Source organism: Gilliamella bombi (assembly GCF_900103255.1).
Lineage (GTDB): Bacteria > Pseudomonadota > Gammaproteobacteria > Enterobacterales > Orbaceae > Gilliamella > Gilliamella bombi.
This window is the reverse complement of the sequence record NZ_FMWS01000025.1, coordinates 1-50,926: the sequence shown is the minus strand read 5'-3', so window position 1 is coordinate 50,926 and position 50,926 is coordinate 1. Positions and strand designations below refer to the sequence as shown.

Genomic DNA, 50,926 nt, shown 5'->3' with positions numbered 1-50,926 from the left:
AGCCAAATTCAACGTAATAAAAAACTAGCTTATAAGTGTTTGATTTTATTTAAAAATGCAAATAAAAACTTCAATAAAATCAATAGTCTACCTGAACGATTTTAAAGTAAAAAACACACTTATAGCACCACAATGCTAATATGCTTGCCTTATCAGAGCGTCAAAGCCGAATGCAGATAATTATATGGATGTCAAAAAGATGATTAAAATCGATGCTATTGCTAAAGCCGAAGCTTTGCTTGTTGCTATTGCCTTTATTGATTAAGATTGCTGCTGAACAAACACGGCTATTTTTAAGTAACGTATTATAAATATTTAATTTTCATTATCAACTTTACAAAAAACCGTTCAATCTAGAACGGTTTTTTTGATTGATATTAATTAAATTTACTTATCAAGCTTTATATTTTTTCATTACAATTGAGGCATTAGTACCACCAAAACCAAAGCTATTTGACATGACTGTTGTTAGTTCACGCTCGGTTGGTTCAGTAATAATGTTCATGCCGATTGCTGCTTCATCAAGTTCATCAATATTGATACTTGGTGTAATAAAGCCATGTTCTAACATTAATAATGAATAGATAAGCTCTTGCGCACCTGTTGCACTTAATGAATGACCAGTCATTGATTTGGTTGATGAAATAGCAGGGATGTTATCGCCAAATACTTGTTTGATTGCCCATAATTCTTTGACATCACCAACTGGGGTTGATGTGCCGTGGGTGTTGATGTAATCAACTGGTACATCTAAATCTTGAATGGCAAGTTGCATACAGCGCATTGCGCCTTCACCTGATGGGGCAACCATGTCATGACCGTCCGACGTTGCGCCATATCCAACCAGTTCGCCATAAATATGAGCACCACGAGCAAGCGCATGTTCTAATTCTTCAACTACAACCATACCTGCACCGCCAGCAATAACAAAACCATCACGGTTTTTATCATAAGCACGTGATGCTTTTTCTGGGTTGTCGTTATATTTGGTTGATAAAGCGCCCATGGCATCAAATTCGCAAGACATTTCCCAGCAAAGTTCTTCACCACCACCCGCAAAGACGATGTCTTGTTTGCCAAGTTGAATAAGTTCAGCAGCATGACCAATACAGTGAACTGATGTCGCACAAGCAGATGTCATTGAGTAGCTAATTCCTTTAATTTTAAATGGAGTTGCTAAGCAAGCCGAAATCGCCGATGACATTGATTTGGTTACAGCATAAGGACCTACACCTCGTAATCCCTTTTCTTTCATTCCGGCTACTACATTGTATTGTGTTTTAGTTGAGCCACCATAACCAGCAATTAAGCCAGTACGAGGGTTAGAGACTTGTTCAGGGGTTAATTTTGCGTCTTCAATAGCCTGTTGTAAAGCAAGATAACCGTAAATAGAAGCATCATTCATAAAACGAACAACTTTGCGATCAATGAGTCCAGTAGTGTCAAGTTTTACATTTCCGCATACATGGCTACGCATTCCGCTATCTTTCATTTCTTGAGAAAAGGTAATACCACTACGACCTACTTTTAGTGATTCTAAGACTTCTTTAGTATTATTCCCAATACTTGAAAGAATTCCTAACCCTGTAATTACAACTCGTTTCATTTACTATTTAGCTCCTAAGTTATCTGGCTTCATATAAAAAAGTTTGTTGATTATAGCGTACAGTTGTAAGCTGAACAATACCTTGCCATGTTTTTATTTATATCTTTTGATATTGTCTTAACTATTTATATAAAAGTAATCAAATCAATAGAATTGCCTAAGTAGCGTAGGTAACAGTGATTTTGTCGACAATATTTACTTGCTAAGCTTAATATAATTACTGTATACTGTATAAATAAACAGTTATTTTAATGGCACAATATGAACGAAAAAATGATAACTAAACTTGAGATATTAGCTGAATCGGCAAAGTATGATATTTCTTGCTCATCAAGTGGCACTTCAAGAGGTAATAAAGGTAAAGGCATTGGTAGTGCACATAAGTCTGGTATTTGTCATACATTTACTGCCGATGGGCGATGCGTTTCGTTACTTAAAATTATGCTCACTAATTATTGTATGTTTGATTGTGCTTATTGTATTAATCGTCAAAGTAATGATATTCCAAGAGCGGGTTTTACACCACGTGAGTTGGCTGATGTGACCGTTGAATTTTATCGCCGTAATTATATTGAAGGTTTATTTATTAGTTCAGGCATTGTAAGAAGCCCAGATCATACTATGGAAAGAATGATTAAAGTGGTAAAGATTTTGCGAAATGAATATGGTTTTAATGGCTATATTCATATGAAAGCGATTCCTGGTGCTAGTAATGAGTTAATTAATCAAGCAGGTTTATTGGTTGATAGAATGAGTGTTAATTTAGAAATTCCAACTGAAGAAAATCTTAAATTATTAGCACCTGATAAAGATCATCAAAGTATCTATCAGCCTATGCGTCAAATACATCAAAATGTGTTAGAAAATATCGAAGATCGTAAAAAATTTCGCACTACACCCAAATTTGTACCTGCTGGGCAAAGTACTCAAGTTATTATTGGCGCAACCGATGAATCAGATAAACTGATTTTGCAATTAACCGCCAAGCTTTACAAACGCCCAAGTATGAAACGAGTTTATTACTCGGGATTTATTCCTGTTAATGGTTACGATAAGCGGTTGCCTGTTGTACAAGACGTACCAAGAGTACGAGAAAATCGTTTATATCAAGCCGATTGGTTATTGCGTTTTTATGATTTTAATGTTGATGAAATTGTTAACGATCAATATCCTGATCTTGATTTAAGCGTTGATCCTAAACTGGCTTGGGCTATCCGTAATCCGCAGTTTTTTCCCGTTGATGTTAACCGTGATAGCTATCAAAAAATTTTGCGAGTACCAGGCATTGGTGTTAAATCGGCCAAGTTAATTGTGATGGCAAGACGTCATCGTAAGCTTACTTTTGATGCGCTTAAACGTATTGGTGTTGTTTTAAAGCGAGCAAAATTTTTTGTTGTTTGTCATGAAATGAGAAAATTTAAATTGCTTGATTCTTCGGCCGAATATATCCGACTATCGTTGCAAGATCCGCCTTTGTTAGAAGATAAACAAGATAATATTTCACAGCAATTAGCCATGGAGTGGTAGACATGTTGGCGTTTTATTATGATAAAAGCTTTGAAGGATTGCTATGTGCGGTATTTGATGCTTTTAAACTCAAAAAGATGCCCGAATGCCTGTTGGCTATTGGGCAGGTTGAACCGCTATTAGTGTCTAATAGGCATAATGTTGAATTTTGTGATCTTAAATATGAGCGTGTACGTTTGGCGTTAATTAATAAGATTAGTAAAGCGGCGCTTCGTCATTTAATGTATGTTTGGTTATCAGAATTGCCTGAAAGTGATTTAATTGTTTTTCGTTATATTTGCAAGGTATTTAAATCATCTAAATCAATCGAAACGGATTTTGCCGATAAAGATGTGTTATTTGTACATGATATTGCCAAAAAAGTTAGTCGGGAGCGACATCGTATAATGCAATTTGTACGTTTTAGTGCAGTTGACAATCCTCTTAAAGATACGACGGTGCCTAATGAAAGGGAAGATAAGATCTATTTTTCGAATATTGCTCCTATTTATAACGTATTGCCTTTGGTTCTTAAATTTTTTAAAGATCGTTTTGCCGATCAAAAGTGGGTTATATATGATGAAAAGCGCAAATATGGTTATATCTATAATTTACACAGTATTGAACCGATCTCGCTCGTTGATAAAGATGATCTGATTATTAATAGTCAGGTGAATCAACATTACCTATCTAAGGACGAAGTACTATTTCAGAATATGTGGTTACGTTATTGTAATGCATTAACTATAAAAGAACGAATCAATCCTAAATTACAACGTCAGCAAATGCCAAGCCGATTTTGGCAATATTTACCAGAAATGAAATCAATATCAAAATAAATATGTAAATAAAAAATGACTAAATTAGTATCATCATAAATAAAAGAACATAAAAAAACCGCCAAATAACGGCGGTTTTTAACATGATTTAATAAAAGTACATAATTTAACAAAAGTTATTGCGAATCGATATCATTAATAACATCATTAATCGATTCTTCACGTTGTTTTTGTTTATTTTCATCTACTTTACCACCCGATGCGATAAAGTCATTACGCTGGAAGTAAGCATTACGCATAAAGTTATAAGGATCATCGCTACTTTTAATCAGATCTTCATACTCGATTGCCATTGCACGTGCTTCAACGCCATCAATTACACCACGTGCCAACATCCATTGCCAATCTATCCAAACAAGTGGAGGATAAAGGGTGTCAACAATACCACCACCTTCTTCTCTCAATGTTGCTGAACCATAAAATGGCAGTACAACATAAGGACCATAAGGTACATCGTAATGACCAAGAACATCACCAAAAGTTCGTTTGCCGCCTTTTTGTAATTGTGGATCAGACATGCTAGCAACATCCATCAAACCAGCAAAACCGAAAACGGTATTTAAAAAGAATCGTGCTAAATGTGTTCCAGCTTTATGAACGTCACCTTGTAATAAGTTGTTCACCATTGAAGCGGGTTCAGAAAGGTTAGATGAAAAGTTAACTACACCTGTACGAACAGGAGACGGAACATAATCTTTCCAAGCTACTGCGGCAGGACGCAAAACATAGGGATCAAGCGCATAGTAGTTAACATCAAACATGGTTTTGTTAAAACCTGATAACGGATCACTATAGGAATTAGTTTCGGCTTGATAAGTAGCACAACTTGTGAGTGCCATTACAGAAAACATCATACCAACAATTCGTTTTTTCATAGTATCTTCGATTAAAAGTAATGAGGTTAATTATGATGCGATTGTATCATGATTACTTAAAATAGAAAATTTTTCGTTATTTAAATGGCATTATCTAATAAAATTTATTAAAATGTACAACCCTATGACCTCATAGTTAAATGGATATAACAAGCCCCTCCTAAGGGCTAGTTGCAGGTTCGATTCCTGCTGGGGTCGAAATTATACAGTTCAATAAAATTCAAAACCTATTTAACTTCTTGCAATTCACTAGTACTACACTTAAGCGTGATGTGTAATCGATCGAATTGATCCATCGAATCAATTTCCCAGCAACTTTTCATGGTTTTAGCGATTTTTTTTATTAGATTTACTTCACCATAATTGTAATCACAACTGACCCAACTACCTCCTTGGTCGTAAGTGGTGTTTACGCTCCAGGTTGTTTGATGTTCTTTGCCATCAATGATACCAGCTTCTGGTTTTTGCTGGATTTTTTTAGCGGGGTTGTCAGAATAGACGCCAAAGCCATCAAGCAATAATAACGCATCTTTCTTTTCAGAAATCATCCAATCGTCAGGTAGATTATCAATATCTAAATGAGCAGATTTAATTGTTATTGAGCTTGGGCAAATTATTTCGTTGGCTTGAGCAGAGGGTAAAGCACTAATCGAAGCTAAAAAGAAAATACTAAGGTTGATTATTTTATATTTCATGGATAGATCCAGATAAAGTGTTGATTGTGCAATTATGCCAATGTTATCAATTACGTCAAGTGTAAAAAAGAAGATATTACTCAGTTTTTTAAAGATATTTAGTATGTTATGGTAGATTTATAGGTGGCTCGTTTTTTAAACTAATAGTGATAAAAATCAGACAGAAAACTTATTGATTTTGTTGATTTCTTTGTTTGGCTATTTTTAGTAAATTAAGGGTTTATATAGCGAATATACCATCAATCCCTTAAGCTTAAGTGATTATTGGCATGATAGTGGTTTACACTTGTTAACAATTAAACTTAGCTTGCCTAGCAATCACTTTTCGTCCATATAAATCGATAATCACCGACAAATATAACCAACCTTCACCCGTTTTAATATAAGTAATATCGGTTATTTATATTGCATTAGGCTTATAAGGTTAAATTGTCAATCTAACGTATTGGGAACGATATTATTATGGATGCTGGTATTTATGTCATGGTTGACTTCGTAATCTAAATTGTTGCAAAACATTGCTAATATGAAACTTGATAGTCTATATCTCTGGCATCATGAGGCGACTCTGCTTACTCAAACTTGCCTTATGGTGCCAATACTGCTTTTTGATATACTCGAATTTTACTGATTTAATACGGCATTTTAGCCAGACATAATAACCTGATGTACTGACGCCAAGTAATTGACACACCTTGGTTATGAAATAGGTTATTAAATGATTTTTTATTTAGGTGAGCTTCAGCGACTTGGATTTTGGTTTTAGGGTGTTTCCAAAAAACAGGAAACTTATGTTGTTGTGATATATTTGTGCCGTAAATAATGTAAAGTAAACTAAAAAATAGTGAATAAGTATACAGTAATCGAATTAGCTAACATCTTCTTTTATTAATTTATAATAAATTAAAATAATACGTGTCACTCTTAATCAATTGGTCGTTGGTCTAAGTTCAGCAAGGACCACAATTCTGAATCAATATATCAATTAACATCTAAAATTTGTTTCCAAATTAGTAAATTTGTCAAAATAACAATAAAAAATTTATATTAAATAATAATTGAAATTAAACAGATCATAATGCATTATTCTTCAGCTTATTAAATTTAAGATAAAATTATTATTAGCATTAGTTCTGCTTAGGTTGATATAGGTTTATTTAATTAGAAGATGGTGTAGGGAATGATTGAAACAATTAAAGATTATGTAAAAGATAGGAAATTGATTAAAGAGTTATTAATTAGTTATGGGGTATTTTTGTTATTTTACATATTTTGTATGCGAGCTGATAATTGTGAACAAGCTGGTAGTGCTGGTATGGTGATGATATTGGCATCAATTTGCTATTTATTTTTTTTTATTACCATGTTTATTAAATCAGCGAAAATGATCCTATTTGGTCCTAAAGATAATAAATCAACTTCATTTAAATCGTTAATTATTAAATTTTTATTATTTGTATTTGCCATTATATCGATTCTAGGACTGGGTACATTTTTATTCCGTATCAATTATTTAACTATGGAAGATTTTGATAATGCTGTCTATTTATTTATTGATACAGATTATTTTCTAACTGATTTCTTTGTTTTTGTTATTATGTGGAGTTATATATTTGTATTCCCTTTCGTCATTTATTTTTTTATTCTTCTTATTTTAAAAGTGATGAAATTTTTTACTACATTCATAACACAAAAAATTAATAATAAGTCCATAAATCACTAGTGATAATTGATTGCGGTTATTCACTTTATTTAGCTAATTGTAGGAATAATCGCATTATTACATTAAGTTAAAGAAAATAAAGTAGGTGCTTCTTTCAATTGAAAGGCATAAAATTTTGTATAATATAATTTTGCTAAAAACATAACATATGTGATAACTAGTTTGACTAGTCATTACTGTTTGTCTATATAAATCGATAATTATGGGCAAATATAACCATCTTTATCTGTTTTAATATAAGTTGTATCAGTTACCCATGTACTATTGAGTATTATTATGTCCTTTGCATTATGATGCAGACTCAATGTCTCTAAGTCTTTTGTTAATTTACCTTGCCTAGGTGTTAGTAAGTTTGCTGATAGAAAGATGAGCATCAGATAACGAATAATTTGCTGTTTGTTGTTTGAATTTGACACTCAAATTTCTGACTTTAGTATTTTCTCTTATGATTTTTATTTATATTTTTGAGGCAACTTCTGTCCAATTTGGGACGAGGAGAATATTATGGATAAAATGATTAAAGTGGAAGAAAGCATAAAAATTTACTAACTCAAACGTTATTACCAATATTAATAATCCCACAAAATCTAAATTATCATAAATATAACTTTATATTTTTATTGAAAATTTATTCCTATCTAAAGCTGAATTGTTTTCATCTTTACATTTCTTTACAAAAAATTCGCTAAAAAACTAGCCAACTATTTTTTAAATGGTTATACTTTTATCACTATAGGAAAACATGCTTATTAAATAAGCTAATAATTATAAAAATCTAAATAAAACAAATAATTACTTGACAGGCGAAATAAAATGCATTATTATTTTAGGCANNACAAGCACTGGCAAACCTATGCCTTAAATTTATCAAATAATTTTATCCGACGAGTTTTTGCACGAAACTCATTTATATTTTCCAAATTATCTCTCAACTCATCATCGAAGTTGTTCCGAAAAATTTTGTTGGTGTTGGGGCTGTTATTATTGCCCTATTTATGGAGTTTAGAGGCATTGGCTAGCACAAGTGGTCGAGCGAATAATTATCGTAGTGATGCCATAATATTACCATCAGAACCATTACCAGATGAACCTTTTATACCAGCTATTAGTTATGTAAGGCCAAATAAGGATTGGGGTACAGATCAATATGCAGGCCCTATTGACGCATGGAATGTAAAAGAGGGATTTCCCATTCAATCAGATCCAAAATCTAATTTTCCAACCACAGGGGCTGATGGATTATTTTTTGATTTAGCGATAAAGGGCGTTGATCCAGATCAATTGACATGGACACCAGTCACGCATGATGGAATAACCGTCACCGTAAAAAGGACAATGACAAACGATAGATGGACTAAAGAAATGGTAACACGTGTTACTCTAAAGGGGCCAGAGGCTAGATTTCAATGGTATAATCCTTATCCAAGTCGAATTACTGTACCAAGGTTACCGTGGGAATTCGTATTAGTGGGGAGAGATAGAAGCGGTAATGAGATAGTAAGATATGCATTTGTATTACAAAAGTGGTTTGTTCACAGAGGAGATCAAGGAGCGTATTCTTTTCAGCAAGCTGATTGGTGTAGGGGGTTAGGATATCGTATACCACAGGTAAAGGATCTGACTAATGCTGTGTGTTTTGGTTTGAATACAGATAGGCGATGTAATGGAGCTGTCGGTGCTACGCCATCATCAACAGGTAATCATTATCAGCGCCGAATAGGGGCAGGATTTCTTACGGAATGGGGGCTGTTGGCCGGTTACTCTGGTACAAACTTCAACCGCTTCGGAGAGTACTGGACAGGTGATGATTCATTCGTTGTAAATGGAAATGGTAGCGTGATGGGTCTTTTTCCAAGTTTCTCCTCGTATGTGATTTGTACAACTCCTTAGCATTTAATTCTTAATCCTTGAGTGATAGGCTAATTAAAGAAAGCGCCTTCTGCTTAAGCAGAAGGCCACGAGTCGACAAAGAGGCTCCTTGTGCAAAGGTAAATCCAGTAAAACCCACTTATCCCAGCAAAAAAACGTCAGGGATTAGGTTGGTTTTATTATTTTCTATTTTAATTGTTTTAAAAAATAACGCCTCCATAATTTGCTCTAAAAATCCCCATTAAGTAGCTTGGTTATAAGATACCAGTAGGAACAAGCAAAATTGTACGTTAAAATAGCTCGCATTATTACAATAAATTACCAAGGAAATCGCATGACGACTGAAATGACAACACTCGACAAAATCAAAAAACAAATTGCCGATAACCCGATTATTTTATATATGAAAGGTTCGCCAAAATTGCCAAGCTGTGGCTTTTCGGCTCAGGCGGTGCAGGTTTTGTCGCAATGTGGTGAAGCGTTTGCTTACGTTGATATTTTACAAAACCCTGATATTCGTGCCGAATTACCTAAATTCGCTAATTGGCCAACGTTTCCACAATTATGGGTTGAAGGCGAATTAGTAGGTGGTTGTGATATTATGCTAGAGATGTTTCAAACAGGCGAACTGCAAACGCTTATTAAGCAAACTGCGGAAAAGTATAAATCCTAATTTGATGCAGTATGGTAAATTAAGCGCGCAAAATAGGCGCGCTTTTTTATTTTTGTAAATTAATACTGTTTACTCTTGAAATTGTTACTGTTCATATTGTTGTTTATTATCTAAATCTTTTTCGATTTTTGTATCTACATCGGAATCTGTAACAGCCAAAGGCCATCCTCCAAGTGATTTAAGTCGATTAACAATTTTACAAAAAAGTATTGCCGTTTTTTGTGTATCATATAGCGCACTGTGAGCTTGCTTATGATCGAATGTGATTTGCGCTGCTTGACAGGCTTTGGCGAGCACTGTTTGGCCAAAAACCAAACCACTGAGTGACGCAGTGTCAAAGGTAGCAAATGGGTGGAATGGGTTGCGTTTTATGCCTGTGCGTTCAGCAGCCGCCATTAAAAAACTATGATCAAAGTGTGCGTTATGAGCAACAATCACTGCTCGAGTACATTCACTAGCTTTTATGCCAGATCTAACCATTTTAAAAATTTCGTCTAAGGCGAGCTTTTCGTCAACACCGCCACGAAGTGGATTATCAGGATCGATGCCATTAAAAGCAAGGGCTGCTGGTTCTAAAATTGCACCACTAAATGGATTGACATTAAATTGTAAGGATTGATCTGGCTCTAGCCAACCATCTGGGGTCATTTTTAAGGTGATAGCGGCGATTTCTAAAATAGCGTTGAGTTTTGGATCGAATCCAGACGTTTCAATATCAATTACAACAGGATAAAACCCACGAAAGCGTTCACATAATTTGGCGTTTGGCACGTTAATTTTTCTTATCTATCAAAAAAGGTGTTATTATGCCATCTTTTAACCAGTTCGCCTAGCATTGGCTACAAGAGTTTGTATTCAATTTGTTAATCTTTGTAAAAAGCCAATACAGTAGTTTTATTCAAATTACATTAAACCAATGAGTAGGTGCGATTATTGGTTAAAGTGATTATAATCATCAATTATTATTAAATAATATTAAAATTGAGCGAATAATGCACAACTTTGAATTAGAACAGATTATTAATAACGAACTACAAATTAGTCGTTATCGTGACTATGCACCAAATGGATTGCAAGTGCAGGGGCGCAAGCAAGTGAATAAAATTGTCACAGGCGTGACCGCTTGCCAGTTATTGTTAGATAAGGCGGTTGAATTAAAAGCTGACGCAGTTCTGGTTCATCATGGTTATTTTTGGAAGAGTGAACCACAAACCATTACAGGTATTAAATATCAAAGGATTAAAACACTGTTAACTAACGATATTAATTTATATGGTTATCACTTGCCATTAGATGGTCATGCTGTTTTGGGCAACAATATTGAACTAGCTAATTTATTGGGTATTTCAGTCGATAAACGCAATGACATTACCGATCTGCTTTTTACTGGTACATTAAACAAGCCACTTACTGCTTTACAATTTAAACAAAAACTTGAGCAAGTATTACACAATAACCAACAATGTGTACTATTTTGTGGAGATAATGCTCCACAAGTTATTAATCGTATTGCATGGTGTAGTGGTGGAGGGCAAGATTATATTGAACAAGCAGCATTAATGGGAGTGGATGCTTTTTTTACTGGCGAAGTGTCTGAACGCACTATCCATATTGCACGTGAATATGGTATTAATTTTTATGCCGCTGGACACCATGCTACCGAACGTTACGGTATTAAAAAATTGGGTGAATGGTTAGCGAGCTGTTACGGTGTTGAGGTTATTTTTGTCGATATTGATAATCCTGTATAACAAAAGTTGAATTTAGTCTAGAAATATCGCATACTTATCCGCAGATTTTTATTCTTTACGTTGTGTTATAAACCAATTATATGAGAGGTCATTTTATGTTTACAGGAAGTCTGGTCGCACTTGTTACTCCCATGGATACAAAAGGAAACGTTGACCACGTAAGCTTAAAAAAATTGGTCGAATATCATATTGCAAATGGAACATCGGGTATTGTTTCGGTTGGTACAACAGGCGAATCAGCAACACTTGATCACCATGAGCATATTGATGTAATTAAAAGAACAATTGACTATGCTGATGGGCGCATTGCCATTATTGCTGGCACAGGCGCAAACGCAACGAAGGAGGCTATAGAATTAACCAGTAAGGTCGAAAATATTGGCGTCGTAGGCTGTTTAACGGTTGCACCTTATTATAATAAACCGACACAAGAAGGTATGTATCAGCACTTTAAAGCTATTGCCGAAAGTACGGAGTTGCCACAGATTTTATATAATGTACCAGGCCGTACGAGTAGTGATATCAAGCCTGAAACTGTTGGACGGTTAGCTAAAATCAAAAATATTGTTGCATTAAAAGATGCAACAGGCGATCTTTCGAGAGTTTATCCTACTCGAAAATTGGTTGGGCCTGATTTTAAATTATTGAGTGGTGATGATTCAACCTTTTTAGATTTTATGATTTTAGGTGGCGATGGCGTTATTTCTGTTACAGCTAATGTTGCAGCTAAGGCGGTTGCTACAGTTTGTCAGCTTGCGGCTAATAATCAAATTAAAGAAGCCCGCAATTTAAACGATACTTTAATGGCTTTACATCACAATTTGTTCATTGAACCCAATCCAACACCAGCTAAGTGGGCTTGTGCAAGATTAGGTTTAATGCAAAATGCAACAATTAGATTACCAATGGTCTCATTGAGCACATCGTCAATTCCTGCGGTTGAACAAGCGTTAAAAGACGCGAATTTATTGTAATATAACCTTTAATTTTAAAAGCAGATATTTATGTTAAATAGCACATTAAACAGAACATTAAACTTAACCTTATTTAAAGGTAACGTCATTAAAAAAACAGCTGTTTTAACCGTTGTGACTTCTTTATTTCTTGTTGGCTGTGGTAGTGATCAAAATTATAAGCGTGAAGTTGAAGGTAATGAAGATTACCTTAAATCACCTACGTTAAAACCGTTAATTATTCCTGAAGGTGTTTCGGTGCCTGCGGAAAGTGGCGATTTTTATGTTGTTAAAACTGAGGTTAAAGGCGAATTAGGTAAAAAGCTTGATATTAGACCGCCAATTTTACCGATCCCAACTATTCAAGATGCATTTGCGATTTATAATAACGGTTCGGTCACTTTTAATGTGCCATTAAGCAATAATGTCTGGGATCGTATTCCTAACAGCCTAAATAAGAAAAATATCTTTATCGCTAGCCGTGATAATAACAGCATTAAAACCAATAAAGCCTTTATGGTGCGTGCAGACGAAAATCGAGCCGTTGAAGCCACTTATTCAATGACACGAAACTTGGTAGGCGATACTGAAACAATCACCATTTCAATCACCTCATTAACCCGTGGTACTGAAGATTTAATTTCGCAACCAATTGAAGTGCAACGCTATGTTGTAAGTTTATTTAATGACATAATGGATGATGTTGCACCTGATTCAGTTCGGGCTGTACCACGAAAAGCACAAGATAAAGAGGCTGAAAAAGAAAATGCCGAAGGCAAAAAACCAGCAACAGCAGTAAGCGGTGCAAATCAAGAGTAAGTTTGGAATTTAAGGAGCGAATAGCTCCTTAATTATTTATTGGCAATTGATATAAGGTTATAAACATGAAAAAGTTGGCTGAGCTTTATCGTGGTAAAGCTAAAACAGTATATACCACCGAAAACTCCGATTTATTAATTCTTGAGTTTCGTAATGATACATCGGCATTTGATGGCTTGCGTATTGAACAGTTAGATCGTAAAGGCATGGTTAATAATAAATTTAACTATTTTATTATGAGCAAATTGCGTGAAGCTGGCATTCCAACTCAAGTTGAAGCCTTATTATCTGACAATGAAGTGCTGGTTAAAAAGTTGCAAATGATACCTGTTGAGTGTGTAGTACGTAATCGAGCCGCGGGCTCTTTAGTTAAACGTTTAGGAGTTGAAGAAGGTAAAGTTTTAAATCCTCCTACGTTTGAATTATTTCTAAAAAACGATGCATTGCATGATCCAATGGTTAATGAATCACACTGCAAGGCTTTTGGTTGGGCTAGCGATGATCAACTTGCAAGAATGAAAGAACTTAGCTTTAAAATTAACACCATCTTGACTGATTTGTTTGATAAAGCAGGACTAATATTGGTTGATTACAAACTCGAATTTGGATTATTTAAAGGCGAAATCACTTTGGGTGATGAGTTTTCTCCTGATGGTTGTCGTTTGTGGGAAAAAGAGACAATGAAAAAAATGGACAAAGATCGCTTTCGCCAAGGTTTAGGGGGGGTGATTGAAGCCTATGAAGAAGTAGCAAAACGAATTGGTGTTCCTTTGTAATGTTCGCACAGTTTGATATCTCTTTTTTTCTACTTTTGGGGTTAGCGGCTCTGTGTTATTTAACACACAATAATACCGTGACATTTGCAGTGCTGTTATTGTTACTGTTTAAATTAACGCCGCTTGCCACTTATTTTCCGTTTTTAAATCAATATGGCTTAACAATTGGTATTGTTATTTTAACTGCCGCAATGATGGTGCCTTTAGCTGATGGCTCGTTAAAAATAGGCGATATTGCTAAATCATTTACCACTTGGCAATCTATATTAGCTATTTTTGTTGGAATTTTAGTATCGTGGCTAGGTACGCGAGGTATATCCCTCATTGGTGCGCACCCTACAATTATTAATGGTTTAATTATTGGTACGCTAATTGGTGTGGCTTTTTTCAAAGGTATTCCTGTTGGTCCTCTGATTGCTGCAGGTATTTTGTCGTTGTTAATTGGAAAAAGTTAACCTTATGCACAAGTATCCCAACAGCACAAGAACGCTATGGGTGTTACAGGGTGAAGCCACACAGTTATTCGAGCAACTTAGCCAGGCTATTTGTCATTACTCAGGTGATTGGTTAACGGTTACATCTCACTTTGAACTTTCTAGTTATTTACCCAATACATTAATTTCTGATGTAATACCGCCCAATCAAACTAAACAGTTATTGGGACGACAGTATCGACATGCTATTTTTGATGCAACGGTAGGATTTAATCTTGATGCCTTTGCTATGCTTGTTGGCACGTTAGTTAAAGGTAGTATATTGGTTTTATTCTTGCCTAAGAATCTGTCTACTTGGCATGATCAAGATAGCTTACGCTGGAATGAAAGCCAAATGCCCATTAATGTGCCTAATTTCGTTGCACATTTAATGCAGACTTTGACTGAATTTGGTTTATCAATTTATCCTAAAATTTCATCAAAACAGGTTATATCTTCTAAGATATCTTTGTCGGAAGTTATTATTGATGACATTTGTGACTTAGACGAGCAACAAGCAACTTTAAAACAATTATTAAATAGCACTAAGCCTATCAACGTATTAGTCGCTAAACGTGGACGCGGTAAATCGGCGCTAGCTGGGTTATTTAGCCATTACCAACGTTGTATTGTGACAGCACCAAATAAATTAGCACTGACGACCTTTTTTGCTTTTGCTAAGCCTGATACCCCATTTTTTGCCCCAGATGAATTAATTGCTCAATCATGTATTACCGTTGCCGATTATTTAATTATTGATGAAGCTGCCATGATCCCACTTCCCATGCTGGAAAAATTGTTAAAACTAGCTAAAACAAATAACACTCGAGTATTATTAACAACGACTGCTGATGGGTATGAGGGCACAGGACAGGGCTTTTTGTTGAAATTGTTATCAGGTAAAGCATGCCAATGTTTTCAGCTATTTAGCCCTATCCGCTGGCAGGCAGGCGATATGCTAGAGCAATTTAGCGATCGATTGTTACTTAATGGTTTATTAACCAAGGGCGATAATTTTGATGTAAGCTCATCATCAATCCAATATTCAAAAGTTCAACGTAATGATGCTGATATATTAAGATCGATATTTTATTTATTGAAAGTAGCTCATTACCAAACTACGTTAGTTGATTTAAGACGTCTGTTTGATGCGCAAAATTTGACAATTTGGCAAGCAACAGCTAACAATAACCAAATAGCTGCTGCACTGACTGTTATTGAAGGTAACTTACCAGATAGTTTAATCACCGAAGTGTGGCAAGGTACGCGTCGACCAAAAGGTAATTTAGTAGCACAGTCGTTAGTCGCCCACGCAGGTGAGCCGCAGGCGGCTAAATTGCGCTCAGTTCGGATTAATCGTATTGCGGTTATTAGTGCCTATCGGCGACAAAATATAGCAAGGCAACTTGTGCAAACTATCTTTGAAGATGCCAAAGCTCAGAATATCGACTTTTTATCGGTTAGCTTTGCTTATACCCCGTCTAATTACCAATTTTGGATTGCTTGTGGGTTTGTTTTGGTGCACGTCAGTAGTCATAAACAGGCAAATAGTGGTAGTTATTCAGTTATGGCGCTAAGGCCATTAACCGATTCAGGGCGAAATCTAACCATTAAATTAAAACAAAAATTACAGCGTAATGTTTATTGGATCAAAGATATTATTGATTTACCATTTACTGAGATGATTGAAAGTAAGAATATCTCTCCACTAACACAAGATTTAAACGCTTACGATTTTGATGAACTAAACGGATTTGCTCACTATCATCGACCGTTTGAAGCCACTTATGCCACACTGTGCCGATTAGTTCGCTATAATCAAAAGCATCAACAATCGCGAAAACCACAACCACAGCAACAACTAACATTGCCTGTGTTATCAGCACTGATAAAAAGCAAAAACAATCAATCTTTGCTCATTAGTTCATATCAACTTGCAGGAAAAAATGCATTAATGCAAACCATCAAGCAAGAGATCAAAACATGGTTAGCAATTCAAATTAGTAATTCATAGTTAGCGATTCATAGTTAGTAAATAATGGCAATAATGTGCTTTTTGACGAAAAAACCAATAATAAAGATAGCTGATTATCATTGCAGGTTACCAAGGGCTATGTTTACAATAGTTACCATGTTTAAGTTCAACTTAATTTTTACCCAACTAGTTTAAACTTAACTAGTTTCAACATAATTCGTTTTAATTAAAAAGGAATTGAATGTGACGCAAAATAAATTAGAAAACCAAGCACAACATCGCCATTCAAAAAAACAAACTCAAAATCCAAACAATCAACCCACAACAGGTATTGAGTATTTTTTTAAAGGTTGGTCATTAGCGTTTAGTCCAGGCATTAAGCGATTTGTTTTTTTACCATTAATTGCCAATGTTGTGATTATGTCAGCATTATTTTATTGGTTCTTTACGGCTATCTCGGGCATGGTTGATTGGGGAGTGTCGTATATGCCAAGTTGGTTGCATTGGCTTGGTTATATTATTGTTTTTATGGTTATTTTAGCTTTAGTTATTTTGTTTTGTTATTTCTTTAGTACGGTAACCAATATTATAGCGGCTCCGTTTAATGGCTTGTTAGCTGAACAAGTTGAAGCACAGTTAACGGGGATCCCCGCAGCAGATATGTCGTGGATAAGTCTTATTAAGGATCTTCCTCGTATTTTTAAACGTGAACTACAAAAACTAGTTAACTATTTATTATGGGCAATTCCGATACTGCTAACTTACTTTATTCCTGTTATTGGGCAATCAGTAACGCCAGTGGTTTGGTTTTTATTTACCGCTTGGCAAATTAATATCCAATATGCTGATTATGCCTTTGATAACCACAAAATTACTTTTCACCGTATGCGTGAATTACTCAAGCAAGATCGGGTAGATAATTTAACTTTTGGTATGATAGTCAGCTTTTTTACCATGGTGCCATTGCTTAATTTAATTGTTATGCCTATTGCGGTATGTGGCGCAACGGCAATGTGGGTTGATCGCTACCGTCATCAAGCCTTATTTGATAGTAGTAGCCAAGACTTTCGTTAAGCAGGGAGTTATTTTTTCTTCGTCGAATTTGTTGATGGCCAATCGTCGTCATCATCTTGAGAAGGGATAGGTTTTATCCCTTTCTTTTTTTCAAGATACGCTTTATAACTTAGTCGATTCAGCGCCTTAATAGTATTAATAAAAATCCCAATTAAAATCACCACAATTATCCACCAGTAATCTTTAAGCCATTCCATCGTACTTCCTCTTAGATAAAAATCGCTATCTCCAAGTTATAATAGCTAGGCACAATAACAATTGTGCCGCAATTATGCCAACAGTAATTTTTCTAATATGCGGTTATAAATTGCAGTTAAGGTAATTATATCTTTGCAGTTGGCGTTTTCGTTGATTTTGTGAATAGTCTTATTTAATACACCTAGTTCGATCACTTGACAGCCCATTTTAGCAATAAAGCGTCCATCCGACGTACCGCCGCTGGTCGATAGCTTGGTATCAATGTTGGTAAATTCCTTAATAGCACTTGCAGCAGCATTAGTTAAATCGCCTTGTGGCGTCAAAAAAGGATGTCCTGATAATCGCCAAGATAACGTATAGTTCAAATTATGTTTTTGTAAAATTTGCTCAACGCGCGCTTTAATTATCGTATCGGTCAATTCACTACTATAGCGAAAGTTAAATTGCACACTTAGATCACCCGGCACAACATTTTCGGCACCTGTACCACCATTAATATTGGCAATTTGCATAGTTGTTTGAGGAAAATACTGATTGCCTTCATCCCAAACAGTGCTAACTAGTTCATTTAATGCAGGAGCAAAACGATGGACAGGGTTATCTGCAAGGTGAGGATAGGCCACATGACCTTGAATACCATGCACAACTAAATTAGCTGTTAGTGAACCACGGCGACCGTTTTTAATTTGATCGCCAAGTACAGCATCGCTTGACGGTTCGCCCACGATACAATAATCAACACGTTCTTGACGTTTCATTAGCAAATCGACAACCTTAACAGTGCCATCGGTTGCATCGGCTTCTTCGTCCGATGTAATTAAAAAAGCTACTCGCCCAGCGTGATTTGGATGTTGCTTAACAAAATCTTCAGCCGCACAAACCATGGCAGCAACGCCACTTTTCATGTCAGATGCACCACGTCCATAAAGCACGCCTTGTTCATCAATGGTTGGCGAAAACGGAGGATAAAGCCATTTGCTTTCATCACCAGCAGGTACGACATCGGTATGTCCTGCAAACATTAAAGTTTTGCTGTTAGCTTCGCCATGATAAGCCCATAAGTTTTTGGTCTTTCCAATATTAACTTCTTCAATAGTAAAACCGAGCGGTTTTAGCCGTTCAATAATCATTTTTTGACAATTTTTATCGTCAGGACTGATTGATTTTTCGGCGATGAGTGCTTGAGTCAGTGCAATAACAGGTTCAATCATAGTGGTCTCGATTTTTATTTAGATTGCGAAATAAATTGTGAATAAAGTTCCTCTGAAAAGCCCAACAATGCACGCTTCCCATCGATAAGCAAAGGGCGTTTTAAAACAGATGGATTGGCTAACATAATCTTTTTAGCCGTTTGAGCATTATTGACCTCAGCACGAATAGATTCATCTAACTTACGCCAAGTAGTACCTCGTGTATTGAGCAAGCTTTGCCAATCAACTAATTGTAAAAAATCATCCAACAGCTCCTCTGAAAGCCCGTTGGTTTTATAATTATGAAATTGATAGCTTACATGATGATCATCAAGCCAAGTAAAAGCTTTTTTCATCGTGTTGCAGTTTTTGATACCGTAGATGATGTACATAGTAGGTGATCCAACATTGAAAATAATAATAAAGATTATAACAGTTATCGGCCTGATGCGGCAAACTAAAGGGATTTATTTGTTTTAATTCATATTAATACTCATATCTAATGTTAGTTGTTAATGCCAAATAGTCGCTAGTGAAAGCTTGAAATTTTAAATATTTTGGATGGTGAGTTAAGAAATGAATTTTTGAACAGATAATTTCACTCATTTTAAAAAGATCAAACTATTGCTAACCCTTTTTTTTAACAATAAATAAAATCAAATAAAAACAACACACTAAAAAAGCTCTAAAAAAAAGGGTTTTCAAAAGCAAAAATCCTATTTGTCTTTTGCGAAACAAGGTTTATATTATATCGGTTTCTAGTTTACCGCCGAGTAGGCGGTTTAGAAAATTCCCACGATTCGAAAAATTCTCTTCCTGAATGTTTACCGCCGAGTAGGCGGTTTAGAAAAACCTCCATTAATTTTGCTATATCACTATTAAGTTTACCGCCGAGTAGGCGGTTTAGAAAAATATGCGTTGAACCGTCATCAGTTTGCATTGGTTTACCGCCGAGTAGGCGGTTTAGAAATCTAACGTGTCCTTAAATTCTTCATTTAATTTGTTTACCGCCGAGTAGGCGGTTTAGAAAGCTTAAGCGTGTACAGTCTCAATTTAAGTCATGTTTACCGCCGAGTAGGCGGTTTAGAAATGATGCTTGATGCGTCATTAGACCAATAACAGGTTTACCGCCGAGTAGGCGGTTTAGAAAATTGCGTGGATGTGCGGTGTAGCTTCGTCCAAGTTTACCGCCGAGTAGGCGGTTTAGAAAAATTTCGGATATTTATTTTTATCAAATTTCCAGTTTACCGCCGAGTAGGTGGCATGCCCTCAGACGAGGGCAGTGGATGTCTACCGACAGAATAGCTGGCTATGGTTATTAGCTGTGTTCAGAAATTTTATTGAACGCTTAAGCTAGTCATTAATAATCCATTATCAACAATATAAAATAAATATTAATAAATTAATTACAACATTTCTCAACAAAGTAACGCATAATTCGATTATCGACGGTTAGTTCGGGATGAAATGAGCAAGTCAAAATGTTATCTTGCTGCGCCATTACACAATGATTATCAATAAAAGCTAGCTGATTGACTTGCTCACCAGCTTTTGCAATATATGGAGCACGAATAAATACTGCTGGAATTTGCTCACCAATAGTTGGTATATCTAACATTGTCTCAAAGCTGTTAATTTGCCGACCAAAACCATTGCGTTCAACGCAAATATCCATCAAATCTAATAATTCGACTTCGTTATGAGTTGTCGTTTTGCCACAAAGCACTAGCCCAGCACAAGTACCTAAAATTCCTTTGCCTTGTTTAGCAAATTGTTGAATGGGCGCTAAAAGCCTATTTTGTTTAATTAATCGACTAATTGTGGTCGACTCTCCGCCGGGAATGATTAAACCATCTAAATTAGCTAATTGTTCCGGTTTCTGAACTAGTGTTGCTTGTACATTATCAATACTATTTAGCATCAAAATATGCTCACTAACTGCTCCTTGTAAGTTGAGCACACCAATGTACTTAACATTGCTTAGTTTGGATGATTTTGCCATTACCAACCTCGATCTTGCATTCTTTCTGATTGAGCAAGTGTGCTGATTTCAATGCCTTTCATGGCCTCGCCTAATCCTTTTGATAATTCGGCTAATCGTGGATAATCATCAAAATAAGTAGTAGCTTGCACAATGGCTTTGGCAAATTTTTCTGGATTTTGAGATTTAAAAATGCCCGATCCAACAAAAACACCATCAGCACCTAGTTGCATCATAAGTGCTGCATCGGCAGGGGTCGCAACGCCACCAGCGGCAAAATTCACAACTGGTAACTTACCTAGTTGTTTTACTTGTAATACAAGATCATAAGGTGCGCCAATTTCTTTAGCAAAAGTCATTAGCTCATCTTTTGATTTTCCTGTTACCAAACGGATTTGCTCATTGACTTTACGTATATGGCGAACAGCTTCAACAATATTCCCTGTTCCTGGTTCGCCTTTGGTACGTAACATTGATGCTCCTTCACCAATTCGACGCAGTGCTTCACCCAAATCACGACAACCACAAACAAAAGGCACGGTAAATTCATCTTTAAGAAGATGGTACTGTTCATCGGCTGGGGTTAGTACTTCGCTTTCGTCAATATAATCAACCCCCATTGATTCTAAAATACGTGCTTCAACAATGTGGCCAATACGTGCTTTAGCCATAACAGGTATGCTAACAGCATTCATGACTTGTTCAACAATAGTAGGATCTGCCATTCGAGCGACACCGCCAGCAGCTCGAATATCTGATGGTACTCGCTCTAAAGCCATTACCGCAACAGCACCAGCTTGTTCGGCAATTTTAGCTTGTTCAGCATTAACAACATCCATAATTACGCCGCCTTTTTGCATTTGTGCCATACCACGTTTAACGGTCTGTGTTCCTGTAATTTGATTCATTTTTTACTCCTAGTTGAAAATTGGTCTTGTTTGAAAAGTATTATTCAAAAAGAAATAGTTAGACGAAACAGCCAATTGGACTATAATAAAGCCATCCAATTTTAGGTTTGTTGGTGTTATTATAAAAATAGTTCAGATAGACTATTGATTTTATTTGATTTTTAATGTATTTTCTAAAAAAACAAGTGTCTAAAATAAAATATGTGGCAAAAACAAAAACTAACCCAATTTGAAGGATCACTTTTTCAACAATTGACTCACTTAATTGAACATTATATTGAGCAAGGAATTTTGATTGCTGGCGAAAAGTTACCTTCAGAAAGGGAGCTAGCTAAAATGTTACAGATTAACCGCTCAACTGTTGTACATGCACTGGAGCTGTTGACTGAACGAAGCATACTGCTTCGACGTCGAGGCAGTGGCACTTATGTCAATAATAAAAAATGGGGCGTGCAAACCTATTCATCGATCAATTGGCGTTTACCAGCCCATTTTTATCGAGATAAAAAAACATTTTATCAACAAAAAGTGGCACAAGTGCGTGCGCAACAAGTGCAAATTTTTGATCTGGCTAATGGTGATTTGCCAACTAATTTAATTCCCAAACTTCAGCTACCCAATACCTCGTTAAATGAATTGATTATGCATGAAAAAAACAGCGAGGCATTACAATTAGGTTTACCATCGCTTAAAGCTCAAATTGCAATTTACATGCAAACGCAGTTTTCTATGCAAGTTGATATTAACGAAATTTTAATTACATCGGGCACGCAACAGTCGTTATTTCTTATTACACAGGGTTTACTTAAGCCAGGAGATGCAGTTGGAATTGAATCTCCTTCCTATTTTTACTCCTTACCTTTGTTTCAGGCTGCTGGATTACGTTTATATGGTATTGAATGTGATAATGAAGGTATTACTCTTGAAAGCCTATCAAATTGCGTACAACAACATCAAATAAAGTGGTTATTTTTGAATCCTATATTTCAAAACCCAATGGGCTTTGTTATGAGTAATAAACGAAAACAGGCAATTGTTGCATTTTGTCGTTCGCAATGTATAGGTATTGTTGAGGATGACGCCTATAGCAGTTTAGCGTTTAAACCAAATTTGCCAGTATTGCCCATAAAAAAATGGGATCAACATAATCAAGTTATCTATTTAGGATCGCTATCAAAATATATAGGGGGAAATATTCGTATTGGGTGGATGGTGGCACCGCGTAATATTATCAAAAATCTGTCCAATATTCGGCAACACATTGATTCGGGGTTAAGTATATTGCCACAATTATTAGCTCAAGAATATCTACAACATCATCACACTGTCCATCAACAACAGCTACGGCAAACGTTACAAATCAAAGCAGAGCAGTTAATGCATTGGTTGGATTGCTATTTCGGTGGTGAGATTACTTATCAACCTCCACTAGGTGGCTTTCATTTATATGCGCATTTACCTGTAAAAACGGTAGCGCAAGAATTAGCTGTGCTTAATAAACTGTTATCAAAAGGAGTGACGGTATCGCAAGGGGCTGACTTTGGCGATAACTTAGGGACAATTAGATTAAGTTATGGGCATTTTGAACAGCAAATAATCTCAAAAAGATGATAAAAACACTTGCTTTTTTAGATAAAATAAAATTGATTTTTTGGTAGTTTAATATTTAATCTTTTTAATAAATATATTAATAATCAATTGATTGCAGAGTTATCAACAGGTTTATTCAGTACTTATTAAGTCATAAAGTGAATAAATACCTTAAGTCCCTTTTTTAATTATCCGCAAATAAACCACACTCAAAAAAGCTCAATAGGCAATTGAGCAAAATATCACCTTTTAACCAATTATTGAAATTAGTTTTTCCTTGTTATTTGCTTTTGTAACGCAATGCAAACAAATGAAAAATTTTTATAACATTATGATTAAATATAAAATCACTTATAAATAACATTAGGGATTAATTAAAAATTGGCTAATTACTTACCTTTTTTTAACTATACTTTACCATTGAACCAAATATGTTAGTTTACTGCCACTATTCTAACTCGTTATAATTACAAGCATCAGGTGAAAACCAGAAACGATATTAGGAGACTATTTTGCATCTTTCATCTAAGGCTTTTCGTATTTTAGGTATTATCGCTACAGTGGCGTCATTAGGGATGTATGTTTCTTATATTCCACAAATCATCGATAATTTGCATGGATTGAAAACAAACCCAATTCAACCATTGGCCGCTTCCATTAACTGCTCGCTATGGGTCTGCTATGGGCTGCTACAAGAAAAGAAAGATTGGCCACTAGCAATTGCTAATTCGCCAGGAGTAATTTTTGGGTTAATTGCTTTTTTTACTGCTCTATAATTTACATAATATCATTATGTAACAAGTAATCAGTTGCTCTTATATTATCGCTTTTTGGGTAGCATTTTTATTGTTTGAGTTCATAGTAAATTTCAACAAGAATTGTAAAAAAAGATTTTTTTTGTTATCAAATTAACTCAAAAATTGTTCAGATTAATATTTAATCATTTAGAAAATTATTTAATAATTAAAATGTTATTGAGTTATTAACAGGTTTGTTAAATACTTATCAAATTGTACAGTGAATAAATCAAGTTAATTGATTTGCTTTAATATTACCGACAAAATGATAGATTTGTTGAAATTTGCAATTATGCTGGCAGATTATTTTTAAGTACATCTTAAAAGAAGATAGACAGACTAATAGATAGTTTTATAATGCATCCAAAAATCAAATAACCGTCAAAAGGGAAAGAAAATGAAAAAATTAATCGGTATATTTTTACTTAGTTTACCCATGTTGGCTGTAGCTTCAAATTGTGATGAAATTAGTGCTAATATTGCTGAAAAAATCAAAAACAACGGTGTTGATCCTTCACAATTTCAGTTAAAACTTGAACCATCTGATAAATCAGAACAACAAATTGAAGGTAAAATTGTTGGTTCATGCGATCGTGGTCAACAACGTATTGTTTATGTTCGTTTGGATGGTTTAGCAACGCAAACACAAACTCAGCCAGCTAATACAAAAGATGAAACTGAAAGCCGTAATGATAAAGCAGAACCATCAATAAACACCCCAACCGAATCAACACCAGTCGAAGGTAAATGACCCGTTAAAAATTAATTATGTAATTTTTGCAGAAAAATAGGGCGTAATGCCCTATATTTATATGTTTGTGACTAGAGCAAATGGCTATAATTTGCTTTAACCTCTTCGTCCCATACACTTGATTGTACTTGACCAATGTGTTTTTGTTGTAAAAGCAACATAACCAAACGCGATTGCCCAATTCCACCACCAATGGTTTGCAACAAATCGCCATTAATTAATGCTTTATGCCAAGCAAGCTCTAAACGATCTTCGTCATTTGTTAGTTTTAATTGACGTTTTAACGTTTCTGGATTGACACGAATCCCCATTGATGAAATTTCCAATGCGCTATGCAAAATTGGATTCCACACTAAAATATCGCCATTTAAGCCATTAGATCCTAAATCGTTTTCACTGCTCCAGTCATCATAATCAGGTGCACGAGCATCGTGCTTTTCATTATTTGATAATTTACCGCCAATACCAATTAAAAACACAGCTCCAAGCTCTTTAGTTATTGCGTTTTCACGCTCTTTTGGGGATAAATTTGGATAGCGTTTTAATAACTGCTCACTATCGATAAAGGTGATAGATTCGGGTAAAAATTGTGAAAGATGATACTGTTGTGAAACAATTTTTTCGGTCGCTTTAATGGCAGCATAAATATTTTCGACCGCTTGTTTTAGATAAGTTAAATTGCGATCTTCTGGACGAATTACTTTTTCCCAATCCCACTGATCAACATAAACTGAGTGAATTGGCGAAAGTTGCTCCTCGTCTGGGCGTAATGCTTTCATATTAGTGTAGATTCCTTCGCCAACTTTGAAATGGTGATCGCTCAAGATTTTACGTTTCCATTTAGCTAGTGAATGTACCACTTCATATTGTGCATTAGGTATTGCTTTTACCTTAACTTGCACTGCGTGCTCAGTACCTGAAAGGTTATCTTGAATACCATCGCCAACTTTACTTAGTAACGGAGCTTGCACTTCGATAAGTGATAAACGCTCGGCAAGTTGCTCAGCAAAAAATTGCTTAACAAAACTAATTTGCTGTTGCTGCTCTTTAAATGATATCGTCATGTTTACGCTCTAATCATTTATTTAATTTTCAGTGTATCAGTAAAGTAAACTAGATGAGTGAATTTTGCAAGATGAAGATAGAAAGGTAAAGCATTGACTTGTTTAAATTGAATAAACGTTTGATTTTGCTAAAAAATAAAATTTAAAAACTTCAATAAAATCAATAGTCTACCTGAAAGATTTTAGAACAAAACATACTTATAGCGCCATAAGGTTAATATGCTTGTCTTATCACAACATCAAAATGCATGATCACTAAGTTAGGTTAACACGCCAAACTGGCGGTTTTGTGTTTTGGCGGTTAGTAGTGATATTAAGTTTTAAAAATAAAAAGTTAATTTATTATAAACTTAACATTATATTTTGCTAAAAAATTGACTTATTGCTAAAGCTGAATCATTTCTATCTTTACATTTCTTTACAAAAAAGTAAGCTCAAGAACTAGCCAACTATTTTTTTAACGGCTATACTTCCATCGATTTAGGAAAACAAGCTTATTTAACAAGCTAATAAATATAAAACAAAACAATAACAATAAAACAATGTACTTGATGGATGAATCGTAATGCAATATCATTTTTGCCACAAGACTTGGCAAGCCTATGTCTTAAATTTATCGAATAATTTTATTCGGCGAGTGTTTGCTCAAAACTTATTTATATCTCTGAAATTATCTACAAAATCATTTTTAAAAATTCAATTGGTACTGGCGCCGTTGTTGTTACTGCCGTATTCATTGGAATCGCAGGCATTATCGGCCACTACATCGAATACCATTCAAGGCACTGCACCCTATTTAACGCTTGATGATGGTGTCACTAAAGAGACTAATATAGATGGCTTATTAGCTATTAAGTTATCAGACGGTCGAACATTTACACCACAAAATAATCCCTCATCACCGGCAGCACCAATTAAGGTACCTGTAGAGTATACTTGGGGTAATATTAATATAATAGTTCCGCCATTAAGTGAGTACTTCCATATGAATGACTTGGTGGCACAAGGTAAATTGCGTGATGATGATGGAGATCCTATAGAGACAAATGGGGGTATCCTTCTGTCTATCTTTGATAAAAATGGTCGATGGATTAATAGTGATCGTAATAATAATAGTAGGTTAACGATATGTAATGCACCTTATGCGGTGAGATTAGAGAGTCCAGAGGTTTATTTATTTACTATGTATGGTGACCCATATTATAGTAAACTCGAAGGAGGTACAGTAACGTATTACATTAGTCCAAATACCGTCCCTCAAATCTGTTCTGTAAAGCCAAATCTCGTTGGTGGTCTGGATGGTCTAGGTGACATATGGAATTATAGGAACGGATTTTTCGTTCAATCAACTAATCCTGATTTATACAACCTAAATTTCCCGACCACGGGTGCGCACAATTTATATTTTGATTTACTCATAGGAGGAGTAGATGAAAGTCAGTTGACTTGGTCGCCAGTTACACACGGGGGGATCACAGCGACAGTAACGAAAGAAGTGGTTACTAATGGGGGGGGTGAAAAAGTTGTAACGCGCGTTAAGTTGACAGGGCCAGCGGCAAGTGATAGTCAAAAAGAGTCAGATAGTCCAGGTCTAATTGCCGTGCCAAATTTACCACAGGTATTTGAATTAGAGGGTCGAGATAGTAGTGGTAATGTAGTAGTGAAATATGGATTTAAGTTAAAGCAGTGGTTTGTTGCACGAGGAAACAAGTTAGGGACATTTTCTGAGCAAGAATCTTGGTGTAATAGCATAGGTTATCGTCTGCCTCGGATAAGCGATTTAACTAATGCGAAATGTGGTATAGATGATCGTTTCCCATGTGTAGAAGACATAAATGGCGCTACTCCTTTATCAATAGGTAATTATCCTCAGAGACGAATAGGCGCTGGTTTATTTACCGAGTGGGGCGCACTGATTGGTGGATATACCGATGCTGATTTCGGATTCCCGCATTGGACGAGTGATATAATGGGAAGTAATCCGTTTCTTGTATACGAAGGCACGGTTACTGGATCTTATGGGTTTTATGATGCTTCTGCTATTTGCACGTTTTAGTGGTTAGTTCAGTTTTAAAGCACAGGGATATTTATGGCGTTAATCAAGAACAATCTAGCCAAGAACTAAGCCGCTGCTCAATGGAGCATCGGCTGGCAAAACCAGTTGGCCTTAAGCTTTAATAACTTAAAACCAAAAAACGCCCCGACTAATAAGATTTAAAAATTTGCGCTTTTGTTATTAACCAGTTGTTATTAAACGACTGTTATTAAATAATAAAAGCGCTTTTCTTGAAAAATAAAGCCACAATAATAAAAAAGAATACAATCTATAACGCATTGATTTTAATTAAAAACATAGATTGGACTATGAAAGCAAATAGTCTGATTATTCTTTATTAACTACCTTATTATTAACGTATCAAACTCAAATTAAAGTAACACATCTTTGGAAAATAACCGTTTTAGGCGTAGTACAACAGAATACTTTAAAATGGCTGATTGTAGTAGCAAGGCAAAAAATTTTAATTACTAAGTAAATTCTATTTGCCAAAAAAATCGTTATTGTAGATTAATTACCCATGACGGCGATTGGAAAGGTTTCTCGAAAAAAACTGTGTCAATTGCTATTATAAATTACTATTATTAACAACTATCAAAAAAAGCTGAACATTGCTAAATGCTCAGCCCTGATTTTTTATACATCAAATACTTAACTTAATTTTTATAGTGGTATATTAGTTTATTAAACATTTTAGATTTGCTTTCTAAAATTAAAAAATATGCTTTTATTTAAATAATATGTTTGTTTTTAATGATATTGGATAGATTGTTCACTTTGCTCATCGTGTACTAAAAGTAGACAAGTATCACTTAATGATACGGCTTTTTGTAAACGTGCTTTGTCTTGTTCATTAAGGTTATTGATACAAGCAACTATATAGCTACAGGTTTTGTATTGTAAGACTTTTTCAATGGTTGATACTAGGTCTTCATTATTTAAATTTGCTAGATGAATCACTTTGTGTTTATCTAACCCTGCAGTATTAACCCATGAACGTTTTAACATTGGTCGGTCAGAAAGCCATAATTGCCATTTTTTAGCTTTATTAAGTGATTTTAATAAAGGGCGTTGTTGTTGTAATACTTGTTGAAAAGGGGACTCAAAATTAATAGCCATAAGTTGTTGTGTAGAATGTTCAATAAGCATAATAACCTCTGTACTGTTTTTCTATACAGTGTATATTAATACAGTATTTTAAGGTTGTAAACTCTATTTATGATTATTTTTTATGTGATTTATTAATTGAGTTATTTTAAGAACGCAAATATTGATACGATAAAATACCTAAATATGTCATTAAAACTGAACCAATTACATGAATCAATATTGTTGCTAAACCCCAATATATTCGACCGTCTTGTAAAAAGTTAACCACCTCGGCAGAAAAGCTTGAAAAAGTTGATAAGCCACCACAAAAACCTGTTATTACCAATAACCGCCATTCAGCAGAAAGGTTAGAGTGATTAAAAAAGGCAATTGCAAAGCCAATAATATAGCCAGCAACTAAATTAGATAGCAATGTACCTAGTGGAATAGTAAAAGCAATAACATTGAGTTTAAGTGATAAGAACCAACGCATTAATCCCCCCGCTACTGAACCGACAGAAATGGCTAAAATCAGTTTTAACATAATGATATATCCTTGACTATACTTTGAAATATGAATTTGTTATCGCTATAGATACTAAGTGATCGGAAAATATATAAAACGATCATACCAGTAGAAAATAGAAATAGGAAATCCTAATCAGATTGAGATAGAATATTCAATATTAAGAAAATTTGAGGTATATCTATGTTTACAGGCATTGTTCAAGGCGTTGGTCAGATTATTGATATTGTTGATCAAAATAAATTAAGAACATATAAAGTTAAATTACCGCATCAATTAACTAATAAAATTGAAATAGGGGCGTCGATTGCCAATGATGGATGTTGCTTAACAGTAACGGGGGTCGATAAAGATATCGTGTCGTTTGATATTATGGAAGAAACCCTTGCATTAACGACATTGGGTGATAAAAAAATCGATGATTTTGTGAATATTGAGCGTAGCGCTAAATATGGTGATGAAATTGGTGGTCATGTGATGTCTGGGCATATATCTTGCACTGCAACTATTGTTGATATTCAAAAAACTGCCACAAATTGTGAGATGACGTTACAATTGCCGAAAGAATTTATGAAATATGTATTATATAAGGGCTTTATTGGCATTGATGGTGCAAGCCTAACAATTGGGCAGGTAAAAGAAGATCGTTTTGCTATTCATTTAATCCCTGAAACGTTAGCTATTACCACGTTAGACGCTAAAAAAGTCGGAGATAAAGTTAATATCGAAATTGATTCCCAAACTCAAGCCATTGTTGATACAGTTGAACGGGTATTGGCAGCAAAAAATTGATAATATTTAATTTTGATTCTCGATTAATTTGAGAAAAATATTATTAGATTATTATCGAGTAACTGGTTTATTTTAATTAAGTATTTTCGTTAGTTTAACCTGAAATCAATGGTCTACCTGAATGTTTTATTAAAATAGGTAATAATCTTTTATAACGTTTGGAGACCTTTGATTAGTAGTTAAGGTATATCGACAATTTAATACCAACAAAATTTAATTTTATACTTGAATACTGTTTATATTTAAATGCTTTTTTTACTTAAACATATAGTTACCTGAAAGTTTTTGACAAGATTTTTAACATTTCCACCACAGACAAAAACAATTTAGTTCTTATTGGTTTATTTTTATGCTTTGATTAGTGTTAATTAGGTTGAAGATGGTTATACTTTACCCGATTGGAGTATTTTTCCTTTTTTGCCACCCCATTGGTCATCAATAATGTAGTGAGCTGTGATTGGTACAAGTGCAGGTATAAAGGTAAATTTATAAAAAACTTCATCACCTTCGCAGATTTCATAATACAGTGAATATAATGGTGCATCTAATTGTAGGTTAATAGTAAATTTTTCTGTGGCAGAGGCAACCTCAATCGTATTTTTGGGATGTGTGTAAAAGGGAACAACAATGCATCGTTGGGTTTGGTTATCCATTGTAAAACTATCTGATAAGGTTAAAAAAACGTTTGCACCGAAAACATCATCAGGTAATGGGTCAAAAATGACATAATCCTTATGAATAACTGCACCTTGTGCAATATTTTGTTTACCCCATTGCGATAATTCTTCACTGTATGGTCTAGATCTGACTAAAATTTGACTATGAGATATTAATAAATCTACAACCTGTTGTTTGTTTTTCTCCATCAGAGATATTCCTTTACATACCATAAAATCATCAAATTAAATGTAGGAAATTGCCAGATTGTTAATATCAAATTATAAAAATAATTCGCAAATAATAATGTATAAGGCATTTACTTAAAATTGCTTTATGTGGTTTAACCATTTTGTAAAAATTAATAAGCCATCTAGGCTTTTGTTTTCTATTTTTCTTTTGGATTTTTGAATATTGGGTGATTATGCCATATCTTTGTTAAAGCATATATTACTTTTTCAGGTTTCTCATTTATTTTAGCCTCATGTGTTATTTGGCGTTATTTGTATGGGTAAAAACAATATAATAAATCTTATTTAGTTAAAATAAGATTTATTGGGTTATTTAATTCAATCACTATTTTGAAATCGGCACTTGATTCCACTATAAGAAAGTGATTTGGCAATTCAGTTGCATTAATGAATGGGTTTGATGTTTCGAAATAGATCACCCATTTTAAATCATCTTTAGGCGTTAAGTAGGCAATAAACCCTTCTGAACCATAACTTCCTTCACCTAAAAAGCATTGATTACCATTAGTTATGGTGATTTTTTTTGTGATATCTATATTAGTGATATTATCAGGATCTTTATCCAAAAAAAGATTAAGATTGAATGGTTTCCCTTTTTTAATTAATAATTGGGGATAAAACTGGGTTGAAAGGGATATCGATTCACCAGTAGAAAAGTAAATCCCGTCTTTTATAGGTAATGTTTGTTTATTCCATAACGCTAATATTTTTGTCATCTAAGCACTCTTTTATATGTTAATCTCCAAAAGCGTGGTTAATTTATTGCATAATCAAACCTAGATTTGATGCAAGTATTATAAATGTCTATTAGCTAATTTATACGGAATATTTGTTAACGTAGCTTTTTGTTTGTCGAATATTGCTTTATATTTGCTTAATGTTGAGTGATTAACTGCACTATAATGGTTTAGTTCATTATTTTGTGTGCCGTCATCTTCCCAATAGCATAATGGACAAACATCGTATTGTCCTTGATGAGTTAAGGTTAAATAATGGCAACAAGGGCATGCATGCAAGATATCTTCGTCCCCTATAATGGTAATAGGTTCACGGTATAAAGCACTAATATATTGTTTTAGATATTGATTAGAATAGCCTTTCAATTTAATGCCAACAAAATAGCCTAATAAAAATTGCTCAATGGCATCATCATAAATATTGTTATATGCTAAAGGTTGGCCTTCTTTATCAAGATAATTTGCAAAGAGAATATTCTCAATATCCTGTTTTGAAGATTGTGCAATCATTTCGATAGCTAACAGTGTTAAAGCGAGTTTTCGGCTGAGCGTCTTCATTGAGTTAAAGTGAACAATGATAAATTATCTAATTTATCAAAAATACAGTTTGATCACTACCTCACTTTTTATTTTATGCTTATGATAAATGAAAAACTGGAACAATAAAAAAGATAGAATGTGAAATATGGAAAGATTAAATATTGATCTTATTGATATTATTAACAATGGCGGCTTTTTAAAGTGCCTGCCTGCTTTAGCGCAAGATGCTTTTTTTCGACATTGCCAAATAGAAACAATGAAATCAGCCATTTTGTACACGGCTAAAATCGGACTTTTTGATATAGAAATAGGTGTTGATAAAAAAGAACATAGTGGCTATGAACTCATTAATTTATCTGAAGATAACCATGAAGTTAGTGGTATCGCTATCCATGATACTTATGGAATAATGAAAACAAATTTTAATGCTTTATTACCAGCTAATATTATCCAACTATTGCCTGAGCATACAGTAAACCATATAGATAATATAGAACAAATTGAAATCCACTTCTGTAGTGGAAGCACTATAATTTATCAGCAAGCTGACTTATCGCCTGCGGTGATATCCAGTACATTAAAGGGCGTCATTTTTTGAATTGGAATAATGTGTGATTTGTTTATCGTCATCAATTACTATATGATTATTATTGATTATATAAGGAAAAAATAGAGATAACATTTCAAAAGAAGATCTCAAAATTTAATCAATTAAAATTGAGTTACATGAAAAAAAGAAATGTTGCCCTTGATCTGTTGCGATACCCAAAAGGTAATAAAAAATGAATTCTATCGATATTATAAAAAGCTATTTGGCAGGCTCGCTTTCTCCACAGGATTTTCAAAAAGAACTTTATTATAATAAGGATATTGAAGATCTTCTATCTGAAGAGAATCAAATTCCCCCCTATACCAGCAGATATAAAAACGCATTTTTATATCTTATTGAAATTGATATTTTATTGCCATCAGGTGAACTCGATAGTAAAGATTTACTTTCAAAGTTTCTCGCTAAAAGAAATATTAACTTCTCGTTAAATAATGAACATAAAAAAAAGTATGAGCTATTTATGAAAGTTGAGCCAAGTTGGTTAAATTTAACTGAACCATACTTTAATTTAATCATGAATAAACATCGGGATAAAGTTGGAGTTGAATTAGAAAGAGCGTTAAAATTAGAAATTAAGAAAGATTTTAAGTTTTTAAAAAATAGACCTAAATGGCTTCAATCCCCAAACTGGCCAACCGTAGATAACAAACCGTTAATTTTTATAGGTCAATTAGATATAACCCAAATTAGCCATGATATTACCTATTTATATATATTTTTAGATGAAAATAAAAATACATATATGACTTTTGAGCAATCAACATAAACCAATAACTAACAGGCAACACGGCGATATGATTTAATAATAATTCTATCGGGTTGCCATAACTAGCAAAATCTCAAGCGATATATCATGAATAAATTAAAAATTAGGCAACAAAAATTTGAAGTGAAACATTACTGGTCCCCAGATATACATGATCCTTGGCGATGGAAGCCAGAAGACAATGCAGTATTTTACTTATTAGAAATGAATATTGGTATTACAGGAAAGGATGAAACAGATATTTATTCAATTATTATTGCCACTCCAGAAGGGATAATGAATTTAAATAACGATAGAATGCAACAACCTAAATTATATAAAATGTTGTTACTATACCAATACGATTGGAATAAGGTTAGACGCACAATAGATCAGCAGCTTGCTTTGATAAATCCCACTGATGAAATACAAGCCTTGGATAAATTAGCCAGTAGTTTTTATTGGGAATATGATGGTATGAAATAACCCTAAAAAAATATGCTAATTATGAATATGTGGTGATGAGTAATTAGCACAATTTATTAAGTGATCCTTTATAGCGGTTTGAGTAAAAATAGTTCGGTTGAGACTGAGCCTAATGGGAACGTGCAAACTAAAACCAGCATTCATGTGGATTGCAAAAGTGAAGTACATAAGTATTCCATAAAATGGGAGTTTTAATATTAATGCATATTCAAAGAGAAAAGATCTTATATGCACTTCAAAAAGCATATGGCGATTTAAGCAACCCAGATTTCCATTTCGTGATGGAATCCTATAACTCCCTAAAATATAAATGTCTACTAAATGATATCCATGCTTTATTTAAAGTAGAAGATAATACTGATTTAAACTATGACGTATGTATATCGCTAAAATTTAATTATCATAATAAATCAATGTATTTATATTTATCTTTAGTATCGGCCTATGCCTTTTTATTTTATGAAAATAAAGTTATTGATTGTAATGATGATATTTATCAAATATTGCCTGAACTGATTGATATATTACATGATTATCATTTTGTGTTGTTAAACAAAAATGAGCTTTTATATACCTTTGATATAAATTCCTCGGCTTTTGGTTTCGAGGATAAAAAAGCATCAGTTTTAGCACTGTTGTTTTCATTCGGTTTATCGGTCAATTAAAAATAATAATTAAACTACATGACGACAGCTTGGAATAGTCGAAATAGGAGAAAAATAAAATGCCAGAAGTAAACAATCAGGCAATTGAAACAATCTATGGAGAAATATATGGAAGAGACGCTTTAATATTAAAAGACATCATATTTGATATGTTTCCACTGGAATTAAAGGTAGTAGCTTCTTTGTGGTTACCACATTGCCAACCCAGCAGAGGATTAGAAGGCGAGGCTTTAATCTGTTTTAAATTTAAAAATATAAAAAGTTTAACTATTACGATGATTGATGAATCAAAATATCAGTTGGTACAAAAATCTTGTTTCGATAAAGTATTTGATAAGGAACAAGATGAACATTATGTTTTAAGTACTTATGATCATATTTTTGATGTGATTGGTCAATGTGAAGTAAGCTACAAATAGTTATTAACGTTTGTAATAATTTGGAAGGAAAATTGGCTGATAATATGGTTGTACATCATAAAAACCCATTATTTCGTCAATAATAAAGATTTACACAAGTATCCTAAAAGAATATCCCTTATTTGGTACTAATTAAAAGAGGTCGGTATGAATTTATTCTGCGATAATTGTAATAAAGCATTTATAGCATCAGAGGAGCAAGACCGATTCATCTTAGTTTCTCGTGAAAAAAACATGAAATTCATTATGATACAGTGCCATTATTGTTTTATGAGTTATGCTTTTAATCCAATGCGGTTAACTAACCTAGACAATAAACAAATCCCTGTTGTTAATGGGTTAAGATGCCCTAAAGAAACATGTACGGGTATAGTATCTTATATTGAAGATATCCCTCCATTTTTTGGGTGTGGTGAATGTGGTAACGTCTGGTTAAAAAAAGAAAATTTGTATGATGATATTAAAAATATAATATCTAAGTATCCTTATAGAAAACATGCATATAATATAATAAACGGCGAATATTTACCTGTTCTAGATAAAGAAATTCCACCATGCTATGATGAGCAAGTCAGTTTAGAGTGGAATAATGAAATAAATAAAGACGATGGTTGTGATGATGGCAGAAAATAGCCAGATACAATTTATTGTAAATAATAATTGGAGATTATGAATGAAAACTATAAGAGGAATTGATAATTTGTTCCGTATTTATAAAAATTTGAATGAACCGTGGTCTTTTTTTGTAGAACCTGAATTTATAAATGAGATCAATTGCATTAAAAATGCCAATTATTACATTGCAGAGACGGAAGATGAATTTGATGAAATGGATGATTCACCTGATAAATATGATGCATGGTTAGAATATCCGATATTTCAAGCCATTATCGATAATAAACTTGAACATCATCCTAATGCTACAAAAAAAGATTTATTAGATGCTATTATTTATTACCTTGAAAATGATGATTTTTTGGATTAATCCAAAATGGGAAGGTCAAAAAAAGGTCTTTCCGTTTTTAAGCAAAAATCTGTAGTAGTAAAATTTACCGTTGTTAACCGCATTAATGTAGTCTATTTAAAACAGTTTTTATCGCTAAAGAGAAATTATGAAAAAATTTTTAGAATTACTAAATAAACAAGGTATAAAATACCTCATTGAAGACAATAAGATCACAGTTGATGGTAATTTAAATCTAAGAAATAAAGGAATTAAAGCATTACCTGAAAACTTGTTTGTTAACGGGGATTTGATTTTAACTTATACAAGAATTGAAGCACTACCTAAAAATTTTTCTGTTAGTGGTGATTTAGATTTAACAAATACAGAAATCAAAAAATTACCTGAAAATATACTTATTGGTGGCTATTTATATTTAACAAATACGGAAATCAAAGCATTACCTAAGAATTTTTCGATTAGTGGTAGTCTAAATTTAGCAAAAACAAACATAACAGCACTACCAGAAAACCTATCTGTCCAAGGTGATCTCAATTTAACAGTGACAAACATCAAAATGCTACCCGAAAACTTATCAGTTGGTGGGAATTTATACTTAGGATTTACAGAAATAGAAGCATTACCAGAACACTTTTCTATTAAAGGTGATTTGGATTTGAAATTTACCAAAATGACTAGGTTACCTGAATACTTATCCGTTGATGGTCACTTAAACATCGAATCGACAGAAATTCAAGAATTACCCGAAACTTTATCTGTTGGTCGTGGCATATATTTGGATATAGATCAAATACAGAATATAGCTTATCGTAAAACTAGCGAAGATAACTCGCAAATTATTTTTGCTTGTTGGGTTAATGGCTCATTTGCAATCCAAGCAATGGAATTTTTTGGTACACTTGCCGATTTTGAAAAAATGGTTGATGAAAACTATTCTGAAGAAAATGCGATAAAATACAAAAAAATGGCGAATGAATGTATCAAAGAGCTGAGTACAAAGCTTAATAAACCGTTACCGATAGTAAATTAAGATAAAATAAAAAACACTCTACCTTGATTAGTCCAATAAGATCGGCAAAATGACTACAATGCCGAATATTACTAAATAATGTGAACTGTCCTCATTTTAGTGGACAGTCATTTCAAATCACGCTTTCATTTTATTTTAAAATTTAACAGGTTATAAAAAAGCACGGATATCAATATACTGTATTTCAATACTCTAATTTATACAAATTTTCAACATTGACATGATAATTATTATTATCTATGCTTGCCAAACGTAGCAAAAAATATGAGGACTAATTATGAAAGTATCAGCCAAAGAAATCGAAGCTATGTCAAATAAAGGTAGCAAAGAGAGATACATTTATTCTATAAAAAGAATTGTTGATAACGAAAAAGCTTGGGTTTTGGATTATGATGGTTTTGCCTTGAGTGGCATAAATGGTGACAATAGTGAAGTTCTTATATTATGGCCAGCTCGTGAATATGCTGCAAATTGTGCTATAGATGGTTGGGAAAATTACAAACCAAAAGCATTATCTCTTGATTATATAATGGATGATTTATTGCCTAAATTATCATCAAAAGGGACTCAAGTCGGTATTTTCTCAGTTCCGGGGCTATCTAATACTCCAGTTGTTGATGCTGAAAGTTTACTGCTTGATTTAGAACACGAATGTAGTAATTATATGTAATTTTATATTGATATCAGGATAAAAATAAAATTATCACAACCTTTATTATTTATGCGAGATATAATGGAAAAGTTTTTGGAGTTATTAAACAAAAAAGGCGTAAAATACTGTATTAACGATAATAAAATCATAGTTAATAATAATTTAAATTTAACAAAAAAAGGAATTTGTGTATTACCCGATAATTTATTGATTAACGGCGATTTGATTTTAGCTTATACAAAAATTGCAGCACTACCTAAAAATTTTTCTGTTAGTGGTGATTTAGATTTAACAGATTCAGCAATTCAATTATTACCCGACAATTTATCTGTAGGTGGTAGTTTATATTTATCGTTTACACATATCAAAGAACTGCCTAACAATCTATCTATTGGCGGTGATTTATATCTAGGAAATACAGACATTCAATCATTACCAGAAAATTTATCAATTGGTGGCGATTTAGATCTTGTCTTTTCAGAGCTCAAAGAATTACCTGATAACCTATCGATTGGTGGTAATTTAAATCTAGAAAATTCAGAAATTGAAATACTACCAAGAAATTTATCAGTTGGTGGGGATTTATATTTAATCAATAGTCAGATCAACAAATTATCTGAAAACTTATTTGTTGGTGGCGATCTAGATTTAGCCTATACAAATATTCAATCATTACCTGAAGGCTTAACAGTCGGTGGTGATTTAGATTTAAGAAATACAAACATCAAACAACTACCCGAAAAATTTTCTGTTAGTGGTTATTTAAATTTAAGAAATACAAAAATCCAAACATTACCAGAACATTTATCTGTAGGCGGGTATTTAAGTCTAGCGAATACAGAAATTCAAGCATTGCCTAAAAATTTATTTGTTGGTGAACATTTAAATATACAGTCAACCAAAATCACATCATTACCCGAAAACTTATCTGTTGGTCGTGGCATACATTTGGATATAGCTCAAATACAGAATATAGCTTATCGTAAAACTGGCGAAGATGACTCACAAACTATTTTTGCTTGTTGGGCTAATGGAGCATTTGCAATTCAAGCAACGAACTTTTTTGGTACACTTGCAGATTTTGAAAAAATGGTGGATGAAAACTATTCTGAAGAAAATGCGATACAATATAAAAAAATGGCGAATGAATGTATCAAAGAGTTAACTATAAAGCTTAATAAACCGTCACTGAGAGTAAATTAAGATAAGTTAAAAAAGCAAATCTTCTTAATTGACTCAATGATATCGCCAGATAAAGTAATATTATACCAATCACATTCTTCTATATGATTAGGTAATAAGCGCTTTAGATATTTACGATAATATTGTTGATTTAAAGCAATCTATTGTTTAAAACAAACTAAGCTGCTAAAAAATGAATATACAACATATAGAAACAGCTGATTGCAATATCTTGGATACTAAAATATTTTCTCATAAAATTAAGATATATTTTGCATCAGTTTACCAATTAGAGACAAAACAACACATAACTAATGTTTGTTTATCGATTTTTAATTGGTCATTTTTTGAAGCAAATGTTTTTATCGTTAATCATTTGAATAATCGCTTTGAACAGAAAACGTTATTCAAACATGAATTAGAGTTTTTTGAATATATTCAGAAAATATCGCTTGAACAAAATAATTTTATATTACAAGGATACAGTAAAAAATCTGGGAACTGGCTAGAGTATCGTTTCATAGATAGTGATTTTTGCTTGACCATGTTTTAACAAAAATATAGCTGCGCATGTAATAACTATGCAACCGTTTTTGTAATGCTATAAGCATTGATAAAAAAATAAATTAATTGTCTGACAAAAAGCTTAAGTGATCTATGGAATATAGGCTGTTATTTCTAGTGTCATAACACGTTTATTTGGGTGTCAATGTAAAAGTACATAATCATGAAATCAAAAGATCAGCGCTTCCTATTCTTAATTGAAAATAAACCCCCCCCTTGGGGCGACTGGGGCGATATACTTTGGACAGGGTTAACACCTTGGGATGAAAATAAGCAGTCTATTGCTATCGAACGTACCGGACCTTTTACTCCAAAAGCTTATTTTTCAAGTAATAACTTTATTTTTACAAAAGAAATAAAGGAACTAATCGAAAATTCCTCATTAAAAGGCATTAAATTTTTGTATGAAATAGAAAAAAAGAAAATTATTAATCTTGATTGGACAAAATGGGATGTGAATAAAGATATAACTGATTATTTAGATGATCTATATGAACCAGTGGATTTAATTTTTGATGGCATTAATGATGTAAAATTAAATCAGGATATGCCAGATTATTACTTGTCTAGTATAGAAAGCCAAATTCATTTAAACAAAAATAAACTTATCGATATGCAAAACCCTTCGGAATATATTACTTTTGTTGGCAACGAACTTGATGATTCTGATTTTTTTATGGGAATTGAAATACTAGGCTGTTTTATTAGTGCAAGAGCCAAAAATTGGCTAGAAAAATATTGCCCTAACTGTTTTGACTACTATTTAATTAAACCTGACTAATAGTGGAAATATTCTAACTTAATTGCTTAATCTAAATAAAAGATAATCATATAATTTTTCTGCTAAAAAATTAGCATGCTCACTTTTTACGATTAAATTAAAAAAATAGTATTGGTTATACGAATCTTCAATTATAGGATCGGAAAGCATACAAAATTCGATGTAAGCTAAATATAATTTTTTTATATCATCAGAAATTTCTTCTAAAGAGATATGATAATTGCTTATATCATAAAAGATATTAGTGAATTTATGATTAATAATACTTAACTCTATAAAAGGAGCTTTATTTTTCTCACAAAATTCCCAATGAAGCGATTTTGTTTTATCATTTCTATAAATAAATTTCATTAAGGATCCCATCCTAGATTTTTTGAATTTGTTATTTAAAGGGTAAGGTTGATTCTGTCTCCGAATTCTAATAAACCGATTTATAGAAAATATTTCTTTATTTAAATCAGAAGAAGAATAGCTTATTACATTTACATACGCACTTGTATCATTTTATGCAATGTGGGTGATTTGATGTAAATACTTATATCTTGATAATTGCTACATCTATTCTTTTTGATGTTAGTATACAGCCAAATCAGAATGACAAAAACCTGTTACAAAATCCATTAATTCTAAAATAATATCTTCACTATTAGGATATGTTAAGTTTTGCAAGCACACATACATACAATTTTTGGACATGCCTTTGTTTTTAAAATAAACAAGTGATTTTCTAATGTCTAACAGGTCCTGTTTTTCAGATATTTTTTGTGTGATACAAGCTATAAATTCTTGTTGATAAAGCATGTTATTTTTCTTTTTTCTTCTTTTATACATTAATAATTACAGTTGCTGAACTATCTGAGAAAATATCGTTAATATATTTAATTAACAACGTGTTATCTAGTTCATTAAATTCAATAATAATTTTTTTAGCCTGTATTTGCTCGGTTTTATGTTTATTTATCTCTATGGTAAGTGTATTTTTTTTCAAAACGATACTTTTAACTGCTTTAGCTACTTCGATTTCGGTTAGATGAGTTTGAATACCTATTGATTCATCTACATCACCTTCATCTTCATCAAATCTAGATAATATTAAGTAATTGTTGGGAAATATTAGATCGTTGCTGATACCAATAATTAATACTTGATCTTCGGTATAACAGTTAATATTTGTTGCCAAGAATTTTATTTCATTATTTATCATATTATTAATATTCTGATTTTCTTAAATATCATTTTTCTTGGTAAGATTTATGTCAATTATAGTATTTATAAAATTTTGCTATTACTAATAAAGTGAGTTTAAACAAACCTAACAATTTAATATAACTTTATCTAATACCTTCTTGGTAATGATAGTGCTCAAGCATTTGTGCACTATTTTGTATACACCAATCATAACCACCAATATCTATCGGCATTTTAGTCAAAACGCCTGTTAATTTGTTAAGCTTTACCCAGTTATCTGCTTTTTCAAGGGACGAAAACACCGCAGATACCATTGAAATATTGTCTCTCTTAAAAACCCAAACCCAACTATATTCTTTCATACTATTTCACCTGTAATTCTTCTTTGTATTTTTCATGCTAATAATAAAAATGTTATAAACAATAATTTATGGGAACTGCTTGTATTGTTTATAATATTTTCTCAAATTACTGTAAACAATACGAGCAATTTCTATATTTTTTATTTGTACTGGAAGTTATTGTTTAGAGAGTTCAATTCAATAGAAGGATCATATTATTTTGTTAATGAATGATATCTTTGAGGTAATACGCTAATTTTTCCAGTCCCCAATAATACAAGACTAAATGCACTCAAAGCCATAAAAGCAGGATATTCCCAACCTCCACCTGTATTGCTAAATGATCAGCCATTTGTTGAATGAATAAAACTTATAACAATCATCTGAATAACAGTGAGTGAGCTGATTATACGAGTTAGAATTCCTAAAAGTAATAAAGCGCCACCAGCAATTTCAAAAGCAATTGTTAAATAACCAACAAATCCTGTAAATCCAATAGATTCAAAGTATTGAGCTGTACCAGAGGGGGTTAAAACAAGAAGTTTAGTTAACCCATGCGCCAAAAACATAATACCTAACGCTATACGTAATAAAAGTGATGCAATGTTGTTTAATCGATGTTTTAGTCGATGAGCTTAAAAATCATCCAAGATATGTTTGTTAAAAAATTGATCGTTTGGTATTTTAAATACTCTACAATATAAATATAATGTATACAAAACCGTACCCAATTAGGCTTGTGCTATTTAGGTAATAGAAGATGAATTTAATAAGGAATATAAAATGGGGTTATTTTCTCGCTTGTTTAGGCGTGGTGATAATGAAATCCAGCAATCAGATGACATCTTTGTGCCAAATTCTTCTATTGAAAATCCTTTATCTTTGATCGTTCTATTCAATGGCAAACTCTCTTTTAATCAACATAAATTATTAAAAACATTACGCAAAATTGATTCATCAATGAAAAATATTAGTTTGCAATCATCAATTGAGCAAATAGCTGATGGAGCTGATATACATGCAGTCTTTGGTAAGCACATTATTAAAATCGTTGGCTTTAATTCCCCTTGTTCTGCCGAAATTTTAGAACCTTGTATTGAAAGTAGTCAAAAAAGGCAAGATTTTAGACAACAAGTTTATCATCATCAAAGCCATATAATGTTGTACTATGTTGGCTTTGAAGAGGATTTAGTTGAACAATATGTTGCTCTAACACAGTTTGCTGTTGGATTTGAACATAGTGATATGTGCGCTCTTATTAATGCAAAAGCTCATCAAATTTTAGCAACTCATGTTGCCAGTGCACTGGCAACCGAACAAAAAGGCGTGTATTTGTTACGTAATTGTTTACCTTTATTTTTTATTGGATTTGAGGAATTTAATGTTGACCATTTTGATGGCATATGGATGCGTACTTATGGTGCCGATGCTTTTGGTTTTCCTGATTTTGCTATATTAGCTAATAGTTATGAAGATGGAGAAAAATATATGAACATGTTCAATAATTTATTGCTTTCTTTGCGGGATAGTGGGGCAATGATACGTGCAGGTCATACTACTGAAGATACTGAGGGCAAAAAAATGTTATTGCGTAATCCATTGGTACAAGAATCTTTTTTACAAAATGGTGGAATGGTATTGGTGATGGAATACTTTGTTGAGTAATCTTTAGTATAAATCAGATTTATTAATATAATGGTTAGTATCCTTATTGATAATAATAGATTTTAGAAAAACTTAATATTAAGGAATAGTAAATGAATATTTTTTCACGCCTATTTGGCAAAAAAACACAGCAACAACAAGCAAGCGGGAATCTGGTTGAAAATCCAGAGATTAAAGAACCGTTAGCATTAGGAGTCGTTTTTAAAGGACAATTTTGTTTTGATGAAAATAATTTATTAAATAAATTACGTAATATAGATTCTTCTATGAAAGATATCCAATGCCAACAGCCATTGGGGCAGTTAGATGATGGATGCTATATCTTAGTTGGTTGGGGAAAACACGTGATTAAGCTATTCGGTATCAATGCTCCATATCCTGCAGAGGTATTAGAAACTTGTATTGCACCTGCACATTATAATCAGGATATCAAAGCGCAAATTCGCAATAATGATAGCCATTTAATTTTATATTATGTTGGGTATGAGCAAGATGTACTTGAGCAATACCTTGCTTTAACCCGTTTAGCAGCTGGTTTGGAGGAGTTTAATGCTTTAGCTGTGATTAACGGAAATGGACATACTTCGCTACCGATAAATACTATTCGCAAATTGGTTACAGATAAAGATGGAATTGATAGTTTACGCTATTGCTTACCCTCGTTCTTTTGTGGATTTGTGAAATATGAGGTAGAGGGTGTTAAAGGGGTATGGATGCGTACTTATGGTGCGGATATTTTTGGCTTGCCTGATTTTGCTGTATTAGCCAATAGCCATGATGAGGGGGAATATTATTTTGAAATGTTTGGCAATATCCTACAGTATTTGCGTGATAGCGGTGCAACAATGAGGCCAGGCGATACCATGGAGGTGGGTGATGATAAAATGATGTCATTACGCGCTCCACAAGATGATGAATACTTTTTGAAAGATCAAGGTCATGTTTTGGTGGTTGAAATAAATAGCAATAATGCAACTGCATAAATACTTAACTTGCCAGCAAAATTAATCTAATAAAATAAACGTCTATTTTTAAATAGTGCGTTTATTTTTTTATATTCATTTTATCACTTAATTTATTGCTTAATTTACTTATTGATAGTGCTAACCCATTATCAAAAATTTATTTTTTCATTGTGAGTACAATATCGCCAGAATTCAGCCTTACCTTTTCGCCATTATATTGGTACTCAGACCACAGTGAAGGGTTATCCGATTCACAGTCATTAATGATTCGATATTCACTATAACCTGTATTACAGCCCAAGATAGGTATAATCTCACCAACAGTTCTGTCGATATCATGTTCAGACAAGTAGGTAATTAATTTTTTGACTAATTCTAGTTTGTGTTTTAACTCTGAATTATCTTTATATGATGATTCAATAAAATCAATAATATCTAACATTTATAACCTTTATAAAAATGTAAAACCAAAAAAATGATTTGGGTCAAAAAGTAAATTACCGCAGTCTTGACCATTGACGTAACTTATACTCATTGAGGAGAAGGGTATTGATGAGTATGTTATATCGGTGATAATTACAGCCTGCTCAGTTTTGAATAATTGTGAATAAATTGACATCAATGAAAAATGGTCATCATCATCTAAAGTAAACCATGCTTTAATTTCTGTTAATTCATTATATTGTATAATACCTGCTTCACTGAGATATAACTCAAAAATAACTTCATCAATAATAAAATATAATCTGTCATAAAATGGGTGAAAAATCGGTAGGGTAGCATAATCAATATAGCCAGCGATCATTACATCCTTTAGTTCACCAAGCATTAATCTATCAAAAAACCCCTGCATGATTAATCCTTTTATTACTTTGTACAATTAACTTAAAAAATGATTTTAACGATTCTGTTGTAATCAGCATATCAAGCTACTTCGAGCATCATCCAAAAGGCATCTATTATTTGATAAATAAAACTCACCGATTTCTTGCACATCTTTATCGTTACTTTGTAAAGCTAAAATAGCCAATTTTTTTGATAACTTCTGGCTAAATGAATTGAATAAATACATCAATATACCAAATGTTTCATAATTCTGTTGCCCTAAAATAGGTATAATATAATTCCAAAGATGTTTTTCTAGCCACTGTGTATTGATACTTAAAATAATCTCTTGGCATAATTTTGTATTGCCATCTAAATATTGCATAATGTTGATAATTTCAGGTAATAAGCTTATTTTGATTGCTTCTGGAAATTGTTTGATCAAGTGTAATAACAAGGGATCAAACTTTTGGGTTAAATGTGTTTTAATTAATTCAACGGCTTTAGGCTGATTAGCTAATAAATAGAGTTTATTTAATAAATTATCCTGTAGATTAATGCAGTCGATTAAAAGTTGATTTATATCATTGAATGAGTGCATATTTTGGGTTACCTGTTTTATCTATAATGCTGCTTAAGGTTTTATTTGGCAAAACCATATCCAATTATCATGATGAAAATAAAATGCAATATTGTTATCAGAGCAGATAAGTAGGCTATCATCATGAATATTATCTAGACAATGGGTTGATATTTCCATCCCATTGGTATAGGCATCATAATAATATCCTGATTTAATGGTATAGTGTTTTATAATTTGAGCAAATTTTTCAAAAGCATTGTTATCGATTCTTACACAATGGTGATTCAAATGTTTATCAAGATATTTGATATTATTGGCAAATTTCTGCCACTTTCCATTAATGAGAAAGTGATATCGTTGTTTTTTATCTTTCTTTATAAAGTTGTTTATAAAAAAATTTAGATGATTCATAGTATATTGAATATCAAGTTATGATTTGACCTTTATATATTGCCATTTTATCTTAAAAAATACCTTTTAATTGCTTTTTTGATATTTTGATCTGTTTAGCGATGATTTCTACGTAGAATGAATCACTTTGAATAATGTAATGCCAATAGTCACCGCGATCATATTGTTGCCAATTAGGGAAATGAGTTTGTCGTTCATTGACTAATTGCTCAAGCCATGATGATTCAGGAACAACCCAATAACAAGAATTAACATCATCGCTATCACAATGACTGTAATAAGCACACTGTTTGTTTCGCTCAAAATGCATTGCCCAAACATTAGAAAACTGAAATATACCCGTAAATTTAGAATACTTGGCAGGTTTATACCATATTTTACAATAGGCGGTTAAAGCATCGCCTTTGGATTTTATGACAATGTCATCGTTGGGCGCTTGCCAAAAAGGAAGTTCAATGGGATAGGCATGATCTTTGGTTTGTGAGTGTTGATAGATAATACTATGATTGGTTAAGGTTGTTTGAATATGCTTTTCAACGTGGTAATTAGGAGATTTATCCTCTGTAATCATGAATGTAAGAATATAAGATGGATTAAGGACGATGTCAAAAGTACGATCAATTTTGTCATGAATTATTATAGTAAAATCATCTAACTTAGCTTTAGCAATACCACTATCATTTTTATAAGTAAATGTACAGTTAAAGGCTTTCGTAAGTTTGGCTAATAGTCGTTCAAATGAGCAATTCTCATCAATTAACAACCTTAACCATTTTGGGGGAGTGTTCATCTGTTCCTGCTTAGTACTATTACTTTGCGATTAATTTAAGCCTAAACTGGTAAAAATATTTGCCAGTTTATCAATAATATTTATCAATTTTAATCTTTTTGAGAAGGAATTGTTAGACTAATCTCATTTTTTATTATCTAAATAGTATTATTAAACAATTATTTCAAATCGAAGATAATTTTGAAAGTGGTTGGTGGTTTTGCTATTTACTTATTTGTTAAAGCTTTTATGCATATTTTTACATAGGATTAGGGTTTCTGTTAAATTTAAATTGCCATATAACAAATATGCGTAGATATTAATAATATAATGTTTCAATCAGAATAAAGTTTAACGAATTTCACTTCTCTTAAAAAAATAACAGCGCGATACATTAGTTGCGCTGTTATTGCTTATATTATTGTTAGTGTCGTTGAATTGATTTAAATCTTTCTGTCGTTTGTTTTAGTGCAATTTCTGTTGGTAAACGTTCCATTGAACTTGCTCCATAAAATCCATTACATTCAGGGCAATTTTTTAAAATATATTCAGCATCTTCAGGGGTAGCAATAGGACCACCATGACATAAAATAATAATGTCTGGGCGAATTGCTTTAGCCGCTTTTGCCCATTGATTGATTAGTAGCACACAGTCAGCTAGTTTTAATGCTGTTTCTGCACCAATACTCCCCCCCGTCGTTAGTCCCATATGAGGTACTAAAATATCTGCACCCGCTTTAGCCATATCGATCGCATTTTGTTCACTAAATACATAAGGTGTTGTAAGTAGATCTTTTTCATGTGCTTTGCGGATCATTTCGACTTCTAAAGCGTATCCCATTCCTGTTTCTTCTAGGTTTGCTCTGAAGTTGCCATCAATGAGTCCAACAGTTGGAAAGTTTTGCACGCCAGCAAATCCCGTTTCTTTTAATTTATCTAAAAATTGGTCAAATTGACAAAATGGATCTGTGCCATTTACACCCGCTAGTACTGGCGTATTTTTAACTACTGGTAATACTTCTTTAGCCATATCCATTACAATTTCGTTAGCATTGCCATAAGCAAGTAATCCTGCTAATGAACCTCTACCTGCCATACGGTAACGCCCTGAATTATAGATAACAATAAGATCGATACCACCAGCTTCTTCACATTTTGCTGATAATCCTGTACCAGCTCCACCACCAATAATTGGTTGACCTTTAGCTATCATGTCGTGGAATTTTTTTAACAATTGAGTGCGTTGACTACCCATAATATTCTCCAAATATTTATTTCATTATTTTTGTAAATTCATTGATGATAAGATCACAAAACTGCGGTGAGTTTATATGATAAGGGGTTTTTATTAACTTTCTTTTTTGAGTTTGAATAAAGGTTTTTTCAAATTCATCAATAAATGCTTGATTTGCTTTTGGTGACCAAAAAGCACCACCTTCAATATCTAAAGCAGAAAAACCACCTTCAGGAATAATAAAAGTGACATAACCTTGGCATTGATTAAGTTTATTTGCTATCCAATTAGCCATTTTTTGATTTTCTTCTGGCGTTGTTCGCATTAATGTCACTTGTGGATTATGTGGATAAAATAGGCGATCTTGATATTTTTGAGGAATAGTATCAGGGCTTGCAAAATTTACCATATCAAGTGCACCACACGATCCAATATAAGGTACTTGGCTTCTTGCAATGGCACCAAAACGATCTTCATCGCAGGCTAAAACACCGCCAAATAAATAATCACATACTTCCGTTGTTGTAATATCAAGCACACCGTGCAATAAATGGCTATCAGCTAGTTTTTCCATTGCTTTGCCACCACTGCCTGTTGCATGAAAAACCAAACAATCATATTGCCCGTTTAATTTAGTTGATACAGATTGAACACATTTAGTTGTGACACCAAACATAGTTAAACCAATTGCAGGCTTATCTTCAATCGTATCTTGGGTTTTAAATAGAATTGAGCCAGCAATAAAATTAGCTGCATTGGTTAAAACTTTCCTAGATATGACATTAATTCCAGCAATATCAGTAACTGAATACATCATTGCAATATCACTTGCACCGATATAACCAGAAATATCACCAGATGCCATTGTTGATACCATTAGTTTAGGAATTCCTACAGCTAATGATTGCATGGCTGGAGTAATTAATGCAGTTCCTCCTGAACCACCTAAACCTAGTATGGCTTCTACATCGTTTTGAGTCATCAGAAACAATTTGAAAGCTTCGGCCATTGCAACAATTGCTTTACCTCTATCGCCACAAAAAACAGCCTGTTTACCGTCTGGATGGTAACTAGCGACGGTTTCTGCTGTGATAGTTGCTAAATGATTAAATTGATGAGATTGTGTAGAAACATCAATAATTTTGCAGTTGAGATTTTTTAAATCAAGAATATTTTTAATATAAACGATTTCTTGCCCTTTGGTGTCTAATGTAGTAACCAAATAAATTGTACTAGTTGATGCCATTTATTACTCCTAAATGAGTTAATTAGGTAAATATTTGTAACAAAAGGGTGATTAATTGTCATACATTATATATCAAAAATGAGATTTAAGTCTCATTTTTTTAGGAAATGATAAATTTTAACTAATTTATTAAAATGCAGTATCATATTTAAAATTACGATAAATATAAATATATTCCTAATGACTGAGAAAACTTTAGTATCGCACCCAACATATGTTGGCGTAAAAAAACGGACTTATGAGCGTTTAATTAATACTGCATTAGAAGCATTAGAACAAGGCTGTGAGCTTACCATAACTGAACTTGCTGATAAATCGGGTATATCTAGAGCAACAGCATACCGCTATTTTCCAACACAAAGTGCTCTAATTACAGCTGTGGTAGAAAGTTCATTAGAACCTATTTTTAGTTGGCAATCAAAAAAACAAAATGCAGAAGAACGTATTAATGATTTTTTAGCTTTTGCTTTTCCTCAAATGCTAAAGCATGAAGGGGCGCTACGTGCAGCATTAAGGGTTTCATTACAACAGTGGGCAACAGAACGGTCATCATTATCACCACAAACCGAAAAATTGGTACGAGGTAATCGTAAAGAAACTCTTACAACAATATTATCCCCACTCAAAGCTGAACTACCAAATGAGCTTTATGATAAAGTAGTTTATGCTATTTCAATTATTTACGGTTCTGAAATATTTATGGTACTCAAGGATATCTGGGGACTTGATGATCAAAATGTAATATCACTATCGCAATGGATAGCTAAAGCCATCATTCATCAAGCCAAACAAGAAGCATCGAAAATTTGATTGGAGCTCAAAAAGTCTGTTATTTAATTTTACTTGGATTCAAACATGAAGTGCAAT

57 protein-coding genes, 1 tRNA gene, 1 pseudogene and 1 CRISPR repeat array are annotated in these 50,926 nt (G+C 33.2%); of the genes and pseudogenes, 32 read left to right on the top strand and 27 right to left on the bottom strand.

Going from position 1 to position 50,926, the window contains the following annotated elements:
- Window positions 1-394: 394 nt before the first annotated feature.
- The gene (fabB, locus tag B9N71_RS06020; RefSeq protein WP_034910913.1) at window positions 395-1,606 is read right to left on the bottom strand and encodes a beta-ketoacyl-ACP synthase I; all 1,212 of its coding nucleotides are present in this window, start codon (window positions 1,604-1,606) and stop codon (window positions 395-397) included.
- A 261-nt stretch (window positions 1,607-1,867) separates the two neighbouring features.
- Here fabB and B9N71_RS06015 point away from each other — a divergent pair, with 261 nt between their 5' ends.
- Both B9N71_RS06015 and B9N71_RS06010 read left to right on the top strand, forming a co-directional pair.
- Entirely contained in the window at window positions 1,868-3,133 is a 1,266-nt protein-coding gene (locus B9N71_RS06015; RefSeq protein WP_085164819.1) for a putative DNA modification/repair radical SAM protein, read from the top strand.
- A gap of 2 nt (window positions 3,134-3,135) precedes the next feature.
- Window positions 3,136-3,951 (top strand): TIGR03915 family putative DNA repair protein, encoded by an 816-nt coding sequence (locus B9N71_RS06010; RefSeq protein WP_085164817.1) that lies wholly within the window; start codon window positions 3,136-3,138, stop codon window positions 3,949-3,951.
- 116 nt (window positions 3,952-4,067) lie between these two features.
- Here B9N71_RS06010 and B9N71_RS06005 read toward each other — a convergent pair whose 3' ends face one another.
- Window positions 4,068-4,826, bottom strand: coding sequence for an MlaA family lipoprotein (locus B9N71_RS06005; RefSeq protein ID WP_085164815.1), 759 nt, complete (start codon window positions 4,824-4,826; stop codon window positions 4,068-4,070).
- Window positions 4,827-4,952: 126 nt separating this feature from the next.
- Here B9N71_RS06005 and B9N71_RS06000 point away from each other — a divergent pair.
- Window positions 4,953-5,024, top strand: a tRNA-Arg gene (locus B9N71_RS06000).
- A 29-nt stretch (window positions 5,025-5,053) separates the two neighbouring features.
- Here B9N71_RS06000 and B9N71_RS05995 read toward each other — a convergent pair.
- Window positions 5,054-5,521, bottom strand: a complete 468-nt coding sequence (locus B9N71_RS05995) for an STY0301 family protein (protein WP_085164813.1) — start codon at window positions 5,519-5,521, stop codon at window positions 5,054-5,056.
- A 1,180-nt stretch (window positions 5,522-6,701) separates the two neighbouring features.
- On the opposite strand from B9N71_RS05995, the gene B9N71_RS05990 reads away from it, so the two are divergent.
- On the top strand, window positions 6,702-7,244 hold the full coding sequence (locus tag B9N71_RS05990) for a hypothetical protein (RefSeq protein ID WP_085164810.1): 543 nt from the start codon (window positions 6,702-6,704) through the stop codon (window positions 7,242-7,244).
- Window positions 7,245-7,444: 200 nt separating this feature from the next.
- Here B9N71_RS05990 and B9N71_RS12780 read toward each other — a convergent pair whose 3' ends face one another.
- Window positions 7,445-7,660 carry a hypothetical protein gene (locus tag B9N71_RS12780; protein WP_143422060.1) on the bottom strand — a complete coding sequence of 72 codons (216 nt, stop codon included), beginning with the start codon at window positions 7,658-7,660 and terminating at the stop codon, window positions 7,445-7,447.
- A 1,799-nt stretch (window positions 7,661-9,459) separates the two neighbouring features.
- Between B9N71_RS12780 and B9N71_RS05980 the strand changes: the two genes are divergently transcribed.
- Entirely contained in the window at window positions 9,460-9,786 is a 327-nt protein-coding gene (locus tag B9N71_RS05980) for a Grx4 family monothiol glutaredoxin (RefSeq protein WP_034914241.1), read from the top strand.
- An 84-nt stretch (window positions 9,787-9,870) separates the two neighbouring features.
- Here the strand turns inward: B9N71_RS05980 and rnt are convergent, their stop codons facing one another.
- Window positions 9,871-10,557, bottom strand: coding sequence for a ribonuclease T (rnt, locus tag B9N71_RS05975; RefSeq protein WP_208610447.1), 687 nt, complete (start codon window positions 10,555-10,557; stop codon window positions 9,871-9,873).
- Window positions 10,558-10,778: 221 nt separating this feature from the next.
- On the opposite strand from rnt, the gene B9N71_RS05970 reads away from it, so the two are divergent.
- The 7 genes from B9N71_RS05970 (at window position 10,779) to cysZ (ending at window position 17,607) form a co-directional block, all read left to right on the top strand.
- A complete protein-coding gene (locus B9N71_RS05970; protein ID WP_085164807.1) occupies window positions 10,779-11,537 on the top strand; it encodes a Nif3-like dinuclear metal center hexameric protein in 759 nt (252 codons plus the stop codon).
- 95 nt (window positions 11,538-11,632) lie between these two features.
- Complete coding sequence (dapA, locus tag B9N71_RS05965; protein ID WP_065589991.1) at window positions 11,633-12,511, top strand: 4-hydroxy-tetrahydrodipicolinate synthase; 879 nt, start codon at window positions 11,633-11,635, stop codon at window positions 12,509-12,511.
- A 30-nt stretch (window positions 12,512-12,541) separates the two neighbouring features.
- Window positions 12,542-13,309 carry an NlpB/DapX family lipoprotein gene (locus tag B9N71_RS05960; RefSeq protein WP_085164805.1) on the top strand — a complete coding sequence of 256 codons (768 nt, stop codon included), beginning with the start codon at window positions 12,542-12,544 and terminating at the stop codon, window positions 13,307-13,309.
- A gap of 65 nt (window positions 13,310-13,374) precedes the next feature.
- Window positions 13,375-14,085 (top strand): phosphoribosylaminoimidazolesuccinocarboxamide synthase, encoded by a 711-nt coding sequence (gene purC, locus B9N71_RS05955; protein WP_085164803.1) that lies wholly within the window; start codon window positions 13,375-13,377, stop codon window positions 14,083-14,085.
- A complete protein-coding gene (locus B9N71_RS05950) occupies window positions 14,085-14,540 on the top strand; it encodes a DUF441 domain-containing protein (RefSeq protein ID WP_065560553.1) in 456 nt (151 codons plus the stop codon). Before purC ends, B9N71_RS05950 begins: the two co-directional genes overlap by 1 nt.
- 4 nt (window positions 14,541-14,544) lie before the next feature.
- A complete protein-coding gene (locus B9N71_RS05945) occupies window positions 14,545-16,572 on the top strand; it encodes a tRNA(Met) cytidine acetyltransferase TmcA (protein ID WP_085164801.1) in 2,028 nt (675 codons plus the stop codon).
- A 204-nt stretch (window positions 16,573-16,776) separates the two neighbouring features.
- The gene (gene cysZ / locus B9N71_RS05940; RefSeq protein WP_085164800.1) at window positions 16,777-17,607 is read left to right on the top strand and encodes a sulfate transporter CysZ; all 831 of its coding nucleotides are present in this window, start codon (window positions 16,777-16,779) and stop codon (window positions 17,605-17,607) included.
- A gap of 8 nt (window positions 17,608-17,615) precedes the next feature.
- On the opposite strand, the gene B9N71_RS05935 is transcribed toward cysZ, so the two are convergent.
- The 5 genes from B9N71_RS05935 to pdxS all read right to left on the bottom strand — a co-directional run bounded on the left by B9N71_RS05935 (window position 17,616) and on the right by pdxS (window position 21,884).
- Window positions 17,616-17,804, bottom strand: a complete 189-nt coding sequence (locus B9N71_RS05935) for a YpfN family protein (RefSeq protein WP_085164798.1) — start codon at window positions 17,802-17,804, stop codon at window positions 17,616-17,618.
- 72 nt (window positions 17,805-17,876) lie between these two features.
- A complete protein-coding gene (dapE, locus tag B9N71_RS05930; protein ID WP_085164796.1) occupies window positions 17,877-19,016 on the bottom strand; it encodes a succinyl-diaminopimelate desuccinylase in 1,140 nt (379 codons plus the stop codon).
- A 14-nt stretch (window positions 19,017-19,030) separates the two neighbouring features.
- Window positions 19,031-19,387: an ArsC family reductase gene (locus B9N71_RS05925; protein ID WP_065589985.1), complete on the bottom strand. Its 357-nt coding sequence runs from the start codon at window positions 19,385-19,387 to the stop codon at window positions 19,031-19,033.
- 369 nt (window positions 19,388-19,756) lie between these two features.
- A CRISPR array of direct repeats spans window positions 19,757-20,205; the repeat unit is 28 nt; unit sequence GTTTACCGCCGAGTAGGCGGTTTAGAAA.
- A 192-nt stretch (window positions 20,206-20,397) separates the two neighbouring features.
- The gene (pdxT, locus tag B9N71_RS05920; protein WP_085164784.1) at window positions 20,398-20,997 is read right to left on the bottom strand and encodes a pyridoxal 5'-phosphate synthase glutaminase subunit PdxT; all 600 of its coding nucleotides are present in this window, start codon (window positions 20,995-20,997) and stop codon (window positions 20,398-20,400) included.
- Entirely contained in the window at window positions 20,997-21,884 is an 888-nt protein-coding gene (gene pdxS, locus B9N71_RS05915; RefSeq protein ID WP_075524365.1) for a pyridoxal 5'-phosphate synthase lyase subunit PdxS, read from the bottom strand. The genes pdxT and pdxS overlap by 1 nt, the downstream gene beginning before the upstream one ends.
- A 201-nt stretch (window positions 21,885-22,085) precedes the next feature.
- Here pdxS and B9N71_RS05910 point away from each other — a divergent pair, with 201 nt between their 5' ends.
- The 3 genes from B9N71_RS05910 (at window position 22,086) to B9N71_RS05900 (ending at window position 25,022) form a co-directional block, all read left to right on the top strand.
- Window positions 22,086-23,495 (top strand): aminotransferase-like domain-containing protein, encoded by a 1,410-nt coding sequence (locus tag B9N71_RS05910; protein WP_085164782.1) that lies wholly within the window; start codon window positions 22,086-22,088, stop codon window positions 23,493-23,495.
- 491 nt (window positions 23,496-23,986) lie between these two features.
- Window positions 23,987-24,250, top strand: a complete 264-nt coding sequence (locus tag B9N71_RS05905) for a SemiSWEET family transporter (protein ID WP_034914233.1) — start codon at window positions 23,987-23,989, stop codon at window positions 24,248-24,250.
- A gap of 418 nt (window positions 24,251-24,668) precedes the next feature.
- Window positions 24,669-25,022 (top strand): DUF1161 domain-containing protein, encoded by a 354-nt coding sequence (locus B9N71_RS05900; RefSeq protein WP_085164780.1) that lies wholly within the window; start codon window positions 24,669-24,671, stop codon window positions 25,020-25,022.
- Window positions 25,023-25,093: 71 nt separating this feature from the next.
- On the opposite strand, the gene asnA is transcribed toward B9N71_RS05900, so the two are convergent.
- Entirely contained in the window at window positions 25,094-26,086 is a 993-nt protein-coding gene (gene asnA, locus B9N71_RS05895; RefSeq protein WP_085164779.1) for an aspartate--ammonia ligase, read from the bottom strand.
- Window positions 26,087-26,651: 565 nt separating this feature from the next.
- Between asnA and B9N71_RS05890 the strand changes: the two genes are divergently transcribed.
- Window positions 26,652-28,142 (top strand): hypothetical protein, encoded by a 1,491-nt coding sequence (locus B9N71_RS05890; protein WP_085164777.1) that lies wholly within the window; start codon window positions 26,652-26,654, stop codon window positions 28,140-28,142.
- Window positions 28,143-28,892: 750 nt separating this feature from the next.
- Here the strand turns inward: B9N71_RS05890 and B9N71_RS05885 are convergent.
- Window positions 28,893-29,291 carry a cell division inhibitor SulA gene (locus B9N71_RS05885; RefSeq protein ID WP_065589978.1) on the bottom strand — a complete coding sequence of 133 codons (399 nt, stop codon included), beginning with the start codon at window positions 29,289-29,291 and terminating at the stop codon, window positions 28,893-28,895.
- Between the two features lie 106 nt (window positions 29,292-29,397).
- On the bottom strand, window positions 29,398-29,775 hold the full coding sequence (gene crcB / locus B9N71_RS05880; protein WP_085164775.1) for a fluoride efflux transporter CrcB: 378 nt from the start codon (window positions 29,773-29,775) through the stop codon (window positions 29,398-29,400).
- Between the two features lie 165 nt (window positions 29,776-29,940).
- Here crcB and B9N71_RS05875 point away from each other — a divergent pair, with 165 nt between their 5' ends.
- Entirely contained in the window at window positions 29,941-30,549 is a 609-nt protein-coding gene (locus B9N71_RS05875) for a riboflavin synthase subunit alpha (RefSeq protein ID WP_085164774.1), read from the top strand.
- Window positions 30,550-30,932: 383 nt separating this feature from the next.
- On the opposite strand, the gene comJ is transcribed toward B9N71_RS05875, so the two are convergent.
- From comJ to B9N71_RS05860, 3 genes are all read right to left on the bottom strand, one after another.
- Entirely contained in the window at window positions 30,933-31,415 is a 483-nt protein-coding gene (comJ, locus tag B9N71_RS05870; RefSeq protein WP_085164772.1) for a competence protein ComJ, read from the bottom strand.
- Window positions 31,416-31,738: 323 nt separating this feature from the next.
- Complete coding sequence (locus B9N71_RS05865; protein ID WP_085164770.1) at window positions 31,739-32,173, bottom strand: hypothetical protein; 435 nt, start codon at window positions 32,171-32,173, stop codon at window positions 31,739-31,741.
- Between the two features lie 78 nt (window positions 32,174-32,251).
- Window positions 32,252-32,752 (bottom strand): CPCC family cysteine-rich protein, encoded by a 501-nt coding sequence (locus B9N71_RS05860; RefSeq protein WP_085164768.1) that lies wholly within the window; start codon window positions 32,750-32,752, stop codon window positions 32,252-32,254.
- 127 nt (window positions 32,753-32,879) lie between these two features.
- Between B9N71_RS05860 and B9N71_RS05855 the strand changes: the two genes are divergently transcribed.
- From B9N71_RS05855 to B9N71_RS05800, 12 genes are all read left to right on the top strand, one after another.
- Window positions 32,880-33,332, top strand: coding sequence for a hypothetical protein (locus B9N71_RS05855; RefSeq protein WP_085164766.1), 453 nt, complete (start codon window positions 32,880-32,882; stop codon window positions 33,330-33,332).
- 184 nt (window positions 33,333-33,516) lie between these two features.
- Window positions 33,517-34,110, top strand: coding sequence for a hypothetical protein (locus tag B9N71_RS05850; protein ID WP_085164764.1), 594 nt, complete (start codon window positions 33,517-33,519; stop codon window positions 34,108-34,110).
- An 87-nt stretch (window positions 34,111-34,197) separates the two neighbouring features.
- A complete protein-coding gene (locus B9N71_RS05845) occupies window positions 34,198-34,575 on the top strand; it encodes an Imm8 family immunity protein (protein ID WP_085164763.1) in 378 nt (125 codons plus the stop codon).
- A 200-nt stretch (window positions 34,576-34,775) separates the two neighbouring features.
- A complete protein-coding gene (locus tag B9N71_RS05840) occupies window positions 34,776-35,240 on the top strand; it encodes a hypothetical protein (RefSeq protein WP_143422057.1) in 465 nt (154 codons plus the stop codon).
- A 59-nt stretch (window positions 35,241-35,299) separates the two neighbouring features.
- Window positions 35,300-35,659 (top strand): hypothetical protein, encoded by a 360-nt coding sequence (locus B9N71_RS05835; RefSeq protein ID WP_065638937.1) that lies wholly within the window; start codon window positions 35,300-35,302, stop codon window positions 35,657-35,659.
- Window positions 35,660-35,806: 147 nt separating this feature from the next.
- Window positions 35,807-36,292, top strand: coding sequence for a hypothetical protein (locus B9N71_RS05830; protein ID WP_085164761.1), 486 nt, complete (start codon window positions 35,807-35,809; stop codon window positions 36,290-36,292).
- A 40-nt stretch (window positions 36,293-36,332) separates the two neighbouring features.
- Window positions 36,333-36,644 carry a DUF7716 domain-containing protein gene (locus B9N71_RS05825; protein WP_085164759.1) on the top strand — a complete coding sequence of 104 codons (312 nt, stop codon included), beginning with the start codon at window positions 36,333-36,335 and terminating at the stop codon, window positions 36,642-36,644.
- 127 nt (window positions 36,645-36,771) lie between these two features.
- A complete protein-coding gene (locus tag B9N71_RS05820; RefSeq protein WP_085164756.1) occupies window positions 36,772-37,653 on the top strand; it encodes a hypothetical protein in 882 nt (293 codons plus the stop codon).
- 277 nt (window positions 37,654-37,930) lie between these two features.
- On the top strand, window positions 37,931-38,323 hold the full coding sequence (locus tag B9N71_RS05815) for a DUF2750 domain-containing protein (protein WP_085164754.1): 393 nt from the start codon (window positions 37,931-37,933) through the stop codon (window positions 38,321-38,323).
- A gap of 63 nt (window positions 38,324-38,386) precedes the next feature.
- Window positions 38,387-39,508: a leucine-rich repeat domain-containing protein gene (locus B9N71_RS05810; RefSeq protein ID WP_085164749.1), complete on the top strand. Its 1,122-nt coding sequence runs from the start codon at window positions 38,387-38,389 to the stop codon at window positions 39,506-39,508.
- A gap of 172 nt (window positions 39,509-39,680) precedes the next feature.
- Window positions 39,681-40,040: a hypothetical protein gene (locus tag B9N71_RS05805; protein WP_085164747.1), complete on the top strand. Its 360-nt coding sequence runs from the start codon at window positions 39,681-39,683 to the stop codon at window positions 40,038-40,040.
- 174 nt (window positions 40,041-40,214) lie between these two features.
- Window positions 40,215-40,832: a hypothetical protein gene (locus B9N71_RS05800; protein WP_085164745.1), complete on the top strand. Its 618-nt coding sequence runs from the start codon at window positions 40,215-40,217 to the stop codon at window positions 40,830-40,832.
- A gap of 18 nt (window positions 40,833-40,850) precedes the next feature.
- Here B9N71_RS05800 and B9N71_RS05795 read toward each other — a convergent pair whose 3' ends face one another.
- The 5 genes and pseudogenes from B9N71_RS05795 to B9N71_RS13240 all read right to left on the bottom strand — a co-directional run bounded on the left by B9N71_RS05795 (window position 40,851) and on the right by B9N71_RS13240 (window position 42,966).
- Window positions 40,851-41,183 (bottom strand): hypothetical protein, encoded by a 333-nt coding sequence (locus tag B9N71_RS05795; RefSeq protein ID WP_085164743.1) that lies wholly within the window; start codon window positions 41,181-41,183, stop codon window positions 40,851-40,853.
- Between the two features lie 222 nt (window positions 41,184-41,405).
- Window positions 41,406-41,633, bottom strand: coding sequence for a hypothetical protein (locus B9N71_RS05790; RefSeq protein WP_065589828.1), 228 nt, complete (start codon window positions 41,631-41,633; stop codon window positions 41,406-41,408).
- Window positions 41,634-41,655: 22 nt separating this feature from the next.
- Complete coding sequence (locus B9N71_RS05785; RefSeq protein WP_065589780.1) at window positions 41,656-42,012, bottom strand: Imm10 family immunity protein; 357 nt, start codon at window positions 42,010-42,012, stop codon at window positions 41,656-41,658.
- A gap of 151 nt (window positions 42,013-42,163) precedes the next feature.
- Window positions 42,164-42,382: a DUF7710 domain-containing protein gene (locus B9N71_RS05780; protein WP_065589781.1), complete on the bottom strand. Its 219-nt coding sequence runs from the start codon at window positions 42,380-42,382 to the stop codon at window positions 42,164-42,166.
- Between the two features lie 194 nt (window positions 42,383-42,576).
- Window positions 42,577-42,966, bottom strand: a pseudogene (locus B9N71_RS13240) (DoxX family protein).
- Between the two features lie 178 nt (window positions 42,967-43,144).
- Here B9N71_RS13240 and B9N71_RS05770 point away from each other — a divergent pair.
- On the top strand, window positions 43,145-44,026 hold the full coding sequence (locus B9N71_RS05770; RefSeq protein WP_085164741.1) for a DUF4261 domain-containing protein: 882 nt from the start codon (window positions 43,145-43,147) through the stop codon (window positions 44,024-44,026).
- A 92-nt stretch (window positions 44,027-44,118) separates the two neighbouring features.
- Window positions 44,119-45,009, top strand: coding sequence for a DUF4261 domain-containing protein (locus tag B9N71_RS05765; protein ID WP_085164739.1), 891 nt, complete (start codon window positions 44,119-44,121; stop codon window positions 45,007-45,009).
- 139 nt (window positions 45,010-45,148) lie between these two features.
- On the opposite strand, the gene B9N71_RS05760 is transcribed toward B9N71_RS05765, so the two are convergent.
- The 6 genes from B9N71_RS05760 to B9N71_RS05730 all read right to left on the bottom strand — a co-directional run bounded on the left by B9N71_RS05760 (window position 45,149) and on the right by B9N71_RS05730 (window position 50,059).
- A complete protein-coding gene (locus B9N71_RS05760) occupies window positions 45,149-45,433 on the bottom strand; it encodes a hypothetical protein (protein WP_065589784.1) in 285 nt (94 codons plus the stop codon).
- A gap of 9 nt (window positions 45,434-45,442) precedes the next feature.
- Window positions 45,443-45,844, bottom strand: coding sequence for a hypothetical protein (locus B9N71_RS05755; RefSeq protein ID WP_085164737.1), 402 nt, complete (start codon window positions 45,842-45,844; stop codon window positions 45,443-45,445).
- 63 nt (window positions 45,845-45,907) lie between these two features.
- Complete coding sequence (locus tag B9N71_RS05750; protein ID WP_085164735.1) at window positions 45,908-46,417, bottom strand: hypothetical protein; 510 nt, start codon at window positions 46,415-46,417, stop codon at window positions 45,908-45,910.
- A gap of 445 nt (window positions 46,418-46,862) precedes the next feature.
- The gene (locus B9N71_RS13235) at window positions 46,863-47,600 is read right to left on the bottom strand and encodes a hypothetical protein (protein WP_208610445.1); all 738 of its coding nucleotides are present in this window, start codon (window positions 47,598-47,600) and stop codon (window positions 46,863-46,865) included.
- 403 nt (window positions 47,601-48,003) lie between these two features.
- Window positions 48,004-48,834 (bottom strand): phosphoenolpyruvate hydrolase family protein, encoded by an 831-nt coding sequence (locus tag B9N71_RS05735; RefSeq protein WP_085164731.1) that lies wholly within the window; start codon window positions 48,832-48,834, stop codon window positions 48,004-48,006.
- Window positions 48,835-48,850: 16 nt separating this feature from the next.
- Window positions 48,851-50,059: a Tm-1-like ATP-binding domain-containing protein gene (locus B9N71_RS05730; RefSeq protein ID WP_085164729.1), complete on the bottom strand. Its 1,209-nt coding sequence runs from the start codon at window positions 50,057-50,059 to the stop codon at window positions 48,851-48,853.
- A 180-nt stretch (window positions 50,060-50,239) separates the two neighbouring features.
- On the opposite strand from B9N71_RS05730, the gene B9N71_RS05725 reads away from it, so the two are divergent.
- Window positions 50,240-50,869, top strand: a complete 630-nt coding sequence (locus B9N71_RS05725) for a TetR/AcrR family transcriptional regulator (protein WP_085164727.1) — start codon at window positions 50,240-50,242, stop codon at window positions 50,867-50,869.
- Window positions 50,870-50,926: the final 57 nt, after the last annotated feature.

Bases quoted from the DNA above. Each gene is read 5' to 3' on its own strand.
- B9N71_RS05780 (WP_065589781.1), bottom strand. From the start codon at position 42,382: ATGAAAGAATATAGTTGGGTTTGGGTTTTTAAGAGAGACAATATTTCA.
- B9N71_RS05860 (WP_085164768.1), bottom strand. From the start codon at position 32,752: ATGAAGACGCTCAGCCGAAAACTCGCTTTAACACTGTTAGCTATCGAA.
- B9N71_RS05790 (WP_065589828.1), bottom strand. From the start codon at position 41,633: ATGCTTTATCAACAAGAATTTATAGCTTGTATCACACAAAAAATATCT.
- comJ (WP_085164772.1), bottom strand. From the start codon at position 31,415: ATGGAGAAAAACAAACAACAGGTTGTAGATTTATTAATATCTCATAGT.
- B9N71_RS05735 (WP_085164731.1), bottom strand. From the start codon at position 48,834: ATGGGTAGTCAACGCACTCAATTGTTAAAAAAATTCCACGACATGATA.
- B9N71_RS05865 (WP_085164770.1), bottom strand. From the start codon at position 32,173: ATGACAAAAATATTAGCGTTATGGAATAAACAAACATTACCTATAAAA.
- B9N71_RS05970 (WP_085164807.1), top strand. From the start codon at position 10,779: ATGCACAACTTTGAATTAGAACAGATTATTAATAACGAACTACAAATT.
- dapE (WP_085164796.1), bottom strand. From the start codon at position 19,016: ATGATTGAACCTGTTATTGCACTGACTCAAGCACTCATCGCCGAAAAA.
- B9N71_RS05945 (WP_085164801.1), top strand. From the start codon at position 14,545: ATGCACAAGTATCCCAACAGCACAAGAACGCTATGGGTGTTACAGGGT.
- B9N71_RS05830 (WP_085164761.1), top strand. From the start codon at position 35,807: ATGAATTTATTCTGCGATAATTGTAATAAAGCATTTATAGCATCAGAG.
- B9N71_RS05890 (WP_085164777.1), top strand. From the start codon at position 26,652: ATGCAATATCATTTTTGCCACAAGACTTGGCAAGCCTATGTCTTAAAT.
- B9N71_RS05960 (WP_085164805.1), top strand. From the start codon at position 12,542: ATGTTAAATAGCACATTAAACAGAACATTAAACTTAACCTTATTTAAA.
- fabB (WP_034910913.1), bottom strand. From the start codon at position 1,606: ATGAAACGAGTTGTAATTACAGGGTTAGGAATTCTTTCAAGTATTGGG.
- B9N71_RS13235 (WP_208610445.1), bottom strand. From the start codon at position 47,600: ATGAACACTCCCCCAAAATGGTTAAGGTTGTTAATTGATGAGAATTGC.
- crcB (WP_085164775.1), bottom strand. From the start codon at position 29,775: ATGTTAAAACTGATTTTAGCCATTTCTGTCGGTTCAGTAGCGGGGGGA.
- dapA (WP_065589991.1), top strand. From the start codon at position 11,633: ATGTTTACAGGAAGTCTGGTCGCACTTGTTACTCCCATGGATACAAAA.
- B9N71_RS05935 (WP_085164798.1), bottom strand. From the start codon at position 17,804: ATGGAATGGCTTAAAGATTACTGGTGGATAATTGTGGTGATTTTAATT.
- B9N71_RS05840 (WP_143422057.1), top strand. From the start codon at position 34,776: ATGCATATTCAAAGAGAAAAGATCTTATATGCACTTCAAAAAGCATAT.
- asnA (WP_085164779.1), bottom strand. From the start codon at position 26,086: ATGACGATATCATTTAAAGAGCAGCAACAGCAAATTAGTTTTGTTAAG.
- B9N71_RS05845 (WP_085164763.1), top strand. From the start codon at position 34,198: ATGAATAAATTAAAAATTAGGCAACAAAAATTTGAAGTGAAACATTAC.
- B9N71_RS05770 (WP_085164741.1), top strand. From the start codon at position 43,145: ATGGGGTTATTTTCTCGCTTGTTTAGGCGTGGTGATAATGAAATCCAG.
- B9N71_RS06010 (WP_085164817.1), top strand. From the start codon at position 3,136: ATGTTGGCGTTTTATTATGATAAAAGCTTTGAAGGATTGCTATGTGCG.
- B9N71_RS05820 (WP_085164756.1), top strand. From the start codon at position 36,772: ATGAAAAAATTTTTAGAATTACTAAATAAACAAGGTATAAAATACCTC.
- B9N71_RS05900 (WP_085164780.1), top strand. From the start codon at position 24,669: ATGAAAAAATTAATCGGTATATTTTTACTTAGTTTACCCATGTTGGCT.
- B9N71_RS05995 (WP_085164813.1), bottom strand. From the start codon at position 5,521: ATGAAATATAAAATAATCAACCTTAGTATTTTCTTTTTAGCTTCGATT.
- B9N71_RS05855 (WP_085164766.1), top strand. From the start codon at position 32,880: ATGGAAAGATTAAATATTGATCTTATTGATATTATTAACAATGGCGGC.
- B9N71_RS05810 (WP_085164749.1), top strand. From the start codon at position 38,387: ATGGAAAAGTTTTTGGAGTTATTAAACAAAAAAGGCGTAAAATACTGT.
- B9N71_RS05760 (WP_065589784.1), bottom strand. From the start codon at position 45,433: ATGTTAGATATTATTGATTTTATTGAATCATCATATAAAGATAATTCA.
- pdxS (WP_075524365.1), bottom strand. From the start codon at position 21,884: ATGAATCAAATTACAGGAACACAGACCGTTAAACGTGGTATGGCACAA.
- B9N71_RS05825 (WP_085164759.1), top strand. From the start codon at position 36,333: ATGAAAACTATAAGAGGAATTGATAATTTGTTCCGTATTTATAAAAAT.
- B9N71_RS06015 (WP_085164819.1), top strand. From the start codon at position 1,868: ATGAACGAAAAAATGATAACTAAACTTGAGATATTAGCTGAATCGGCA.
- B9N71_RS05885 (WP_065589978.1), bottom strand. From the start codon at position 29,291: ATGCTTATTGAACATTCTACACAACAACTTATGGCTATTAATTTTGAG.
- B9N71_RS05875 (WP_085164774.1), top strand. From the start codon at position 29,941: ATGTTTACAGGCATTGTTCAAGGCGTTGGTCAGATTATTGATATTGTT.
- B9N71_RS05925 (WP_065589985.1), bottom strand. From the start codon at position 19,387: ATGTACATCATCTACGGTATCAAAAACTGCAACACGATGAAAAAAGCT.
- B9N71_RS05980 (WP_034914241.1), top strand. From the start codon at position 9,460: ATGACAACACTCGACAAAATCAAAAAACAAATTGCCGATAACCCGATT.
- B9N71_RS05800 (WP_085164745.1), top strand. From the start codon at position 40,215: ATGAAATCAAAAGATCAGCGCTTCCTATTCTTAATTGAAAATAAACCC.
- B9N71_RS05730 (WP_085164729.1), bottom strand. From the start codon at position 50,059: ATGGCATCAACTAGTACAATTTATTTGGTTACTACATTAGACACCAAA.
- B9N71_RS05805 (WP_085164747.1), top strand. From the start codon at position 39,681: ATGAATATACAACATATAGAAACAGCTGATTGCAATATCTTGGATACT.
- B9N71_RS05815 (WP_085164754.1), top strand. From the start codon at position 37,931: ATGAAAGTATCAGCCAAAGAAATCGAAGCTATGTCAAATAAAGGTAGC.
- B9N71_RS05750 (WP_085164735.1), bottom strand. From the start codon at position 46,417: ATGCACTCATTCAATGATATAAATCAACTTTTAATCGACTGCATTAAT.
- B9N71_RS06005 (WP_085164815.1), bottom strand. From the start codon at position 4,826: ATGAAAAAACGAATTGTTGGTATGATGTTTTCTGTAATGGCACTCACA.
- B9N71_RS05990 (WP_085164810.1), top strand. From the start codon at position 6,702: ATGATTGAAACAATTAAAGATTATGTAAAAGATAGGAAATTGATTAAA.
- B9N71_RS05850 (WP_085164764.1), top strand. From the start codon at position 33,517: ATGAATTCTATCGATATTATAAAAAGCTATTTGGCAGGCTCGCTTTCT.
- B9N71_RS05950 (WP_065560553.1), top strand. From the start codon at position 14,085: ATGTTCGCACAGTTTGATATCTCTTTTTTTCTACTTTTGGGGTTAGCG.
- B9N71_RS05755 (WP_085164737.1), bottom strand. From the start codon at position 45,844: ATGCAGGGGTTTTTTGATAGATTAATGCTTGGTGAACTAAAGGATGTA.
- B9N71_RS05795 (WP_085164743.1), bottom strand. From the start codon at position 41,183: ATGAAATTTATTTATAGAAATGATAAAACAAAATCGCTTCATTGGGAA.
- B9N71_RS05725 (WP_085164727.1), top strand. From the start codon at position 50,240: ATGACTGAGAAAACTTTAGTATCGCACCCAACATATGTTGGCGTAAAA.
- B9N71_RS05765 (WP_085164739.1), top strand. From the start codon at position 44,119: ATGAATATTTTTTCACGCCTATTTGGCAAAAAAACACAGCAACAACAA.
- B9N71_RS05910 (WP_085164782.1), top strand. From the start codon at position 22,086: ATGTGGCAAAAACAAAAACTAACCCAATTTGAAGGATCACTTTTTCAA.
- pdxT (WP_085164784.1), bottom strand. From the start codon at position 20,997: ATGGCAAAATCATCCAAACTAAGCAATGTTAAGTACATTGGTGTGCTC.
- purC (WP_085164803.1), top strand. From the start codon at position 13,375: ATGAAAAAGTTGGCTGAGCTTTATCGTGGTAAAGCTAAAACAGTATAT.
- B9N71_RS05835 (WP_065638937.1), top strand. From the start codon at position 35,300: ATGCCAGAAGTAAACAATCAGGCAATTGAAACAATCTATGGAGAAATA.